Raw genomic sequence first — 55,811 nt, forward strand, 5'->3', positions numbered from 1 at the left:
CTCTTTGCCACATGAGTTCACGTACGTAGGACTCATCTGGGTTTTTCCATGCGTCTCTAATATATTTATACATAATAACACCTTTTGTTCAGCCACGAAGGCCACATCCATATGGGAACTTATCCCAAAAAAAGTATTTTTAGACTGTTAAAAAATAACAGTAATCAAATATTTGTTTTATGTATTTATAAAAGTATCGATATTTGAGGCATTATTGAAGGAAATCTGATTTTCAAACTCGAATAAGTTTTCAACAGAAGTTATGGAAATTGTAACTTCACGGACTTTAGAGCATTGCAGCAAATAACAAATCAAATCACTCATCTAATGGTTATCCTGATTTTTTTAATTACTGAATTGTAGTTTGAACTTCCGGAATATTTTACGACAGCTATGTATTTGCCTTTCTTATTTAATTTGGTAATTTTAAAGGTGGCTTTGCCTTTGGAATTGGTTGTTGCCTTATATGTTTTACCTTTAACTTTAATAGAGACTTTTACCTTTTTCATCACTTTATTCTTATTATTTTTCAAAAGAACAGTGTATTTTTTAATTTTGGTTTTGACTTTAAAAGACTTGTTTTTTGCAGTGAATTTTGGTGTTGCCTTTTTAACAATGATTTTAACCGTTTTGAAAGCAGACTGATAATTGGAATCACCTGCAAAGCTGATTTTTGCACTATACTGTTTAGCAGGTAATCCTATGGACAATCTGATTTGGCCTTTTGCATCTGTTGATTTGTTGTAAATTTTATTGTTTAAATTAATAATGACATTACGGGAGGCCAAAATGTTGCCTCCAATATCCTTAAGAGTTGCGACTAAATTGGCGTTATTTCCATAAACAACATTAATATTGCCTGCAGTCAGAAACGGTTCAGCCCTATCCACAATTATATCGGCAACAGCATATGATGATAGATAAGCATTATCTCCCTCAAACATCATTTCCGCAGTGTAATTGCCTACAGGCAAGTCAATTTCTAATGTAGCCTGACCATATTCATCTGTAGTTACAGTATAGTTAAATCCGAATAGATTAATTAAAATATTTTTCCCATTTAAAGGATTGCCGCTGATGTCCTTTAAAGTCATAGTGAGATTTTCACCGGAATTATAAAAAGTGGTTAGATTACTGACGGCAATATCTGTTTTGGCACCTACATTAACTACAAAAGTATTGGAATAAACTTCATCTGTCAATTCTTCATCAGTGTATTTAAGTGAAATACTGTGATAACCTGCAGGTAAATCTGATAATGTCTTTGTAAATTCCCCGTTTTCAACCATATACTGACCATAATCGTTTCCATCAATAGAAATATGCAGGAATCCAGATGAATTTTTAAGACCATTGAATGAAATATTCAAATCTGATCCGGTTTCTGTCTCTTTAGGAATATCAGCAGAGATATTGGGTGAGTTTTCTATAATCCGAATCTCCTGAATCAAATGGTATTCCCCTCCGGTACAGTTAAAATCAAGATAAACTCTGTTCAAACCAACATTGGCAGTTGACATTACAATTGATGAATATCCATTTGTTAACAAACTTGAAGCCAGCAGCTTTCCTTTTATGCCCTCATTAAAATCATAAATATTGAAAACACCATTTACCCATTTGTTTGTATGAATTGTTATTGTGAATTTTTCGCCAACACTTGCAAAAGCCGGAGCAGTGAGTGTTGTTGAAGACAAGTTGCCCAATAGCTCCTGTTCATCATGTCCGAAGATTTTATTATCCCTTCGAACCTGTGAGCCTGCCCAGACAAAGACTTGCCCGAAATTATTTTCAAAAGCATCATCCATTGAATCTTTTATCAATTCCCAGTATTTGTCAGCATCGCCAGGATTCTGGACAAAACCTCCGAAATAATGCAGACTATTTTCATCGAATCCCAAATCCTGACCTATTGAGTATGATTCATTATGGTGAGAATTTTCAAAGATAACCCAGTCATAATCTTCAATCTGAAGAACATCCAGTTTGTCTGGAGAATAAGCGTCTTTAATATAATTGGCATCCCTCATCATTGGTGGAACCCTGTCGGTGTCAACAACACTTGGAGTGAAGAATAATGCCATATACAATCCGTCATCATACTTATCCCCTTTTACAACTTCACGAAGAGCATCGCTATAGCTGACCAGCTGCTGGTTCAGCCAGGAAATTACATCCTCATCGTATTCACTGTTCCATACATTATCATATACTGGCAGGTCACTACCCTGTTCAGACAGATATCTGTCTTTAGTGGAATTGTCATAAAAACAAGGGGATTGATTTGACAAACTGCTTTCAGTCCACCACCACCAGGTTTCGCCCATCTGTAAAATAGGCTTAAGACCATTTTGTGAAACTATATCCAAACAGGATTCACATACATTCTGCATATATAAGACAAATTCTTCATTGCATGGGCTGCAAATAAATGTAGACGGTTCCCAGCCTGTCATTGCAAAATTACCATTGGAATCCATTTGCCTCCAGCTTTGAGGGCATTGGAGATTTTCCATTGAAACGCTGATAATCAGATTGGTTACGCCATTGTTTTTCACCTCACGTGAATAGCAATCCAGCCATGATTTGAATGCAGTATTCAAAGGCACATCTTTATTCAAAATCATTTTTTCAGTTCTGTTATGGGTAAATGCCATATCATCAATTACATCACATGCAACACCGCTTTTCTCATAGAAATATGAAGCTCCGATGTATAGGTCAACCCAATCAGCATATCCCAATTTTCTCATTTCCTTAGATATCCTGAGCGGATTTAAATTACAGATATCATCATACCCCTCACAAAGCCTGTATTGATGAGATTCCAATGGGAACTGTTCATAGCAAATTTCCCCGTTGGCAACAGTGATATTGTAAATTTCGCATTTGAAATCTGAATTTTCAATAATTGTATGTTGGGCGTTGTTTTCAACAAAATTATCAGGCAATATCATGAGCATGACATATTTCAAGTCAGTTACGTTGAGTTTTGTTTTTTGTCCGACTGTTACCGGCTGTCCGTCTTTATCAGAAAAGAAACTGCCAGGAAGTAATGTGATGTTATTGAAATCCAGTGTTAAATGATTGTTCTCGATGAACTGGTTCATTGGAATGTAGTAGGTTTCACCGCTGTTTGCTTGAATAATAATGTTTATAGCATCATTTGAGAAATCCATGCACCCTTCCATTTCATAATCAAATTCCAGTATTACATCTGAATAATCACTTTTAGTTCCGTAGCTAATATATGGATGCTGAATAGGATCCTGTGAATTCCAGTATAATCCCACCATATCATTCTGAGTTCTAAAAGTGCCTGTTACAGTTAAATCAGACAGTGTTTTGCTGGTAACTGCCGCACTTGATTCAAAATTATGATTGACAGACCAGCAATCCCCTCTGAATAAATAATATCTGTTATCATAGGTACAATCTTTATAATTTTCATCGGGTGTGCCGTTTTCAGGTATGGACATATCCTGACTGTCCAAAATTTCAGAGGAATTATCCATATTTATTCCAGAATCATTTTGAGTCATGTTATCCTCCGCATTAACAGCACCAATTGAAAGGAAAGTTATTAAGACAATAACCATTAAAAATTTATTAAATTTCAAATAAACTCAACACCTACAGTATATGTTAATATTATTTATTTCAATATTGAATTAATTAATTTAACTAAATGTTTTTGAATTAAAAATTAACATAAATTTGCCAACATCTTGTTTAATTAATTTTAAAGTTTTATTTTAAATAATTAAATTCAATTAGAAGAATAGAAATTCAATATCTCCAAATTAATTATAATATACAAATTTGAAGTTGGAAAATCTTTGCGATAATCTGACAACAGCAATCTCCAGCAGTTCCAAACTGCAATTATTATGAAAATCTTTTATATTACATCAAATATAATTTTCTTTGAGAGTGTAAAATATGAAAATGCCAGATGAAATTGATTCAAAATTGCTTGCACCATGTGGGATTAACTGCATAAGCTGTGAAAAATATCAAAATCCCTGTGCAGGTTGCTTAATTAGCGATGATGGGAAAAACAAAGCCAGTCTTAAATGTAAAATCAAAACATGCTTTGACAGTAAGAATTTCAGTTATTGCGGACGTTGCAGTGAGTTTCCATGTCCACTTATGAAAAAGCATTCAAAAAAATATGTCAAAAGGCATGATTTGAACACGTTAGACAGTGCCAAAAGAATCAAAACAACAGGAATCGGCCGTATGATGTCTCATGATAAAGAAAGGTGGACATGTCCCGAATGTGGAGGAGTTGTGAAATTCCAGACAAAAGCCTGCAGCGAGTGCGGATTTAAAGTTGATTTAAATAAATAGGTGATTAATAATTTTTACATTCAAGAGAATAATTATCAAATTAATAACAGTTAACTTCAATATATGATATTAAATTAAAAAAAATTAAAAAAAAATAATTGAAGATATATATGCAAATCAAAGAAAATTAAAAAGTTCAATCTTCAATCAATTCATAATATGAACCTTCGGCACAAGACCTGCATATAGGTTTTCCACCGATTAATTTATGTTTACCATCGGATACTTTTTCACCACAAACAGAACAAAATACTTTAGTATATGGTTTGCCTGGCAAATCCCCTTTAGACAATTCAATTTTAACGTTTTGAACATTGAATAAATCTTCAGGAGGAGTGCATCTAAAACGGGCAATCATTTCTTCTTTTGTTTCCTTAAATTTAAACTTATTATTTGCATCGGCATCAGTTATTCTTAAAGCTTCTCCACTTTCCATATTGTAAAATGTTGCTGCGAATTTTCCATAATACATCTGTTTTAAAGTCCTTTTGCCCATTGAACAACCGGTAACTGACTGAACAGCATCAGACATGCATCTATCAATTTCAAGAAAAATGATCAAATTTTTATGCCTTTCATTTAATTGCAGCCCAAGAAGTTCAAGACCATACATTGCAAGTTTTGTCCCAATTGCAATGCCTCCACAAAGATGACCGTGAAAATCCACTGCTTTTGCAAGTTGTTCATCATAATCTTTTTGATTCATATTATCATATTTATTTTTAATGATTATATAAAATTGCTAAATTATTTGCTTAATTCAATTTTTTTATTTAAATCATGCGCCATCAGATAATAGTAAACATAAAAACCGCACCAGAAAACGGCTCCGAATACAAGAGCAATTGCAATCCAGGTTATAATCGGACCGATTCCAAATTCAATCGGCATCCATTTAAGATATATCGCTATCAAAAACAGCACAGTCATTCCGATTCCCATCTGAAAGAGTATCTGGAATGGCAGTGCAATGTCTTCCCTTTCATAAATAAAGCCTGTCAGGGAAAATGCCCATCCCGCAACAATGCATCCCAAAAATAAATTAATAATGTCTACGCCTGAAAAACTGATATTTTGAGGACCTGCCTGAAGTGAAATCAGGACGGCAACCAGCAAACCTATAAAACAACCGACGAAAGCGCCTAATGCCAAACTTTCAATTATATCTGTAACCTTCATTTTAACACCTATAAATCCAGAGCCCTTTTAAAATCAGGCAAATATTTTCTTGAGATATTGTCTTTAAGGCCATTCTTAAGCTCTATGAACATCATGCCCTTTAAAGAAGGAGCCACCCTTTGAATCTTTTTGAGATTGACAATGGTTGTCTTGGATATTCTTACAAAATCTCCGTTTAATGATTCTTCAACCTGATAGAGTGCCTTTTTAACCACATAAGAACTATCCTGAGTGTATACGTTAACCTGCTTATCCTCAACGCGAAACATGTATATGTCACCCAATTCAAGAAGGGCAATGTCTGAACCTTTCTTGACTGCAATCATGCCGCTTGATTCCTCGCTTTCGAGAATAGCTATTGCTTTTGACACATTGCCTGTCAGTTCATTGGTATGAATATCGGCATGCGGCTCTGTAATATCTCTTGAAACAAACAAATTCACTTTCATGATTTAATTCCTTAATTTTTCCATCTCTTCGAGAATTTTACGTTCCCTGTAATCTTCACTGTCAAAATTGTCAATGAATACATAAGCTTTTAAAAAGTCGGAAATGACACCGATTCCCCAAAAGAATATCGGAAACATTACCCACCAGAAACTTGGGGAAAATAATCCGTTTATAATAACAAGTATTGCATTAACAATTATATATGCTTTTAAGTTCCTGTAGAATTTTATTTTCCTGTCAACACGTTCTTCAGCTCTTGACCTTAGACTATCATACATATTATCGTCCTCTTTAATCGATAATATTAGTTGGTTAAATCATATTTAAATGGCTGGTTATCAACTTAACTGAAATGCAAAATACGATAACTGAAATGCTAAAAAAAGATAATGAAAAATAGTAACTATAAGATAGTTACCAGATAATATAAAATTGAAGTTATTGCAGGAACAGTTAAATTGTCTATTCCACCATAACTGAATGCTTCGCATAATGTTGCAACAGCAGAAATAGCTATAATGTTTACAATATTGAATTCAGGCATTACACAACCGATTGAAGAGAAAACCATCCAAACAAATACGCTCATTACAGTAGTAATGACAAACATTGTAAGAGATCCTTCAAGAGATTTTGTGCCTCCAAATACGGTATATTTGACTTTACCGAATTTTTGACCAATTAATGCCGCAAACCCATCCCCATAAACCATAGGAACAATAGCTAATGCAACAATCCAGATATAGAATTTAGGATCGTTTGGCGGAGCAATAATTGAAAATATTGCGATTAAAATTGTCCAGATACCCGCATAGAAGAATAAACCTAATGCATGGCCGGATTCTGTGACGCTGTTTTCGATTTTAATTGGTGAATATTCAGTCAAGAAGAACAGCACTATTGTAATCGGCAGTGTTAAAAACCAAACCATAACCCACGGATCTGAGAAAAATGGCATGGCAAATATCATGTTACCTACCATAATATGTAAAAATTTACGTGAAACTTCCGGCCTTGTCTTTAAAACCATTTCAGCTACAACGAAAATGATAGCTACATAAATATATACTACAATTAATGCAAGGATGTCTGTGAATATCATCAGCAATACTCTCCGTATTCACAGCCTGCATTTTCAAGTTTGACGTGATCAATTAATGTGCCGTCTTTTTTGTATAATTTTAGTTCTCCATAACCGCTTCCACCATTCCAAAGGCGGTTGTGTCTTTTACTTCCGTCTGGAGCCTCATAGTTGAACAGCATCATTTCATCACGTTTGCAGTGAAGCACCAATTCAAATCTGGAATTTTTATTGCTTGCATTTACACGCCAGGTGTGGACTTCATCACCCTCTTCGAAGTCAAAATCTATTTTAACCCTATTCCAGAATCTTGCGAAGTTGTACTCATACATGGTTCCTTCATAGTAAAATCCAATTAATAATTTACGCGGAATTTCAATACCGAATGCTTTTGGTCTTCCACCACCAGCTTCAAATGCGGAATTATTCAGTTTTTTACCTGTTATTAAACTGGTAATGTTACATGAGGAAATCCAGAGCCATGGGGATGTGAAGTCTCCTCCCCAGTTTTTATCAGCATATCCATAGGATTTTTCTGGGATAACTTCATATTCTTCACCATCCAGCCAGATGGTTCCACTGTATTCTGTTTTGATTCCTTCGGCATGCCAGAACATTTCAAATGCATTTAATTTTCTAAAAAAGGAATTTGCCCCATATCCGACATTGAATGTGATTTTTTTATCGATGTCCAAATCCCACATCATATCTCCGGCATCGCTCATATATTCAGGGTGGTTTTTAGCATCCTCTTCAGATACTCTTGAAAATCCGCTCATATGAGTTTCTGTCAGACTGCAGTCACCCACTTGAATGTTTAACTCGTCATCCGGGCAGTTGAAATATTTCATTGAGTAGAAATTGTGAATTTGTTTTGGATTTTTACCCCATGTACCTGCTTTAATCATACAATAAGATGGTCTTTTACCTGCTTTCTGATTTTCAGGAAGTTGACCTAAAGTAGGTTCTTCTTCAGCAAGGTCAGGATTACATACAAAATATTCAATGAAAAATGGTTTTGGCTCACCAGTTTTTTTATTGTATGCTGTTAATGAATGCCACCACCAATCATATCCCTTTTTGGCAAGTGGTCCTTTAAGCATATAATAATCTCTTTTCAAATCACTCTTATTCATAAAAATCCTCCTAAGATAGATAGATATAACTATATTTATTAAAAACCGTTTAAATAATTTAGTGTAAAATTTAATAGATTCCTTTAAAAAACGTGAATTTACACCATACCTGAACCTGAGATTAATCGTTTAGTAAATCTGCATCAAATTTGAAAATAAAATCAAAAATAGAATGTTAAATTAGCAATATCGAAAAAAAAATAAAAAAAATAATGAAATTACATCAGGTCATGAATTTCATCTTTAATATAGATTATTACAATCACCAGTGAAACAACAGCTAAAATTGACATAACCAGAGAGGTCTGGCCGAATGCTGTAACAGAAGCTGCATTACGGGCCACATTTCCACCAGCAAATATTGCCATTAAAACTACCGCAACTGCAGAACCAATTGCACCTATAATCTGTCTGACGGTATTGTTAATTGCTGTTGCATCTTCCACATCACCGGAAACTACCGCAATGGTCCATGTTACAGCAGGCATTAGACCCAAACCTGCACCGATTGCACGCACTATCTGTGTAATGACCATATATTCAATGCTGCTGTCAACTTTATAGGTCATCATCAGCAGGTACCCTACGATAGTAAAAATACAGGATAAAATCAATACTTTTCTTACACCAAATTTGTTGGCCATTACCGGACCTATAAAGTTAAATACAATCATAACCAATGTTGCGGGAAGAAGTACTAATCCAGCCACTGTTGCTGAATGAAATGCTACTCTTTGAACAAACAAAGGCATGATAACATTCAATCCACACATTGTAAAGTACAGCAATGCTGAAAATAATGTGCCGAAGAAGAAATACTTATTTTTCAAAGCATGCAAATCAACCAATGGAGTTTCAATTCCGAATTGTCTTTTAACAAACAGCACTAATGAAATTACACCAATAACAATAGGCAAGATTACCCAAATTAAATCAAAGCCGTTTTCTGCAATGTTTGAAAATCCGAGCATTATTCCCACACATGCAAGCACACATAATATTAATGATGATACATCCAACGGATAATGACCTGTTTCAAATTCCAGTTTAACAACGACTGAAGCTATCAATATTAAAACTGCTATTGCAGCTGCAAATATCAGAAAGATTGACCTCCAACCGACATAATCTATAATCAGACCACCTGCAGTTGGAGCAATAGCCGGCGCTATTCCAATAATAAATCCAAATAAACCCATATAAATTTGCCATTTTTCTTCAGGAATTACTTTAAAAAGTACAATTTGAGTTATAGGAAGTAAAATTCCAGAACCTACAGCCTGAATCACACGGGCCAAAATCAATGTTTCAATATTCGGAGCTATATAAGCTATCAAAGATCCTATTAAAAACAGTGACAGTGACGCCAGTAAAATTGTCTTAACTTTAAATCTGCGTGTGAAAAATGCAGATAATGGAATCATCACACCCAAAACAAGTAAAAATGAAGAATAGATCCATTGTGCAGTTGTTGAAGTGATATTGAAATCAGCCATGATGCCTGAAATTCCAGTTGTAACAACACTTTGAGCAGCACTTAATATTGCTGCGGCAACAATGAACACTATTAATGTTGACATTCCTTTATCAAAATTCTCATTCATAAATATACACTCTAATAATTATTTAAAAATATATTATTCAAAAATAGTATATAAAATTAATTTATATGATTTTTATTTAAATATTTAATTAAAAATTTGTACAAAACTATATAAAAATAATACAATGATAAATAAACATTACACTCTGAAAAATTCATCTAAAAAATATTAGTTAGAAAGAAGGTATCGGACATAAAAAATCATACATAAAAATCAAACATCATCATTTGAATTCATAATATCCAAAAGTCCGAAATCAAAAATTAGCCTTCTCAAATGTCTTTCCGAATAAGTAACCCCAAATTCCCTTTGAATTTCTTCTTTAATTTCAGAAACGCTAGACAAACCTTTTGAAACAATATTCTCTTTTAAAATATCAAATTGATAATCGGACAGTTTGGAAATTCTTCCGGAATTGCCTTTTCTAAATAGACCATCAAAACCTTCCTCATTCCAACTTTTTAACCATTTATAACCTGTTTGAGGAGTTTTTCCATGTTTTTTAATAGAATCTTTTACAGTTTCATCCGAATATAAATCTTCTATAAATGTTATTTTCTCATATAAAAGCACAAATTTCTCCAAATCTCGTTTTACTCTGCGAATTTCTGAAATAGGAATATCTTTATTAACATAGGCCTGCCTACTCATAAAGATATTTTTAAAATAAAATACTATAAAAATTTTTTGTCAAAAAACCAATGCGGTCAACCGTAGTATTTCCCATGTTTTTCCGACTATTTACCTCTGAAAAACATTCAATAATAAAATAGAATAAAAATAAATCAAATAATTAAAAAAATAGATAAAAAAAGAAGATAATTATCTTTTAGAATTCATTTCTTTTATATCATCACGATAATAAAAACCAATTGTCAATATTATCAGCAATACAATAAATGAAATTCCTGTGACTCTATAGATATCATCTTCATCAAGTATAATTTGTTTCATCACAGACTGCTGCTGTGATCCTCCACTGCTTACATCACTAGCACTTCCAGATGCAGAATCTGCTGAAACAGAAGTTTCACTCTCATAATTCTGTGAAACATCGTTTAGAGGATTGTTCGCATTACTTGTTGGAGTAGAACCTTGACTGTGGGTACTGTTTCCGGTATTATCGTGACTTCCCTGATTGGAGTTCCCATTTCCTCCGTTTCCATTTCCGTTTCCGTCACCGCTACCATCGCCGTTACCTCCATCAATTGAATCGTATGGAATTTCCGGGTAAACATAACTAGGTGTTACTCCATTAATAGGCTGAACGGATTTGGAATCGGAGCTGTAGGTGTTGTCTCTTCTGGAATTGTCAACAGTAGCTTTAATCAAATCACCGTCATTAGCATCTACAGTGAATACTCCTGCCCCACCACTAACAGTAATACTTACTTTATTTCCATTATTTGTTGTGTATGTTAATGTCCTATCCGGAAGTAAACTTGCAACATTACCGTTTGAATCTAAAAACAATGCCTGGAATTGATTCTGACCGATTTGAGTAACTGTGAATTTGAGATTATTTGACCTGATTTTTGGACAGATCCCTGCATGATCAGTATACCAGTTGTCACCCAGTTCTAGCCTGGAGCCTGTTTCCTGATAATATGTCTCTTTAGCTTCAACATCCATCCGGATATTATTATAAAGTGCATTATAACTTATATCCTGATGTTCAGGTTTTACATAGCTATCAAAGAATTTTATACCATTAGCCCAGTTATCAGTCACTATATTGGATTGAATTGTATTGCTTCCGACATGTGCCAGGGAGATTCCATTTCCCTTATTTTCAATGATATTATTGGATTTGATGTTGAGATTATCTCCCGCATAATTTATCAATATGCCGTCACCTTCATTTTTAGATAGGGTGTTCTTGTTTATGTGAACATTTTTAGGTTCTTCACCATAATTAATGCCGTTTGCACTTTTTGAAGAAACAATTCCGTTCTTTTTATTGCTTGAAATAGTATTTCCATGGATATATATTTTATCGGACTTTGCCATTTCTATACCGTTGCCGCCATTTTTAGAAATTGTATTATCGAAAATGTATGTGGATACAGCATTTCCCACAGCAATTCCTGATTTGGAATTTTCAGATATCTTGTTTTTAGTAATATTAAGATATGTTGTTCCAGTTGCAACAATCCCATTACCTTTAGTACTGATTTCATTATTGACTATTCTTACATAATCAGAATCAGAAATAACTATCCCGTCACCATTGCCTTGAATTCTAAAACCTTTAATAATGGTTGAAGAGGCATTTTTGCCCTTGATTGTGATTACGGGACTTGATGAACTTGACTTCAATAGAGTGTTTGAATTTGAAATCAGTGTTAATCTCTTATTGATTACAAGATTGATACCTGAATAGCTTGAACCTTCAAACAGTATGATATTTCTGTCCTTCGCATCGTCAATTATCTTTTGAATCTCTGAATTTGAAAGACCTGAACCGACAGTTCGAGTATTATTGACTGTGATTTCTGTTGTTTTTGAAGATGATTTATAAACGGAATCACCTGAAAACTTTGTTGTAACATTGTATACTCCATCATTCAGATTTATTTGAAGAGCTGCAATTCCATCACCATTTGTACTTTTAGTATGGGAAGTTTTACCAATAGTGAATATGACTTTTGCATTGGAAACTGCGTTGCCCTGATCATCTGACAATTTAATTTTAAAATAATCCCCGATTACATCAAATGTAGTGTTACTGACCACATCAATTTGAGTATTAGCTAAAGAATCGGATGCTTCAAGAGGGGAATCGCCATCCTGCACACTTTCAAGAATGTCATGGCTAAATGCGGAACTTACAGTATCATCTGTAACATTGTCCAATTCCTGCGCAGCACTGAAATTAAGCGTTAATAAAATAAATACAGATAGTATCACAATAAATGTTTTTTTATTCATGTTTCACCTCCTTTATGCCAAATATATAAAGAAGTAATTATTGAAAATTATCCTTATATTGTAATGTATAAACTTAATAGTATATATTATTGACCTTTTAAATGAACAACTGAATAAAATTAAAAAAACAAATTTTTAAATAAGTTTTATCAAAAAATATACAATTTTAAAAAAAATAGTCTGATAAGATATTTAAATCAGTTTATATCGATAATGAAAAAAAGTGGAATTTAAAAATAATCAGAAATCATCTTCACCGTCACATAACACTTCATACCCGCATTCCGGACAATAGAGCTCACCATCCTCTATCCATGAACCGCATATTGGACATACCATATCATCACCTCAAACATTAATCAGAATCAAACCTACCATGCATACAAATATTCCTAAAATCTGGTTGAAAGAAACGTTTTCCTTATACAGGAAATAGCCTACAACGAGAAGAACACATGCAAGACCTATATTTGCAACTACGCTTGCTGTACTAACAGTCCATCCTGCACGGTAAACAAACACATATCCTACTTCAAGGCCTACAATGGCCAATGCTAAAATAATGGAGGTCCAATTAATTTTGGAAAGTTCCGCCCCCACATTTGAAGGACCTACTGCAAATACAAAAATGATTCCGGAAATAATAGCTGCAACCAGATATGTAACCATCAATGCACCAAAAGCATTCACATCACTTGGCATTGACTTCATGCAGATATTATAAAATGTATTTGATAGAATTACAATCAGAATAGGCCAAATCAGTTTCCACATTAAAAAATCACCAAAAAAAGAAAAATGAGTGAAGTTAAACTTCACTATTTAGTTCCGTATACCCTGTCACCGGCGTCCCCAAGACCCGGCAGGATATATGCATTTTCATTCAGTTCCCTATCCACTGTTGCACAAAAGATTTGCACATCAGGATGGTCATCTTCAATGGTTTTTATACCCTGAGGAGCTGCTACAATACAAAGCAGCTTAATTTTGGATACACCATCCTGTTTAAGTCTGGATATTGTTGCGGATGCGCTTCCACCTGTTGCAAGCATAGGATCAATAACGATAGCTTCTCTTTTGTCGATTCCTTCAGGCATTTTATAGTAATATTCAACTGGTTCAAATGTTTCTTCATCTCTGTAAAGCCCGATATGTCCTATTTTTGCATTTGGAATAACATTTAAAATTCCATCAACCATACCCATTCCAGCCCTTAGAATTGGAACAATGGCATACTTGTCTTCATTAAGCATTCCAGTTTCCATTTCTTCAAGAGGAGTTTGGATAGTTACTTTTTCAAGTTTTGCATCCCTCATAGCTTCATACAATAAGATAGTTGCTATTTCAGTTACCAATTCTCTGAATTCCTTGGTTCCAGTATTAACATCTCTTAGAATTGCAAGCTTATGAGTTATTAACGGATGACACAATACAATCTCATTCATGATTTTCCTCCGGTATGCATAAGTTAAGAATTACACCAATTATAGCTGCAAGAGACATTCCGGAAATAGAAATGGATAAATCAGCATAAACGATGGATAATGCTGCTCCACCTAATCCTAAAACAAGCATTGTTGCAGCTACAACAACATTTTTGGTATTGTTAAAGTCAACTTGGTTGTTGATTAATATTTTTAAACCGTTGACACAGATAAATCCGTATAACAATACTGAAATACCGCCCAGTACAGGTTGTGGAATAGCGGTTAAAAGTGCAGTCAAGTGTCCTGAAAATGCAAATACGATTGCAATAACTGCTGCTAAACCGATAACATAAGTTGATGCAACACGGGTCATTCCCACAACAGAAGTGTTTTCACCGTATGTTGTGTTTGCAGGACCACCCAGAACAGCAGCTAAAAATGTTGCAAGACCGTCACCGAGAAGTGTTCTTTGAAGACCAGGATCCTCAATCAAGTCACGTCCGATGATTTCACTCAGTACCTTGTGGTCCCCGACATGCTCCACCATTGTTACAAGTGCAATCGGAACTATTGTCAGGATAGCTGCGAAGTTTAAGTTATAGTTCATGAACGGCATGTAGAATTTAGGGATTTCAATGACGTTAGCGGCCATTACTCCTGAAAAGTCAACCATACCAAGAGCGGCTGCTACAATATAACCTACAATAATACCTACTAAAAATGGAATTACCTGCAGGATTCCCTTTCCACGAACTGCAACCAATGCAGTAACTAAAAATGAAATAAACGCAACAAATAAAAAAGTCCATGGAACTGCTGGCAGATCCAGACCAATTTCCTGAATAGCAGTTGGAGCAAGAGACAGACCAATTACCATAATCATTGGTCCGACAACTACTGGAGGCAGCAACTTATTAATCCATCCAGGGCCAGTCATACGAATAATCAGTGAAATAATTACATATACAATACCTACAACCATTAAAGCTGTAAATACGCTTCCAGTACCACCTATTGCATAACCGGCAACCATAGGAGCAATGAAAGCAAACGAGCTTCCCAGATATACTGGGCTTCTATTACGGGTACAAATCAGATAAATTAATGTACCTAAACCAGATGAAACTAATGCTACAGGGATTGACAGGATATCTGCACCCGCAGTAGTGTTTACAACAATAGGAACCAATATAGTGGCCCCAAACATTGCACACACATGCTGGATAGCAAGTAAAATCCATCTGAGAGTATCCGGCTTATCACCGGTACCCAGCAGCATATTACTATTTTCTTCTACCATGATATCACAAAATTTTCCTATATTTTCCATATATTGATTAATATTTTTAAAAAATTTTATTGAATATTTTAAAATATTTCACAAAAAATCTAAAATTTGTAAATATAATTCTAAAAAATGTTATTTACAAACTCCGATTAATATTATATATCTGAATAAAATTATAAATACTTTTTATTTTTAAAAAAAGTTATAAGAAATTAATGCTTTGTGCATAATTTCTGGAAAAATTCATTTTCATGCCCAGTAGTAGTCTGGATTATTAATTTGCGGAATTCTTTCTGAGGTGTTTTTTGCCACCCATCCCGCACCCATGGAGACATAAGTGTTTTTAAGTTGAGTTTTTGTCTTGGAAGACAATGAATATTTGAGTTTAACAATCAGACTTGAAGTATCATAATTGTTGAACATCTTCTTCATATAGCTTACAGTCAGCCATTTGGTCGGAATGCTGTGACTTCCTGTATCATAGCTTCCTGAAGGATTACCTACAAGAACTTTCTTACCGTCGGCACTGACATCCAAAATTGCAACATAATGACTCCATGTATGAAATACTAAAGCACATCCTCCTTTTTTAAGCTGATTGATTGCTTTATCGAATGTGGATTTATAAAAGTAACTGCATTTGAAACCACACTTTTCCAGTCCCTTTTTCAGCTGTTTGCACAATGTTCCATAAATATATGATGATCCTGAAAGTTTTGCAACCTGTTTTTCACAGACATAACTTTTTAACACCTGAGAGCACATACTTCCGGAGGTCGGTCCACAGGTATAATCGGTATCCTGGATATCACGAACATAAGGGTAAGAATATGATTTTCCTTTAAGGGAAACCGTAATGGAACTCGGCCAATAGCCATTCTTATTTTTTAAAACGATTTTAGTATTGATTGCCCTTTCAATGACATTCCATTTTTCACGTACCAAAATATGCTGCTTGCCTGATCCGTATTTAGTTTTGAAATAAACATATTTCGGCAATTTCTTATATAGATACAAGTAATAACTGTCTCTTTTAATGGTTTCCTTATATTGGGATTTTAAAAGAGTGTATTTCATATCTCCATCACCCATTACATAATTGGACGGCATTACGTCAATGTCAGGAGTGCCGTTTACAGTAGGAATTTTCTGATTTAATGGATTTTTTACATTTCCAACAATACCTCTCACATTTTTTTCATCGCTGCATGAAAAGATTGTGGAACTTCCATCGAAGCTGGCGACAACGGTGTAATTATCTGCACCCATTTTAGGCTTGAAAATTACAATACCTTCAGCATTAGTTGTTTTAGTGAAAGTTTTGCTGCCTATTTTTATTTTAATAGATTTATTGGAAATTGCTGAGAGGGTTGAACTTTTTAAATAAACTCTCAAATACCCGTTTGTGAGCAATTTACTATTGCCTATGACAATTGAGGTTGTGGCCGGAACTATCAGAGAAATAGTTCTGGAAACGGAATTATAATAATTATTTCCGGCAAATGAAACTTTTATGGAATATTTTGCATTGGGATTTAAAGTTATTTTAACTCCTGCACGACCATTGGCGTTTGTAGTTACCTTGTATGTTTTTCCATCAATCTTAAATGACACTGTTTTACCATTTAAAGCATTCCCCAAATTATCCTTTAAATAAACATAGAAATATTTGTTCTTTAAAACCGTAGTATTCACAGGATCAATGGATGATGATAATTTTAAGACATTAACATTGAAAGTTTTATTTACATGACTGTAAACATCATTGCCCTCAAACAAAACGCTCAAAACATACTTGCCAGGTTTCAAGTTCAAAACCAAACTGGCAACACCCTTATTATTGGTATTGACCACTTTATCAACGTTATTTATTCTAGTAGACAGATTTTGATTTGAGATGGATGCACCATTAGAGTCTTTCAGTGAGATTCCAACAGATTTACCCGTATAAACGCTTGATGAGTTTATAGAAATCGTTGGAGTCTGTTTTGTTAATGTATTATTAGCATCATCTGAAGTGACATTATCACTTGCACTAACATTTGTAATTAAAAATAGTGAAATAATCATGCAAATAATTAAAAATTTAATTCTTTTGTTCATATATTCACCTGATATATGTATTTATTTAGTTTACCCTATAAAAAAGATACCCTTATTTAAAATACATTAAAAAAAAAGAAATAAAATAAGACATGAAGTCTTATTTTCTATTGCAGTTAGTGTGGAAATAACAAAGGTTTGTTTTGAAATAGAAGTTAGTTAGTGTTATTTTCTTGCTTTTCCTACACGGCGAGCGATAACCATTTCACCCACTGATATTAAACCTGCAAAGAATTTTTCTAAACCGCCAGTAGCCCAGATAGCTTCACCGAATGTAGCATCCATGATGTTGGCTTCATACTCTTCAGGAGTTATTTTCTTACCGGTGGTCTTTTTAGACACCAAAGCTGATGCGGACATTAGCTCTTCCCAAGTTACGCCCTTAAGCTGGTTTTGCATTGCCTTATATAACTTTTCAACTTTAATATCATAAAGTTCAGATAACAATTCCACAATGTCACATGCACGAACCATACCGACAACCTGATTGTCATCATTTAAAACAGGCACGGTCACGAATTTATTGTTTGCTGTTAAAATTACAGCTGTTCTTGCAGGATCATCTTCATGAACCGTTGAAATATCTTCATATCCGCTCATAATTTCTGAAATCTTTTCGTTTCCTTCCCTTAAACCCCTTGTAATGTCAAAGGAGGTAATCCATCCAACCAACTGCTTATCATCATTGACAACTGGACAGGTAAAACGTCTGATTTCTTCCATTACTTTTGAAACTTCAACAACACTGTCATCGCAGTTTAAGTATACAAAATTCTTATCCATTAATTCTTTTGCTCTCATAAACAAACCCCATTTTTATTCAATTTCTATTCTTTTAAGTGCTCCTACAGGACAATGACGTGTGCATTCAATACATCTTATACATTTATCACTGTCAAGAACCACTTCACCATCCACTAACTCAATTGCGCCAGTAGGACAATTCTCTTCACACAAGTAACAATTAACGCATAGCTCATGACTAATATCAATGTTTCTGCTGTGAATGATAGGGCCAATATACCTATCAAGTTCAATTGCATCCTTGTTTTGAGATATTTCAACACATGCACTGCATCCGATACACATTTTCTCATTGATATAAGGATATAATTTATCTTCCTCCAAATCAATGCCTGCATCAATTTTTGAATCTTCAAAAAATTCCTTAAATTCCAATGAAAAGGCATTGGTTGGGCATAAATTTGCACAATCCTCCCAGTTGTTATCCTGAGAATAATCAATTGAGACATCATTCATCCTAACTACTCTATGAGAAGAACTAACATTAGACAAATTATATTCAATGAAATCGTGTTCCTCATCATTATCATAAATAACTGAATTATCAATTAATTTAATAGCTGAAACAGGACAAGTCTGAACACAGATTTCACATTTAACACATTTATCTGATATTTTAGCTATTCTAAAAATATTAGCTGGTTCGATTGCATTGACAGGACATTCTCCGACGCAAGTGTTACACCTTACACATCTTGGTGCAATAGCTATGATTTCCTCATTTGCCTTGAAATCATCAAGTTCAAACTGAAAATCATCACTATCATCATCTAAATCAACAGATTTAAGTAAAACTTCACGTTCCAACATTTTCATCTGTTTTTTAAAAGATACATTCATAGTATTACCAACTAACTGTTTATTTTATAAATCTAATTTTTTAAAAGAAATCCTCCAATTCTTTTAAAGAAGGAAATTTCTCCATTCCAAATCCTTGAATAGCCCTGCTGGCCACCCAATTTGCGATTTTGCATGATTTTTCCAAATCATATCCTTTCAGATATGAATATAAAAATCCGCTATTAAAGCTATCTCCTGCACCAGTTGTATCGACGGCATCACATTCATATGCTGCAACTTCACATTCCTCAGATCCGTTAGTGGCAAAAACGCCTTTGGAACCTTGCTTTACAACAACTGTTTCGATGCCTAAATCAAGAAATCCTATTACCAGTTCTTTAATTGGTGCATCATTATTATTACATAATAATCTTAATTCTGATTCATTGACAAGCAATATATCTGTTCTATCCAAAATTGGTTTTAATGCATCAAATCCTTTTTGAACATATAGCATTCCAGGGTCAAAGCTCAATAAAGTTTCATCACTGAGTTTAGGCAATAACTCTATTTGGGCGTTAAAGGAATCTCCCACAAATGATGTGTAATGCATTATTTTACATCTCATAATGTTTAAAAGATTGATTTCACCTATCTTGATTTCATCATTAACGCCAGGGTCAATGTAAAGGCATCTCTCACCTTCACTATCAACAAAGCCCAAACATTTTCCGGTAGATCCTGTTTCTGAATAAATCAGATTGTTTGTATATACTCCATTGACCGCCAAATTATATTCTATTAAGTCACCGTCTTCATCTTCGGCGATTTTTCCTATGATTGAAGTATCGCAGCCCAATCTTGCCAGACCGACAACAGTATTGGCTGCAGAACCGCCGGGAGTATCTGTTGAACTTTTTATAAAGCTTTCTCCATCTGCTCCAACAATATTTTCTACAGAGTAAAGTTTATCAACATTCAATGCTCCAAACCCTATCACTTCTGCATTTAAATCATTGTCAAATATTTCCATATTAAAACCCTACTTTAAGATATCTAATAAATTTATATTTTTGTCTCCGAGCTTTCCGTCAAAGTTACCTGCAGAGATTTTTATAACTCCTTCAAATTCTAAAGCAGCGTCAATTCCTGCCTTGATTGCTTTGTTCATTGATTCTTCATTGATTGCATTGACTACAATTTCAGGAATATAATTGACGCCTTCAGGAACCTTGGATTCGTCTCCCAAAGACTCTTTTAATGAAGGACAGTAAACATGATTTGTAGTAGGACCAATTTCAGGGAAATTAGTTTCAGGTTTTGAAGCTGCAGAACATACATCAAACGGAGCTGTTGCACCTTCAACACCCATAATGGCATCGATTATTGCATCACCCGCATCGATAACTGCTTCAGGGGTTTGGCATAAATACCAAAAGTTTCCGCCCATTATTCCGTCATTTATTTTGAATTTTTCTTCAATCTGGAAATCCGGAACTGCAATTGGAACATTGATCATTTTTCTTCCGTATTCTTCGACTATCCATTCGTAGCCGTCCCCACAATGACCCACAATATCCATCATTTCAATGTATTCATCACTGTCACTGTCGGAATAATCGAATATGCGAGTGAACGGTTTAACCAATACATCCTGACGAAGCCTGTAAGACAATTCAAATGCAAATTTGTCCACATCATCTCCACCTAACCAGTATTGTACGACAGCACCGAATCTACCATCAGGAGTTTGGGATTCATCTAAAAATCCTTCTACACCTCCTTCAACTCTTCCGATTACGGCACTTGGAGTTGAAGTTGAATCATATGCCGCTCTTTTTACAATTTTTTCTGTAGGTCCTGTGATTAAAGCTCTTACATATTTCCCTTCAAAAGCTTCAAAGAATGTATCGTCTACTTTATCATAACTCATTTTATTACCTTCTATAATTTTAACCTAAACCACCAATATCCTGACCTCTGATATTATTTCTCATGTATTTGCTGGATTTCAGGATATCGTCGAAATTATTTTCATTAATCAATTTTATAATTGGATAATCTTCACTGTCAAATACTTCAAAGAACTTTTCTTTGACCTTTAAGTCGATTTCATACTGATTGAATAACTCTGCATAATCATCTGATGCATTATAATCTTCAATGAAATTCAAAACTTTATTTTTGTCATTGTTTGCATAGATATCTGCAATTACTGCTGTTGTTACTGCACTTGGAGAAACGATAGCTATTTCAGCTACTTTAAGAGGATATTCATTACCATTGAAAGAAATGCTTATTCCATTATTTTTTCGAGCAAATTCCAACGGTTCAACATCTGTTATGCTGTCTCCTATGTAAAGCATGTTGTTAATGTCGATTTCATCCCTCTCAATAATCTTGTCAATAGCTAATTTTTTACCTAGACCTCCGACAACTTCAATATCTTTGATTTTTTCATAAATTCCCATTTTGGTAATTTGAGAAAAGAAAATATCATCAAATAGTTCATAGTCTGTTGGATTTTCCAGGATCATTTCCTTGAATTCAGTGACTTTTTTAATTTCATCATCATTTAAAGCTAAGCCATCTACATCAACATTTGTGTAAAATGTATTTTCAAATGGAACTCCCATATAATTAGAAACTGCTTCGATATATTGACCATAACTAGTACTAACTATATAAGTATTCATAGCTTCCTTCAAGTAAGTTAAAAGGAATTTTGAATCCGCAACAGAGTAAATATTATTTTGTGAAAAATCAATCATATCCCTATTCTTAATATTTTCTACAACAAAGAAAGGTAAAATTAATTTCAATGTATTTCCCGCTTTATAGTTTTCCTTTTTAACAACATCAACCAGATAATCATCGTACAAGCTAAGAATCTTGAATAATTCATCACCGTTTTCAATGAATTTGGCTGACAATTCAAAAGCGTTGTCATTTAAAGTTAATGGACCTTCGCAGTCAGTAATGAATGATTTTTCAAACATATAATCACCTGAAGTTTACGATTCTTATTGCATCCAGAGGACAAATTGCCTCACACTGTCTGCAATAGATACATTTTTCACTGTCAAATTCAATCTTATCGTCTGTTAATGTTAATGCATCAACAGGACAATTTTTAGCACATATTGCACAGGCCTGACATTTCTTGTCTGAAAGTGAAAAGTCACCCATTCTTTGGTCGTGCAAATAAGACCTTGCATAGTATAAATCAGTGTCTTTACTATAGAAATAATCATCATATGCACCAATTGCATCAAATTGACATTTTCCAACACATTTTCCACAATAAACACAGTTATCATTAATTTTAATTGGATTCGGACCATCAAGTTCAATTGCATTAACCGGACAAACGTTATAACATTCACCGCATGCAACACATTTCTTGTCATAAACTTCAATATTCCTATCCATCAAATAAGATCCGAACAGCTTTGTGAACTTGGATACTTCAATATGGGAATCCAAACTGATTTTCAATTCCCTCTCCATCATGTCATTTACTTTGCATTCAATGAAATTTTCAAAGTTCTGGTCATTGAACTCCAAAGCTATGGATTTGCCCACTTTTTCCAAAACTTTATTTAGACTTATCAAATCAAGGGATAATCTTTTCATATTATGGTCAATGATTTCTGATACGATATCAAATGACTTAATCTCACTATACATCTTATAAGCTTTCTTACGTGAAGAGTATCTGATTGCAGTTGAAGGACAGGAATGCATACATTCTTCACATCTTGCACAGTAACCCGGATTGATATAAGGCAGCTTATTTGTTCTTGCGACATTAATGGCACCCATTGACGGACAAACTCTGGTACAGGTCATGCATCCAATACACTTATCCTGATTAACGATGATTGCCTTACCTCCCTTGACGGTTTTAGGGAGCAATTGACCGTATTTAATCGCATCAGTAGGACAAACTCTAAAGCAGTAACCGCATCTAACACAGGTATCCTTATCAATCTCGCTGTGAGGTTCTGTTTTCCCGTCAGCCTTGATATGGATTGACCCGTTTTTACAAGCCTGAACACATGCTCCGCATGCCTTACATAACTTTGTGTTAATGTTTGGAACATTTTCCTTTTTAGGAGGGTCCATATGAACATCCAGTGAAATTGCATCATAAGGACAGGCATTACGACATAATACGCAACCGAAGCAGGTATTTTTCAATTTAATTAAACCGTCATCATCATCCATATAAACCGCATCGATTGGACAAGACTGAAGACAAGGTTTATCACTGCATTTTGCACATTTTGTCTGATCAACCAAATAATCAACATCAACGTGCCTTAATGGTCTTGGTGTTTTTGTAAAACTATCAATCATAACACTCACTCCATGAATAAATCCTCATTTAGATTAGATGTTTTTACAGTAACATGAATAGTCTCATCATCTTCCATTGAAAATTTAGATATGAAATATTTAATTACGGAAAACGGACATGTCTGATAACAGATACTGCATCTTAAACATTTATTTTTATCTCTTACAATTGTGTCTTCATCATCATCAAAAGAAATACACTGGGTCGGACAGTCAGGAATACACAGTTGACATTTTTCACATTTGGATTTATCCCAGTCGATGATTCTGACTTTAAGCCTATTTATCGCATTGGAAATGATTTCTAAAGCAACTTCCTCATCAGGAATAATTTTCATTGCATCCTCCCAAATTTCAGAAACAGGAATCTCATACTGCAGAAGACCGTCTTTGTCCAAAGCTCTCAGGTCTTCTTCCTTACTGTTAATGTACTCTTCAATGTAGTTTACGCATAAAAGAATCAATTCCTTCTGGTCCTGTAAGTTTTCTACAAATACTCCTTTCATTGCGCCGTTAACAGGGCAAACATCAATACATTCACCGCATGAAATACATTTGAGCTGGTCAACAACCACTTTTCCATCGGTTTCACTGATTGCATCAACAGGACATTTTTTCAAACATTTCTTACATTTGATGCATAAATAATCATCCACTATATATTGTCTTTTGGATGGAATAATATTGAATTCAGGTAAAATTAAATGGTTTTCTCCACATTCCAAAGTTTTAGGATCAGTAGGACACACTTCTGCACAGAAACCGCATCGAATACATGCTCCCGGCTTAATTACAGGATAAGTTAAACCTTCTCCCTCTTCTGAATCCTCATCACGGACCAGTTTTATTGCATTCGGAGACGGACATGAAACTGTACATGCACCACAACCTATACAATACTCCTTATTTACTTTCGGAAAGTCCCTGAAACGTTCAGGTTTTTCAGAAATCTCAGGTTGAGAATGTGCATTGGTAAATGCATCTGCCCATGCCTTTCTTGCAAACTCATAAACATACCACATTAGAGATGACATCTTATTTCACCTCATAAAAATCTTTTATTGCAGTTTTTCCGGCCTCATCAGTAATGGCCACCCTTTCAGCACATGCAACACAAGGGTCACATGAAGCGTAGGTGGATACCGCATCCGCAACAGTTGGAACATCACGAATCATGTATTTTGCACAGGAGTCCATATTTGCAATACTTGGAGTTCTGATTGAAATGTTTTTAATTAAATTACCATTAGTTTCAATCATATAGGTTACTTCACCACGAGGAGCTTCATTTTTACGCATTGCATAACCAGATTTAATATTTGCAGGAGTACGAACTTCACCTTTTGGAATATTTTCTATAGCTTGTCTGAGAATGCTGATTGATTCAGGTATTTCATCAAATCTGGTCATTGTTCTTGCATAATTGTCTCCTTCATTTCTTGTAATAACATTAAAATCAAAGTAATCGTCATATGTATAGTGACCTATACGGTAATCTTCTGTAATACCGGAAGCCCTTCCGATTGGACCGACTGCTCTTCCTTTAATTGCTTCTTTTTTGGACATGTATCCTATTCCTTTACATCTTAAGGCAAGTGCAGGACCTTCCGCAAACAGATTACGGGTAATTTCAAAACCTTCCTCTATTTTTTCAAGGTTTTTGAGAATCGGTTCGAAATGGCGTTCATCCGCATCCATCCTTACGCCTCCAACAACATTCCAACCCATATTAACCCTGTTACCAGTTAACAATTCAATTGAATCCATTGCATATTCCCTTAACTCCAGAACATGCATAAATAAGGTTTCATGGTCCATTGATTTGAAAAATGTTGAATTTGCAAGGAAATGACTTTGAATTCTGTCTAATTCATTTGCAATAACTCTTAAAAATTGAGCTCTTACTGGAACATCCACATCTGAAATCTGTTCAATAGTCTCTGCAAAAGTTTGTGTGTGTTCATATGAACAGATACCGCAAACCCTTTCAGAAAGATAAATTCCCTTCTGCCAGGTTTTTCCTTCAATTATCTTTTCAATTCCCCTATGAACATAACCGTATTCAATTTCTGCCTTAACTACCCTTTCACCTTCAGTCTGCAATTTCAATCTGATAGGTTCCTTTAAAGCAGGGTGAATTGGACCAATAGGCACTATCATTGTTGTTCCCTCCCACGATCAGCAATAGCTTGTGGTCCTACAGCCAAAATAGCTTCCAATATTTCATTTGGCCTTGGCGGACAGCCTGGAATTTCTGCAGCAACTGGGATGAAATTTGATGCAGGAGCATTTACATGTCCCCCTTCCTGATTAAATACATCACCAGATACCGGACAGTTTCCTACCGCTACTGCTATTTTCGGTTCAGGAGCTTTATCATATATCCTTTTTAAGTTATCTTTCCATTGTTCGGTAACAGCACCGGTCAACAATAGAACATCAGCTTCACGAGGATTATTGTGAACATAAATACCATATTGCTCTAAGTCGTATCTTGGAGACAACAGTGCAACACATTCAACGTCGCATCCATTGCATCCGCCACAATTTACGATACAGACATGGATTGAGCTTTTCCTCACAACATCCCTTATAGCATTTAACATTGTACTCCCTCTTTTATTTTATAATTAAATATAAACATGATCAGTATATTGCTTCTTTTTTTAACAGTTCAAATATTTCTAATTGACCTTCTTTTAAGGCCTCTTCATAAGATTTTCCGTTTTTAACTTCTTCTACCAATTTCATTTTAAGATTTTTTGCATCTTCAGGAGATATTACTTCCAGAGAACCGCTGAACCAGCATAATCTTAAATCAGCGTTAAACTTCTGATACAGGCATATGTCTTCAGCTGATTCGAAAGTTCCGTGCAATGCCTCAAGAGAAGACATGTCAAACAGATTGAAGAATACCTCTTCCAATTCTTCAACAGTACAATCAAAATCCTTGGAAAGCGGGACAATAATATCTCTCTGCCAAGCAAAACTTTTAATAATTCTTTCTTGCATCAATCTCAATTTAGCATCATCATCCATTCCAATCACATCATACCATTAAATTTTAATAATATATAGACAATTATCGCAATAATTAAACCAATGGCTGTTTCTTTTCTACCGTAACCCGGCCTTTCACCCATTACAAATCCTGCCAGGAGAAAACCTACTGCGGATAAAATAATATTACCTGAACAAAATCCTAAAACCCATCCGACAGTTGAGACTATAGCAAAGGGAACATTAAGTGCTGTAACAGCTACAAAAGGTTCGCCATGCTGCTTATAACTGTAAAGCAAACCAAGAATAGATCCAACTGCAAATGTAAGTATATAAATCATATAATCTAACATAATATCTCCTACATTGGTTTATAAAGTAATATGAATGAGCAAACTATTGCTATAAATGTTATAATGAAACACAATTTCTCAATACTTTCTATCTTATGTGCAAAGTTTCCTTTGGCGAGCAATACGAATGCCGCCAAAATAACACCTATGACCACTATTGGAGCAAGGACTGTTGAGTGCAGGAATGTTGCTAAAAGACCTACAACTATTATTCCAATAGCAACCAGTGCGGTGAAATAAACAATTACATCCTCACTATTCATGCTACCACTCCTGTAAATATCATCAATATAGTTCCGAAGAAGCATATTGCTCCTATAGTAATTTGAGTCATGACTGAATGATTTGGACTGAATATCGGAGTTGCCGCATTGATAAATCCGGTTATGAATGTAATTACAATCATTCCAATCAGATAACCTACAGCAGTTAACGGACCACAGAATATTGTTAAAAATACCCAAAGCATTACATACCATGCAATTGACTCTGAAAAGTGCATAAATCCTCTCAGGAGTCCGAAGTGTTCGGTTTCAAAACCTGAAATTAAAACCTTATCCTTTGTAATTGCAAATGGTGAATACGGGGATTTTGTAATAATCAGCATGAAAAACATTACTGCCGCAAGCGGGATTGTGAATATCAATGGACCATGCACAGACTGGTAAGTGATAATTTCACCAATGTTCATGGTTCCTGTTATCAGATAAACGAAAATTATTGCTGCAAACAGTGGAAGTTCAGTAGCCGCTGAAAGTACAGCCCTTACACAACTTAGCTTACCGTACGGAGAACCTGAACTTGATCCAGAGTTGTGCTCAACGATTTTATAAACTGCATAAACACCGAAGAGTATTAATAATGATCCGTGTGCTACAGGACCTACAATAACCCCTACAATCCAAATTAACGCCAATATAAATGTAATACCTACATAAAATACTTTTGAAACTGTTTTTGGAAATGCAGTCTCTTTAAAGAAGAATTTTAAAGAGTGTATCAGATGTTGGACAATAGGTGGTCCAGGACGTTTTTGAACACGAGCCATGATTTTCCTATGCAATCCCAGAAGAAGGCTTCCCGCTAGAAATGCAATAATAACTTGAATTAAAATTTCTGCCATTAAATTCATAATACCACTCTAATATCCAGTAAATGGTTCTTTCACCCTTTCTTCAGCATCTTCAGGTTTCGGTTTAGCCATTGTCAATAGTCCTAAAGACAAAACCCATGCAGGAATACCAAAAATAGCTACAGCATAGACAATCCATGCATCGAAGTCTATAACCAAACAGGCAAGAATAGCTATTGTTGATAATACCAATAATACAATAGATACAATTTTTTGACTAACCATACTACCACTACCACAATACCAATAATAAAATTTCAACAGCTCTTACAATAATAAACAATGAACTTAAGTGAATAATTACAATGAATGGAGAACCCGCAGTCCTGAACATTTCTGCTTTACTTGCAAAGAATGGAGCTACTCCACTTTCACCTAAAATACCAAGTAACATCAATATCGCACCAAATACGACCATCGGACTAGCAGGCATTTGGGATAAAACCGCCAGTGACAATGTTCCGGTGGATGCAAGAATGATTGAAGCACCACCAAACAGAGGCAAACTGCACATCATGGCAATTAAACCATAGTTGAATGCTGAATTCAATACGCTAGTCTGTTTAACGGCTGATACAATACCAATATTTAAAATACCAACCAACGCCATGAAAAGTGTGAAGTTGAACAAATCTCCAGTAATCATAGCACCAGCTGATGCAAGACCGCAAATGATTGATAAGAATCTTCTCTGTTTGAATTCCTTTGGACCCACTTTAACCTCAGTATTGTTTAGATAATGCATTGTACCTTCAATCTGAGTTTCAGGTTTACTTAATGCAATCAATAATGTAAAACCAAGCAATACCGCAAAGAGGAACAGGTTAAATGGAGTGACATACAATACAATGTCCCCAAGTGGAATGGTACCAAGTAAATCTCCGCCTAGTGTAACAAAATCCATTTTCATCACTACTCCTTATCAATGTCCTCTCTCATAAGTAGTCCAATTAAACCAACTTTTGAAGCTACTTTTAATAATAATCCACATGCTGCCAAGAATAAACTTAATAACCAATATTGAGGTGCTACAAAGAACAATAGGAAACCTATAATCCATAAACACCATGCTATTCCAGAAACTCCTGCAATACCATCCAGCATCAATACCGGAAGTCCTCTTGCTTTTTTAGATAATGCATATAATACTATTCCTCCACCGGCTACTGCCCCTCCTGTAAATCCTGTCAGGAAAATACCGTAACCGATCAGTACCAATGCAATGAAATTAGGAGCAGTATTGAGTATTTCCATATTCAATGCAAAAGGCTGCGGGAAAAGGGAAGAAGATTTAGGTAGATTTCTTCTTGGATTCTGTTCAATTATACGCATTTCTCTTGTAATTAAAATTTCAGATATGGCCAGAGTTTCTGCAAGCTCTACAACCAGACCAGGTAAAATCAATGCTTCCGCAAGGTCGGTTCCGACTGCAGAGACAACAAATATCATTGCAAGACCAACTATATCTGTCAGGATAAGAATATGGATTTCTTCTCTTTTCATTGCAATTGCCATAGTTCCGATAAAACCAACAATCAGACCTGCGTAGATTGCAGGCAGATACATTGACAGGAATGCACTAGGAACTGCTGTAGGTAAGATAACCATTAATTATCCCTCCTCAACTGTTTTGCTCTTGCTTTTTCATCATTGACCTTTACTTCATTTGCTACTTTTGCAGAAGCAGAAATGGCCTTTTTCACATCATCCTTGATTTCTTTTTCGTCATTTTTACGGTTCATGGTGTAGTTGATGGATAACCATGAAGCGATTATGAATGACATCATCAAGATACTGGATTCCAATATTGTATCGAAACCCCTAGTGTAGTATAAAATTTCATCCACAAGTCCTCCAGGGGATGAATAGATTGATGTTCCGAAGTACGGGGAAATAGATGATATAAATTGAGCCAACGGTGACATATATCCTGTTATCATACCCAAACTTGCTGCATTGTCAGGATATTGAGGATTGATTACACCCGCCTGGGTTAATACTTCACCGCCCCTGTCATATGGTGCGATGGCCAATCCCTCATCGATTTGCTCTTGAGGAGCAGGCCTTACATACAGCTGGTCAGGATTCAATGCCATCGGCACAATCAGACCTATAATCAGAATAATTCCTAAACTGAATGCAAATAAACGAGGCACATTTTTAGGGTCTGCAAGTTTATTCCATAAAACTCCAATCCTCATACATCTGCCCCCATTTCTTCTAAACGAATAATAGCTCTAAATAAGATTAAAGAAATAACAACAGTAGTTGCCAATAATGTTAATAAAGCTAAAACATGATTATAACATAATAAGACTAAACAGACACCGATTGATGCCACTTCAGTATTGAATGTCCTTACAATAGGGTCATTAACTCCAGGACCCCATGCAGTAGCGATACTTCCCACAATAGCTAGAAAAATTCCAAAGTAAAAGAATAATGGAACACTAATCATGCAAATCACCACTTTCTAGCTTTTTCTTTCTAATTTCATTTATTTTAACAATTGCCAAGATAAATACCAAAGTTGACAGCGGATCAACTAACGCCGCAAACATAGCAACGTCCAGATATTTGAATAAAACGATGACTAAAACGAATCCTGCATCCAGTATTGTAAACATTATAACCTTGTCCAAAGGTTTTTTAAGAAATATTATGCCGAATGCACCAATTACCATCAAAGCAATTGCAATTATTGATATGAAAAACTCCATCTTGCATCACTCCAACAGTATTTCATCATCTAGTCTTTTTAAGGTATATGCAATTGCATTCGCACTGATTGTAGAACAGATAAAGAATGCTGCTGCAACAACAAGAGCGAACGGAGTATTAATCACCAAAGTAATCAAGGCTGAAACTCCAAATCCAATAACGTTAACATATAATAATCTTTCAGCTCTGTTTCTGGTAATTAAAGCTCTTAATGCAACGAATATGACTATAACACCAATAATTTCAACGTACATATTACCACTCTCAAGCATGTCTATTGAACTTTTCTGCAATTTTTCCTAAAAGGATAGAAGCTCTCTTATGGTCAATTCCCTGAATGGTCAATATTGCAATAACCATACCTACAATAAACATTTCCGGAGTAAATCCAATAAATGAACAGATAAAAATAATAACAGTTGCAGTTAAGCTTCCAACAGTTCCTGCATAACCCGGATCGGCACACAATCTGTTTCCAATAAATACAAAGAATGCTGCTAAAATTCCACCAGGTATTCCTAAAAGTAAATATCCAATAGAAGCTATTAATGTACCGGCAGATGCGTCAGGAGAACAAACAATGTTTCCCTGGAAAAATCCACCAGCAATATCTCCCCCTCTTTTTTCAACACTTTCTCCTATAATTCTGGCTCCTCTAACACCAGGTTGCTCGGGAAGTCCGAAATATGTATCTACAATTACAAAATTCAACCAACATAGAATTGCGGCAATTATAATTCCAATTACCTCATTCATTAATATCCTCCCCCTCATCTCCAGTTAAAGGCTTTGGAAATACAAAATCAAATAAATATTTCACAAACAATGCGGATAAAATCCCGATAATAACAGCCAATACTATTCCATTATACATGAAAGTGAAATTCAATACTAAAAAAATAGATAAAATTCCTATGGCTATTATTGGAGTCGGATATATTGCACTTACATCAAATGAATACCTGTATGGTTTGCTTGGAAGTAATGGAATTCTTAAAACTAAAGCAACTAAAATTGAAACAATAATAGCTACAATATAAGCTAACAAAACATCAAATGAACTAATTGATATATTTGCAAGCCCGTAAACATTACTGTTTAAAGCAAAAAATAAGGTATTGAACACCAAATCAAACATATTATTAAGACTCCTCTTAAATAATAAATATACTATATAAAAATATATAAATGTTGTTACTTAAAATTATTAATAATAGCTTAAACATTATGTAAGTTTATAAATGGTGGCTTAATGAGAAATAAAAATATTTTAATAACTGGAGGACTTGGATTTATAGGTTCACATATTGCAAATGAATTATTGGACGACAATCAAATCGTTATTGTTGATAATTTATCCACAGGCAACCTTAATAACATAAACAATCCAAATCATGAAAATTTAAAAATTATAAAAGAGGACATTCGCAATGTCGATTTAGACGAAGTGACCTCAGATATTGATTACATTTTCCACCTTGCAGCAATGGCGAGCGTTCCGTTAAGCATTGACAAGCCGGTTGAATGCAATGACATAAACCTAAATGCCACCGTAAATCTTTTAAAGTCAGCCGTTGACAACAATGTTAAAAAAATCGTGTTTTCTTCATCATCATCAGTTTATGGTGAAAACAAAAACATGCCATTAAAGGAAAGCGAACCGTTAATGCCAATGTCACCATATGCTGCATCAAAAGCAAGCTGCGAACTGTATTTACGCTCATTTTATGACAGTTATGGCCTAAATTACACAGTACTTAGATATTTCAATGTTTTCGGACCTGGACAGGATAAAAACTCACAGTATGCGGCAGTCATACCTAATTTTATAAGTGCTATGCTTGAAGGAAATCAGCCTGAAATTTACGGCGACGGCGAACAGACCCGAGACTTTGTTTTTGTAAAAGACATTATCCAAGCTAACATCAATGCGGCAAAGTCAGATTACAATGGAGTAATCAACATCGCTTCAGGTAAAAAATTAAGCATTAACCAGTTATTTGATATTGTTAAAAGAACACTTGGCAGTGATTTGGAGCCTAAATATCTTCCTAAAAGAGCAGGTGACATCAAACACTCCCTGGCGGACACTTCAAAAATGGAAAAAATCAATTTTGAAATAGATCACAATAACTTTGAAAAACAGCTTGAAGAAACAATAAACTGGTTTAAAACCATTTTATAGGAATTATCAGCATGGATAAAAGTGTAACTGATTTTAATGTACGTCTCAGAACAATAAGACTCAGGGAATTAATTGTCGCAATCATAGCTGCAATCATTATTTCAGGACTGATAATGATTCCAGTTCCAGAACTTTATGAAGATGACAACCTACTTTTTATTGTATTGCTCTCACTGGTGCTGCTTTTCTTCGCATGGTGTTTGAGAGGCACACACGGACTTGGCCAAAATGTCAGGAACCTGTTTGAAATTAAAACCAGAAATGAAATACTGTACGTATTTGCAGTCAATCTGCTTTTTGCATTTTTATTTACATGTTTGATATCCGGAATTGACTTATTGATGGGATTCTATGACCCATCATGGATTTCAGGATTTGACATTGATACCGTGGACATTACTGCCGGAGCAATACTTTTTGAAATTGTCTCATCCGTGATTTTTGCCCCGCTTATGGAAGAGCTGATATTTAGAGGAGTTCTTTTCAACAGACTTAAAATAAGAGTTGGAATACTCCCTGCAATGCTAATTTCTTCATTTATTTTTGGTATCGGGCACAGCTACGGTTCAATTACAAGCGCATTCCTATTCGGAATATGCATGTGTATCTTATACATGAAAACAGACAATATCCTTGTTCCTATGAGTGTTCACTTTATAAACAATGTTGTTGCTACAGTACTTGAATTCACACAGCTTGATTTGGTAATCGGACAGATGCCCTGGCTGATACCTGCAACAGTCATTGCACTGATATCAACAGTTCTGCTTGTAAAATATATCGTTCAGGAAACAAGCACACTTAAAAATAGATTCAGTTAAAAAAATTAAAAAAAAGAGTTTAGTGGAATCCGCATCCACTACATGTTTCACATTTTTCTTCTTCCAAAGGATCGTATTGTTTATCTTCCTGCAAGGTTGCTGAGATAAAATACTGGTCAAATTCATCCTTGTTTTTTAAGATAGGTGAAACACCCTTAAAATCACATTTAATATCTCCTGTACCTCCGATATCAACCATTATCGGTTCACCTAATTTGAATCTTTTGAAATACGCTTCAATTTCATTGATTAGAGAACCAGGAACTCTAAAATTAAAAGATAAAATATTATTTTCCTTCATTTTTAAACCGACATATTTCTGGTCGATTTCATAGTTCAATCCTAATTGCTTTTTGAAAATAACATTAGTGCCTATATCATTAGATGCCATTATCTTTCCCCCTTCATTCAATTACATTGAATTATATGTTCGAAGTATATAAAACTTTCCAAAAAAATATCTAAAAAGTACAAACAAAATTTCTAAAAATTCAAAATTTTACTGAATAATCTTCAAATTTAACAAGGTTTATATAATTTCAAAATCAAAATGTATAATATTATAATATATATTATAATAAAAAAAATCAATTAGAAAAATAGGTGTTTATTAATGAATGAATACAACAAAGATATTGGAAATAGAATTAGAGAACTACGAGAACTATCAGACATTACAATTAAAGAGATTGCTGATGATTTGAACATTAAACAAGAAACTTATATCCAATATGAAAACGGAGAAGTAGACATTCCGGCAAGTTTCTTATATGAACTTGCACACATCTTTAAAGTTGATTTAGGATTATTATTAACTGGTGAAGAAAGCAGAATGAGCATTTTTGATGTTACCCGTGCAGACAAAGGGGTTTCAGTTGACAGAAGAAAAGAATATACTCATCAAAACCTATGTTCTAAATTCATTCACAAACAGGCCGAAACCTTCCTTGTAACAGTGGATCCTGAAAAAAATCCTGTGCCTTCACTTAACTCACACCCAGGTCAAGAATTCAATTATGTATTAGAAGGTTCCCTAAAGATTTATATTCACAATAACGAAATTATCTTGAACGAAGGAGACTGCATCTTCTTCGATTCAGCACACAGACACGCTATGGTAGCACTTAACGACAAACCCGCTAAATTTTTAGCAGTAATAATATAATACTTATGGAGATAATTACATGACATCATTAATAGGAAATTTTGTTAATAGAGTTGACTACAACTCTTATGAAGACTTTTATGAAAACTTCAAGCTAACATATGAAGACGATTACAACTTCGGATTCGATGTGGTAGACAAATATGCGGAAATCGATCCGGATAAAATAGCTTTAATATGGACTAACGACAATGATGAAAATCATACCTTCACTTTCAAGGACATGAAAGAATATTCCAATAAAGTGGCTAACTTATTTAAAAGTTTAGGAATTAAAAAGGGCGACGCAGTAATGCTCACCTTAAAAAACAGGTATGAATTCTGGTTCTGTATGGTTGCACTTCACAAAATCGGTGCAATAGCCATTCCAGGAACACACATGTTAAAACTTCATGATATTGACTTCAGGATAAAAGAAGCTAATGTTAAAATGGTAGTTTCAGTGGAAGAGGATTCCCTATTGCCGGATTACGAAGCAGCTGAAAAATCATTAGGAATTGAAATACCTAAACTGGCAATTGAAACCGATAGAGAAGGATGGATTAACTTTAACAAAGCTTTTGAAGAACAAAGTCCTGAATTTGAAAGACCTACAGGAGAAGATGCGACAAATGCTGAAGAGATCTTTTTAATATACTTCACTTCAGGAACCAGCGGACTTCCGAAAATGGTTTCACACAAGCATACCTACTCCTTAGGACATATTCCAACAGCAAAATACTGGCATAATGTTATTGAAGACGGAATTCACCACACTGCTGCAGATACCGGTTGGGGAAAAGCAGTTTGGGGAAACCTTTACGGACAATGGATTGCCGGAACAGGAATATTCATTTATGATTACGAAAGGTTTAATGGAATCAAATTGCTTGAAAAGATTATAGAAAATAAGGTGGACACCTTCTGTGCCCCTCCAACAATTTACAGATTCATCATTAAAGAAAATATCGAAGGATATGACCTTTCAAACTTAAAATACGTTACAACCGCCGGAGAGCCTTTACCTCCGGAAGTATCCGAAAAGTTCTTTGAACTTTCAGGACTCAGAATCAAGGAAGGATTCGGTCAAACCGAAACCACACTGTCCATTGGAACATTCATATGGCTGGATGCTAAAGTGGGTTCAATAGGTAAGCCTTCCCCGTTATTCAATTTAGAGTTATTGGACGAAGACCACAATAAAGTGGAAATCGGTGATGAAGGAGAACTTTGTTTCAAGATGAATGACGGACCTAATCCGGGATTGTTCAAGGACTATGTAAACGATGAGGAAAAATACAAAAAGCAAATCCACCACGGATATTACCACTGCGGAGATACCGCATGGGTGGATGAGGACGGATACGTTCACTTTGTCGGAAGAAACGACGACATCATCAAATCTTCAGGTTACCGTATAGGACCTTATGAAGTAGAAAGTGCAGTATTGTCTCACGAAGCAGTTTCAAACTGCGCAATTACCGCTTATCCTGATGAAGTAAGAGGCCAAATCGTAAAAGCAACAATCATATTGCAACCTGGCTTTGAACCATCAGATTCTTTAACTAAAGACATTCAAAATCATGTTAAAAGAGTTACAGCTCCTTATAAATACCCAAGAATGATTGAATATGTGGATGAAATCCCTGAAACAATCAGTGGTAAAATAAGAAGAGTTGAAATCAGAGAAAACGATAATAAAAATAGATGATATAATGACAGAAGAGATATCTTATCCAGTTATCAATAAAGAAATCTGCAAAGGCTGTATGAGATGTATAGTCGGATGTCCTCAAAATGCAATATTACTATCAGAAGACATGAACAACGCAGGATATCAATTTGCATATTATAGTGGAAGTGGCTGTACAGGATGTAAAGACTGTTACTTTACCTGTCCTGAGCCATTAGGACTAGAAGTACATCAAGTGAAAAATATTGTTAATGATTCAGTAGCAAAAATGATTAAGGCTAAAGTAGCTAATCAAGGGGGAAACTAAATGAGCAATCAAATGGTTAAGGGAAATACTGCTGTTATCATTGGTGCAATGTATGCGGGATGTGACTGCTTCTTCGGATACCCGATTACTCCTGCAAGTGAAATCCTACACGAAGCATCAAAATATTTCCCGATGGTTGGAAGAAACTTTGTACAGGCTGAAAGTGAAGAAGCATCAATCAACATGGTTTACGGTGCATCAGGAACCGGTCACAGAGTAATGACCGCATCATCAGGACCTGGAATCAGTTTAATGCAGGAAGGTTTCACATATCTTGCAGGTGCGGAATTGCCTGCAGTTATTGTTGACATCATGAGAGCAGGACCTGGACTTGGAAACATCGGACCTGAACAGGGAGACTACAATCAAATCGTCAAAGGAGGAGGTCACGGTAACTACAGAAACATCGTCCTTGCTCCAAACAGCGTTCAGGAAATGTGTGACCTGACCATGAAGGCATTTGAACTTGCAGACAAATGGAGAAACCCTGTTGTAGTATTGGCTGACGGTACATTAGGTCAGATGGCAGAACCTGTTGAATTCCCAAAAGAAGCTATTAAACCTGAAATTGACGAATCATGGGCAGTGAGAGGAAATAAAGAGACTATGGAAAACCTCATCACTTCAATTTTCAATGACTTCAATGACCTGGAAGACTTCAACTTCAAGCTTCAGGAAAAATATGCAAAAATCGACGCTGAAGAGGTTATTGTCGATGAATATCAAGTCGATGACGCTGACATTGTTCTGATTTCATATGGTATCAGCAGCCGTATTGCAAGATCAGCTGTTGACAAAAGCCGTACAAAAGGCTTGAAAGTTGGACTTTTAAGACCTGTAACATTATCACCGTTCCCAACCAATAGAATCAAAGAACTGGCTGATAAAGGTGTTGAATTCATATCAGTTGAAATGAGTAACGGACAACTCTTGGCTGATGTTCAGTTTGCTGCATTAAGAAGGGAAGGAACCCATCTTGTCAACAGAATGGGCGGAAACCTTATTGAACTTAAACATGTATTGGCTAAGATTTATGAAATTGCAGGCTTAGACGAAGAAATTGATACTTCAAAAAGAAGTGAAGAGAAGGCTAGCCCAAATATAATTGATTAAGGATGTGGAAAAATGAGTGAACAACAAAATAAAGATTATGAAGAACAGGTACGTAGAAATCCACAATCCCTTTTAGAAGAGTATCCTAGAAAAGGAACTAACATTCAATCCACTCACTACTGTGCCGGTTGTGGACACGGTATCATACACAAATTGATTGCGGAATGTATGGATGAGCTCGGAATCCAGGAAAGATGTGTGATGATTTCACCGGTAGGATGCTCAGTTTACGCATACTTTTACTTTAACTGCGGAAACTTCCAGACAGCTCACGGAAGAGCACCTGCAGTAGCTACAGGTATTTCAAGAGCTGAAGACAATGCAATTGTCATGAGCTATCAAGGAGACGGAGACCTTGCTTCCATCGGTTTGAATGAAACCCTTCAGGCTGCAAATCGTGGAGAAAAGATTGCAGTATTCTTTGTAAACAACACAGTTTACGGAATGACCGGAGGACAAATGGCTCCGACCACACTGATCGGTGAAAAAACAGTTACATGTCAAACCGGAAGAGATCCTGACTATGCAGGACACCCTACCCACATGTGCGAGTTAATCAACACTCTTAAAGCGCCTGTATTCATTGAAAGGGTATCCCTTGCAAACCCCTTGAAAATCAGGCTTGCAAAATATGCAATCAAACAGGCATTGACCGTTCAAAAAGAAGGAAAAGGATATTCATTTGTCGAAATATTGTCACCTTGTCCTACAAACTTAAAACAGGACGTCAAACGTGCACAGGAATTTATTGAAAATCAGATGGAAAAAGAGTTCCCGGTCAAAAACTTCAGAAACAACCTCTACAAAAAGGACCCTGTCGTCAGACCTGAAAGCGACTTTACAACAGAATCCCTTGACAAAATATTCAACGTCAACAGAGGGGAAGGTTCAGGATATGTCGATGAGGACATTGAACCTGTAAGCATCAAGGTTTCAGGATTCGGTGGTCAGGGAGTTTTAAGTGCCGGTTTAACAATTGCCCAAGCCGCATGTGCTGAAGGAAAACATGTTTCATGGTATCCTAGCTACGGTCCTGAACAGAGAGGTGGAAAATCCAACTGTTCTGTTGTAATTTCAAACGAAACAATAGGAACTCCCGTAGTTGATGATATTGATATTCTTATTGCTTTAAACAAACCTTCACTAGAACAGTTCTCACAGGATGTTAAAGAAGGCGGAACAATACTCTACGATGCACATATCGGAGAGTTTGAAACCGACAGGGACGTTAACGTTATTGCAATGCCTTGTGTGGATATTGCAGAGGAACATGGAAACGCAAGAACTGCAAATACTGCACTTCTCGGTGCATTAACTGAATTAAGCACTGTCTTAAAACGTGAAAGTTATGAAAATGCTATTCGTGAAATGTTTGCATCCAAACCAAAAGTCATTGATGTGAACATTGATGTTTTAGAAGCGGGAGCAGAATGGATTAAAAACAATTCATAGTGTGATTTAATGACATATAAAGAAAACAGTGAAAAATATATTGAAAATTACGGTTTAAGTATAGGGGACACCATTAAAGTCAACAAAGATGACATCACCTATACCGGTATTTTACTTGACAGGCCGGAAGACGCCGATGACGGATACCTGGTTATCAAACTGTCAAGCGGATATAACATTGGTGTGGCTATCGAAGGCACCACCGCCGAACTTGTCGAAAAAGGAGACAAACCAAAAATAGGTTATGATGCAGAGGAAATTCCAACAGACCCTAACAAGCAAAACATCTCAATAGTATCAACCGGAGGAACAGTATCTTCCGTTATTGACTACCGTACAGGAGCGGTTCACCCTAAATTTACAGCATCAGACCTTGTTAAGGCAAATCCTGAACTGCTGGATTATGCAAACTACAACGTCAAGGCTTTGTATAATATCTTAAGTGAAGATATGAAACCTGAATACTGGGTAAAAGCTGCTGAAGAAATAGCAAATGACATTTCTGATGGTGCCGACGGAGTGGTTATAGCTCACGGTACCGATACAATGCATTATACCTCTGCGGCATTGAGTTTCATGCTGAAAACTCCTGTTCCAATCATCATTACCGGAGCTCAGAGAAGTTCAGACAGACCTTCAAGTGATGCCAACATCAATCTGATCGATTCAGTGATAGCTGCAAAATCCGACATTGCAGAAGTCTGCGTATGCATGCACGGAAGCTTAAATGACAAATTTACTTACCTACACAAGGGAACAAAGGTAAGAAAAATGCACACTTCAAGAAGAGACACCTTCAGAAGCATCAATGCACAGCCAATAGCCAAAATCGAAAATAAAAAAGTTAATGTCAATCCGGATTACAGCTATACAAAACGTGGAGACAACGAACTGGAACTGAATACATCCATTGAAGAAAAAGTAGGACTGATCAAAAGCTTCCCTGGAATATCAAAGGATTACATTGAATATCACATTGACAAAGGATATAAAGGAATTGTAATTGAAGGAACCGGTCTCGGACATGTTCCAAATGACCTGATTGATTCATTTAAAAGAGCTCAGGACGAAAACATTCCTGTCGTCATGACTTCACAGTGCCTTTACGGAAGAGTCAACATGAACGTTTACTCCACCGGACGTAACATCATTGATGCAGGAGTTATTTCAGGCCGTGACATGACCCCTGAGACAACCTATGTCAAATTATGCTGGGCATTAGGTCAAAGTGACAATTACGAAGAAGTTAAAGAGATTATGCAGACAAATATTGCAGGCGAGTTTTCTGAAAAATCCACAATCAGGGATTTCTTGAATTAAGGTGATAGCATGGATTATGATTATGAAAAATTAGGATTGAAAATGGGACTTGAAATTCACCAACAATTAAACAGTCAGCATAAGCTATTCTGTCCATGTAAAACTGAACTTGTTGATGATGATTTTGATGAACTCGTTCAAAGGAAATTAAGGCCAACCCAGTCAGAGCTTGGTGAAATTGACCGTGCTGCACTGCAGGAATCCTTAAGAGGACTTAATTTCAAATATGAAAACTTTGAAAAGCACACATGTCTTGTGGAAAACGATGACGAACCGCCTCACAGCTTAAATGAGGAAGCGCTGGATATCTGTATAACTATCGCATGTCTTATGAACATGCACATTGTTGATGAATTCCATACAATGCGTAAACAGGTTATTGACGGAAGTAACACAGGAGGGTTCCAGAGAACCGGTATGGTTGCAACCGACGGTTACCTTGACACCCCTTACGGAAAAGTGATTATTGAAAGTTTAGGTCTTGAAGAGGATGCTGCAAGAAGAGTTGAAACCAAAGACGGATTTACCGAATTCAGACTTGACCGTTTGGGAATTCCACTTGCTGAAATTACAACAGACCCTTCAATGCACCATCCAGATCAGGTAAGGGAAGTAGCTTACATGCTCGGACAGATTTTAAGAAGTACCAACGTTAAAAGAGGGTTAGGTACAATCAGACAGGATTTAAACATTTCCATTGCAGAAGGTGCACGTGTGGAAATCAAGGGTGTTCAGGACCTGGATTTAATGGCTGAAATCGTTAACCGTGAAGTTCAAAGACAGCTTGAACTGATTGACATCAAAAAACAATTACAATTAAGAAACGCAGAAGTTTTAGAAGAAATTCATGATTTGGATGAACTTTTCGAAGATACTGAATCCAAAATCTTAAAGTCTGCTGAAACAATCAAAGCAGTTGTACTTAAAGGATTTGACGGACAGATTGGTCGTGAAGTACAGCCTGGAAGAAGATTCGGAACTGAAATTGCGAGCTATGCTAAAAAACGTGGAGTTTCAGGAATTTTCCACTCCGATGAATTGCCTGCATACGGAATCACCCAGGAAGAAGTTGATAAAGTCAATGACTTTTTAAACATCGGTGAGGAAGATGCATTTATTATTGTGGCTCACGACGAGGACATTGCAATATCCGCTTTAGAAGAAGTCAAAAGAAGAGCCAACTTAGGTTTGGAAGGTGTTGTTGAAGAAACCCGTAAAGCATTGGATGACGGTACCACCGAATATATGAGACCTCTTCCGACTGCAAACAGAATGTATCTTGAAACTGACATTCCACTGTTTAAAATTACATCTGACAGAGTCGAACCGATAGCCAATAATTTGCCTGAACTTCCTGACGTAAAACAGGCAAGAATCATTGAAGAGTACAAGTTAAGTGAAGACCTTGCAACTCAGCTTGTCAAAAGGCAGGAAGCAGACATGTTTGAAGCTATTCTGGCTGACGTTGATGTGGATGCTACACCTGTTGCTTCACTATTGGCTTATGATTTACGTGAAATCAAAAGGGAAGGCCACGACATTAACATTTTAACATTAGATCACTTCAAAGGCATTTTCACATTACTGGCTGACGGCAAAATAGCTAAGGACAGCGTTCGCAAACTTGCCATTGAAACCATAAAAGCACCGGACACTGATATAGCAGAAATCGCTGAGAAAAGCAATTTAGTTATGATGAGCGAAGATGATGTTGCCAAAATCATTGCCGGAATTGTAGCAGACAATGAAGGAATGGTTAAGGAACGTCAGATGGGTGCTATGGGTCCTTTAATGGGAATGTGCATGAAACAGCTTAAAGGAAAAGCTGACGGTGGTATGGTTAACAAAATCGTACGTGAAGAAATTCAAAAATTAATATAAGGAAACTCAATGGAGTTTCCATTTAAACTCTTTTTTTAAAAAACAAAATTAAATTATAAGTAATCCACCATCACATCCATGCTTACATTTTTGGAATGCAATGGAGAAGGTTTTGCTTTTTCTGAAGGATATCCTATAGGAAGCAGGGCAACAGTAACCATATTATCCGGCAAATCAAACAGCTCATCAAGCACTCTTTTATCATATCCTCTCACCCAAACAGATCCGATTCCCAAATCATATGCCTCAAGCATCATCTGGGTTGTTGCAATTACCGCATCGTCAAGTCCTGCATCATGTCCGTCAACTGTCTTCCAGGACACTTCCCTGTCATAACATATGAGCAATACTATTGGAGCATTGAAGCAGTATGGTGTAAATGACCTTATCTTTTCAAGTCCTTCGTCGCTTTTGATTACGAAAACGCGCTGAGGCTGAAAGTTGTTTCCTGTTGGTGCAACCTGTGCCGCCTTTAAAATCTTTTCCAGTTTTTCATCTTCAATCTGTTTGTCTGAATATTTTCTAACAGAATATCTTTCGCAAGCTAGCTCTAAAAAATCTTTCATGAGTTCACCTGTTAAATAGTTTGTTGTGTGGAAAATATATAATTTAATTTTTCATCATTTTTATATATCAAAAAAAATAATATAACATTAGTGATATTATGGAAAAATTAGACGACATAATCGTATCAAGAGCAATCATTGAAGAGTTCATGAACGACTTTCTCGATTACACAGACATTGATGTGGCTATCGGTGGAGGAGGACCTTCAGGGATAACCGCAGGATATTATCTTGCAAAGGCAGGATATAAAGTGGCTCTTTTTGAAAGAAAACTCTCCATAGGAGGTGGAATGTGGGGAGGTGGAATGATGTTCAACAAGGTTGTTGTTCAGGAAGAAGGAAGAAGAATTCTTGACGAATTTGGAATCAACTACAAAAAATATCAGGACAACTACTATGTCGTGGACTCCATAGAGTGCACATCAACACTTACATCTAAAGCCACTCAAGCTGGTCTTAAAGTGTTTAATCTCATGTCAATTGAGGATTTAATGGTACGTGAAAACGGAATAAACGGAGTGGTGCTCAACTGGAGTTCAGTTGAAATGAGTGGCCTACATATAGACCCACTAACTGTGAGATCCAAAGCAGTTATTGATGCTACAGGACACCCTCTTGAAATTATCAAAATTGTCCAGGACAAAATGGAAGCACCTCTCAACACTGAAACCGGTAAAATCATGGGAGAGAAATCCATGTGGGCGGACCGTGCGGAAGGAAAGATTTTAGACAATGTCAATGAAGTCTATCCAGGATTATACGTAACCGGAATGGCTGCCAATGCAGTTCACGGTTCACAGCGTATGGGACCAATCTTTGGCGGAATGCTACTTTCAGGAGAATATGTGGCTAAAAAAGTGGCTGAAGATTTGGAAAACAGAAAATAGAACTCTCAATTCGAGAGTTTTTAAATTCTTTTTTTAATAAATTTTTAGGTGTGCCTAAAAAAATAGTAACCTTTATATACTACTTCCAACAACATTATAATTGATGATGTGAATTTAGGTAAACCTAAATTAACACTCACATTATTAGTCAAAACAATACACTCTCCAAAATTAGAATTCGTGTTAAATTAGATTTTTCACAATTTCTCTAATTTGATACAAGTCGCTGGAAAATTAAAAATCTGCCAAAAAAAATATAATTTTCCTCAAAACACTGGTGTTTAATTTCGTCGGTTAAACACCAATTATCTCTCTTTTTACTGACACTTTTCAAAACAAATATCAATTTTTTAATGTCAACATTAACAATAACTAAAGCATTAATCACATATCAATATCAATCAATGAGACTTAATTTAAAAATTCTTTTTTTCCAAGAACATTCAACACTCTCAAATTTCTTATTCAAGTGATAACTACTTGTTTTCTAATCCATCAAATAAACAAATATTTAAATATAACCTGAAACATTTTTTAAATTATGACCATCATTACAAAATTTGAAAAGAAATGTTCTGTTTGTGGCAGAACAAGTTTGCAACCTGTTTTAGGAAGCACCAACACCTGGGGATACCCTGACATTGACTTAAGACCCCCTGAAATGCAGAGAAGCACCATTGACATATGGCTTGTTGAATGCCCACATTGCGGTTATGTGGCAAGCAACATTGAAAATGAGCTGGAAGTGCCTGCAGACATTTTAAAGACAGATGAATATCTGACCTGTGAAGGAAAAAATTTCAAATCAAAACTGTCAGAAAGATTCTACAAGCATTATCTGATATCAAAAGCGGAAAATAATCATGACTCTGAATTTTTATCACTCCTGCACTGTGCCTGGACATGTGATGACAATGATGATAAACTTGCAGTTGAAATTAGAAAAATGGCTTTAAAATCAATGTATAAAATTGAGCCTCAGGAAGATGATGAAAAGAACGCTCTCAAACTTATTGAAGCTGATCTGCTTAGAAGGTCATTGCAGTTTGATGAGGTGATTAGAAAATTTAAAGATGTTATTCTGGAGGATAAAACTCAAAATGACATCATCAGCTTTCAAATTGAATTGTCCATGAATAAGGACAGTGCCTGCCATACTGTGGAGGAAGTGGTTAAAAAATAATCCATTTCCACATTCTCTTATTTTTACCGTCAAAAAAAGAATAATTGGGATGCATTTTGCATCATCAATAATTAAAACTTAACTTCAATTTTCTGGATTTCAACACCGTTGCTTACCGGATATCTATGAGAATCCTTATAACCGTCCTGACCGTTACCCCATTCACTCCATTTCCACTCCCCGTCCATGTAGAAATAGGCTCTGGTCATATAGGAATCCTTGTAAACAGATTGGCCGTTTTTGTATAAATGAATGTCAAATCCTCCAACAGATCCTCCCATCCATTTGCTTGCTTCAACCCTGTACTCTCCGGAAGTTCCGATATAGGTCTTATCGAATTCAGGCAATTCCACGGTTATAGTATCCGGCGAACTTGAAGATTCACTCACGCTTTCATCACTCTGGTTGATTTCGACATTGGTCTGTTCATGCGAATTCTGCTGCAGGAACAATATGCCCATAGCCAGCGCAAGAATAACAATCACCAATGCCAGAATTATGATAATATGCTTGTTTTCCATTCAACAACCTCACGTAATTATCTTTAAAGCCCAATATATATCTCATTTACGAATAATAATGTTAAAAACCCACCAGTATTATGATAAATGAAATTAAATCAGTCAGCAGGTGTGATATGTAGGGCACGAACAGGTTTTTGGTTTTAATATACCCATACATTTCAAAAAATGACCCCAGTCCCTGCAAAAGCAGAACTGAAACCAAGGTATTCATTGGAGGCATATAGTGAAGCAGCCCGAATACCACTAAAACAATCGCAATAGAAATTGAAACTGACAGCTTGATGTTTTCGGTGAACTTATAGATTAACCTCATGAAAAACATCAGGGGGATGAACTTGAGCAATTCTTCAGCCATCATTGAAAATATCAGCCCAACAGTACTTTCAACAGTGACCCCCAATTCTTCAGGAGTGGAAATAGGTGCGCCTGCAAGGCCAAAGATGTCTAAAACAGAACCCACACAAATGGAATAAATCATATATCCTGCAAAAAGCAGTATTGCAAGAATTATTTCATTTTTTGTAGGTTTTCTAAATATCAGTGAATAATCCCATTTTGAAAAATAAAGTAACGGAATAAGCATTATGAAACAGAATAAAACGCTTCCGATAAGTTCTGATTCCAGGCCGACAATACCATAGGCCAGAAATGAAATCGGCACACTTAACAACAGTACTAACCATCCTCCCACAGAAATTCTCGGATTATGCTTGTAGAAAGGAAAGTCCCTTGATTCATCGAATTCTAAAAATTTCATCATAGCACCAACAATAAGATAAACTTGATATTTATACAATATTTAGACAAAATAATATATAACTTAAACTATTTTTTAAATATTATCCAAAATTAATCACTAAATTTATCTAGCCCCTGTAAAATTAGATTAACATTTAAATAATACTAAAATTAAAATTAGATATGGTGATAATTTGTTAGAACAATTCATACCGTTTATCGGATTAATTATTTTTGGAAACATTGAAAACCTTATTCTAGCATCCCAGGGTGTTGTTGCAGGTGTAAACCCTAGAATTTTAGGATTACTAAGTATAATTGTAGTATTAATATGGATATTTATCGGATTTGTGGCTACAGAAGCGGCAATGCAATATTCAAACTATATCACATTTTTAGGTGGTCTTGCAATTGTAATATTAGGTTTCCAGTCAATTCACGGCGCAGTCAGAAATCTCAGAAAAGCTGAAAGGGGTGAACAATAATGGTTGATTTAAAAGCTTATGCTCCATTTACCGGTTTGCTTATTTTTGGAAACATAGAAAACTTAATTCTGGCATCACAGGGTGCCGCTGCACATGTTAATCCATTTATTTTAGCTGGATTAAGTGTATTTGCAGTAATCATATGGCTTTTGATTGGAACATACGGAACCAAAATTGCTATCAAATACGCAGACTACATCGAAATTTTCGGTGGAGTAGTCATTATACTTTTAGGTTTCGAGTCAATGATGGAAGCAACAGGAATCGCATTATTCCCTTAAACTCCTATTTTTTATCTTAACTGTGACATTACGTCACATTTTTCTTATTTTTTAATAAAAACTTATTTTTGAAAAAGGTTATAAATAACCGATTGCCATATTTTAATCGAGGAATGCTTATGGTCGATACAGAATGGCAAAAAGATAGAATCGTGTTAACTCCAACCAATCTTTATATGGAATATATCCTGTTAAGCTACAACAATTACCTGAAAGACAAGCTTGAAGACATTGAAATTACATACGGCGAGCTGACATATATCTATAACATCAAGTTCTTCCCGTCAATTTCACAAAGAGAACTGGCGGAAATTCTTTTCGTATCCGAGGCCAATGTTGCCAAGATGGTTAAAAAACTGGTCAACAAGGAAATTGTTGAAAAGAGAAAGGATGAAACTAACAAAAGTAGAAATATCCTCAGATTAACTGAGAAAGGAGAAGAACTGTTTGTTAAAATTAACCTCATAACCTGCGGCTGGGAAAGAGAAATTACCAAAAATTTATCCAATGAGGAATTTTTCAAATTTAAAGAGCAGTTATACGATTTAATTAAACAGTCAACCGAAATAAAATAAAGTAACCTTTATATATTAAAACCATTAAAATAGATAAACAAGTCTTAACCAAGTTAAGTCTTTTATAAATTAACGAGGTAATAACAATGTCAATCTATGATTTTGAAGTAAAAGACAGTGACGGAAACATGGTTTCCCTAAGCCAGTTCAAAAACAAAGTACTGTTAATTGTTAACACTGCAATAAAATGTGGATTTGCACCACAATACACCGAATTAAATGAAATGTATGCAGAATTCAATGAACAAGGTTTTGAAATTTTAGATTTCCCATGCAACCAGTTCGCAGACCAATCTCCAGGAACCATAGAAGAAATTACAGAAGTATGCCGCAACAAATGGCTGGTACCTTACCAGATTTTTGACAAAATTGACGTCAACGGAGAAAATGCAGATCCGTTATTCGAATACCTTAAAAATGAACAGCCATTCACCGACATAAAAGGTAAAGGCGCAACAGCATTGAAATTAATGTTAAGAGCAAAAGACAGACACTACAAAGACAACAATGACATCAAATGGAACTTCACCAAATTTTTGGTTGACCGTGAAGGAAACGTCGTTAGAAGATTTGAACCTACAGAAAATTTGGGCGATGTCAAAAAAGCAATTGCGGATTTAATTTAAACAATTAAATCCCTTAATTTTTTTAATAACAATTACCAAATGATTATAAAGAGGTAATTAAAATGGACAAATACGACATTATCATTATCGGAGCAGGTCCCGGAGGACTTACCGCCGCAATATATGCCGGCCGTCAGGGAACAAAAAACCTGATGATTGACAGGGATCTTGCAGGAGGAATCGGCCGTGAAGTGCCTGAGATGGAAAACTATCCTGGTTTTGACAACATTTCAGGTTTGGAGCTTATTGAAAAAATGAAAGCCCAGGCCATAAAAAATACAGAACTTCACGAAATGGAAGCTGTTGAAGAAATTATACAAACTGACGACGAATACAGATTCACCGTTAAAACCAATAAAGATCAGTACCAATCAAAAACAATAATACTGGCAACAGGAAGCTCACACAGACATCTTGAAGCAAAAGGTGAAGAGGAATTCAAAGGAAAAGGAGTAAGCTACTGTGCAACCTGTGACGGATTTTTCTTTGCAGGCCGTGACATCGTCATGGTAGGTGGTGGAAACAGCGCACTCCAGGAAGCATTATACCTGAACAACTTAGGCGCCAATGTTACTTTAATCCACAGAAGAGATGAATTCAGAGCTCAAAAACACTTGCAGAATATGATTAAAGAAGCGGGCATCAATACTATCCTCAACGCAACTGTTGAAGAAATCAAAGGAGAGATGCTTGTAGAATCAGTTATTTTAAAAGATACAAAAACAGGTGAGCTTACAGAACATCCGACCAACGGAGTGTTCATCAGTGTCGGATACATCCCGCATACTGAACTTGCAGTTCAATTAGGTGTTGATTTAGACGAATCAGGACATATCATCATAGACAAAGAACAAAAAACCAATGTTGACTATGTTTATGCAATCGGTGATGTTTGTGTTGGACTGAAACAGTGGGTTGTAGCATGCGGTGAAGGTGCAGTTGCAGCAACTTCAGCATACCATGATTTAAAACAAAACAGTTAAGCACGTTCTTTTAAGAACATGTAAATGAAAAATGCAATGACCAATACAACAATTACCGGCAGTAACCACATGAATATTTTAAGCAACAATACTGCTGCAAATATTGCAATAATAATATAAATCAAATCTTCGAATTCCATGTAATTCACTTATATTAAATATCATATATAAACTTTAAGTGAATTGCAAAACTTTTCTTATTTTTTAGCAATGCTGTCAAGCTAAGATTTTTTTGACAAACTATAATAAACATTAACTCTAAAAATAATATCATTATATTTTCATGGAGTATAAAATGACAATCATAGTGATTAATAATAAAGGGCAATACAACCATAGAATTCAGAGAAGTTTGCAATATCTCAATATTCCCTCAAAACTTGTTTCAAACACAACTTCAATAGAAGATATTGAAGCTGAAAATCCTATTGGAATTATTTTGGGCGGAGGACCTTCTCTTGAAGGAGCTGGAAACAGCGAAGAGATCATAAAACACTTTGACATACCTATTCTGGGAATTTGTCTTGGACACCAGTTAATCGCAAAGGCTTACGGGGGAGAAGTTTCAACTTCAGAAACTGAAAGTTATGCTCAGGTGAAAATAAATATTGATAATGATGAAAACCTATTTGAAGGATTAGCACCTCAAATGGATGTCTGGTCATCACACAAGGATGAAGTTAAAAGCATTCCTGAAGAATTTGAAATCCTGGCCAGTTCCAACCTATGCGATGTCGAATCCTTTAAACATAAAGACAAAGATGTATATGGAATCCAATTCCACCCTGAAGTACATCACACTCCAAAAGGAGAAATTATTTTTAAGAATTTCTATAAAATCTGTCAAAAGTAAGGTGTAAATAATGATTGATAATGCAGAAGATTTAGCTAAAAAAGCACAGGATAATAAAGTCGGTTTAAAAAGACAGTTTGTCAACATCCCAATTGGTGATGAAGAATACGGATTTAGAATTTCAGGAATAGGAGCAAAATCCGTAAAACTTGAAAAATTTGTCAAATACGACGACATTATGGAAGCTATAGAATCCGGTAATGATTATGGTCTTGAAGCTATGATTAAACAAATCATCGAAGATTATGAAGAAGAAGACGAAGAGGAATAAAATGTTAAGCCCTAAAGAATTTATTGAAGATGCTGTAAAAAAAATCAAAGAACAAATTGGAGATGAAAAAGCTATTATTGCATTATCCGGAGGAGTGGACAGTTCAGTTTGTTCAGTACTTGTGCAACAAGCAATAGGTGATAATTTAACCGCAATATTTGTTGACCACGGTCTTTTAAGAGAAGGTGAAGTTGAACAAGTAACAAATACTTTTAAAGACAGATTAAACTTTAAATTTGTTGATGCTTCCGATGAATTTATGGATGCCCTTGCAGGATATGATGATCCTGAAGACAAAAGAAAAATCATAGGAAAAGTATTCATTGACGTGTTTGAAAGAGAAGCAATAAAATCAGGTGCCAAATACCTTGTTCAAGGAACCATAGCACCGGATTGGATTGAAACCGAAGGTGAAATCAAATCTCACCACAACCTGGCTCTTCCAAGCGGAATGGAATTGGAATTATGCGAACCTATCCGTGACTTATACAAAGATGAAGTTAGGGAAATCGGTGACGAATTAGGATTGCCTGCAACAACAGTATACAGACAACCTTTCCCAGGACCTGGTCTTGGAGTACGTGTTGTTGGAGCATTAACCAGAGAAAATGTTGAAATCTGCAGAAAAGCAAATCACATTGTCCGTGAAGAAATTGAAGCTGCAGGAATCGACAAGGACGTATGGCAATACTTTGCTGTATTAACCGATACCAAAGTAACAGGTGTAAAAGGAGACCAAAGGGATTTCGGATACCTTGTGGTTGTTAGGGTCGTTAACTCAATCGATGCTATGACCGCATCAGTTGCTGAACTTCCATGGGAAGTTGTCAGAACAATTTCAAAAAGAATCACTTCCGAAATATCTGAAGTCACTCACGTTGCACTATCCGTTAGTGACAAACCACCTGCAACCATCGAATTCTGTTAAAAAAAATACTTTTATAGTATTTTTTATTTTTACTTTTTTTAAAAACCATGAAAACCACAAAAAATGCTTATCTAGCCAAATTAACAGAACAAATCCAAATGAAATCTGTTAAAGTTGGAAAAAATCTTGAAGGAACAACCCCTCCATCAGTGTTTATCGGCAGATGGTCCTATCCTAAAGTATATGCCGGACCTATGATGAGTTCACAGATGGGAGATACATACATCATGGACTCGCCGGAGTCATGGATTGGACAAAACAAGACCCAAGATGAAATAATCAACTACAGAATGAATCTTGTAAGGGGAAAACAGCTAATCAAGATTGACGATTTGGAAAACCCATTTGTTGAAAAGCTCCAGGACATATCCCTTGCATCCAAATCAATCGACAGTGAAGCCACCTTCGGGCGCCGACCTACAGGGTCTCTTCTTACCGAAGACAGCATGCCCCACGGACCGAGTGCAGTAATTGAAAAATTTGACATTGATGCGGTAAGATGGGACAAACAGCTTGAAAAAACCTTTTATGATACTGATTTGAAGGCAAGTGAAGCGGTTGTTAATCTCCATGACAAGGACGTTCCATTTTCAGCGATGCAAAAGGCATTTTCAGTTGGAGCCATAGGAACCAAAAACAGAAGAAAACTTGTTCCTACACGATGGTCCATTACCGCCTGCGATTCAACCCTTGCCGATGAGTTTCTAAAGGAAGTAAGGAAATTTGAAAGACTGGACACATACAGGGTTTTCGAATTCGGAGCTCTGAACAATTATTATATAATCATTTTGACACCTACAGAATGGCAATACGAATGGTATGAAGCATTTATCAAATTGATGAAAAATGAGGAACTGATCTTTTCAGATTATGAAACAAACGGAGGCAAAAAGGAATATTCCATTGTAGGTGGATGTTACTATACCGCTAAAATGGCAGTTCTAGATTACCTTTTAAAAATCAAAAGACAATCCGGACTGATAATCTTAAGAGAGGCATATGACGGATATGTTCCTCTGGGAGTATTTAACGTAAGAGAAAACATCAAGGAAGCAATGCTCAGACCATATCTTGAATTTGAAACATTGGAGGATTGCCTGAAATATTCCGGTGAAAAATTAAGAATTCCGATTAGCAGGTACGTAAAGCAGGGAACACTGCTGAACGAAATGCTTCACACAAAACAGACAACATTGGACATGTACTTTAAAAGTGAATGAATATGTTTAAATTTAAAACACCCTCTAAAAAAACATTGGAAACAATGTCTGAAATTGCAAAAGGAAATGTCAATGAGAACATGGAAGCAAAAGCCATTGATAAGATTAAGTCATTGACAGGTCATGAAAATGTTAAAATCACATCCAGCGGCAACAACAGTATTTTTATTGCACTTTGCGCAATTGAAGGAGACCTAATAATTCCGGATCAGGGCGGATGGCACGGTTTTAAACAGATTGCAAAATTTCTCGGAAAAAATATCATTACCCTGAAAACAGATTTGGGTCTCATCAGCACAGAATATCTTGAGGAACTGGACGTTAAAGAAAATTCTGCTCTGATTTACACCAGTTTTGCAGGATACTGTGCAGAACAGGATACCAAAAGCATATCAAAATACTGCAAGAACAATAACATCACCACAATTGAAGATGCTTCCGCAGGAATCGGAGACAGCGAAAAAAGATTAGGTAACGGAAAATATGCGGACATCATAATTGCATCTACAGGGTCACCAAAAATCATCAACGTCGGAAGCGGCGGATTTATAACATCAAATGATGAGGACATATTTAGAAAAACTTCACTTCCCCAAAAATTAAGCAAAACATCACAAATTGTATGTGGTGGTATATGTTGCGAACTTGATAATGTTGGAGAAAAACTTGAACTTACAGTAAATGCAACAAAACATTTAAAAAACAATATAGAAACCACATTACATGCAAATAAAAGAGGCGTTAATGTAATTATTCCGCATGATAATGCAAAGGAGATAAGTTGGAATCTGAAAAAATTATTGCCTATTGACAAAAGCGGATTTATCACAACATGTCCCAACTACAACAGGGTAAAGCAGAAAGCCATTGCAGTTGAAATAAAAAATCTTGCTTATGAATGCCTTGAAAATGAAAACCTTGAAAAAATAATTGAAGAGATTAATAATCAACTGTAAGTTTTGATATTCTATCAATCAGAATATCCTCAACAGACATGTTCTCAAGTTCCAAATCACTTATTTTATATATCTCTTTTAACTTTCCGTCATCACCGGCCAAAACGCTGTCATCACGGTCAAACATGTCGGATAACTCAGTGGAATGATCTTGACAGTTAATCAGAACTGCACATAAGTTCATTTCCCCTTCTTTTAAACCTAAAATCTTGAAGGCTTTGGAAATCTGACGCTGAGCGGAACACCTCAAAACAACTTCAACACTGATGTCCTTTGCCAAATTTACACCACGCCCGAAAGCGAGAAAAGCCTGATTGACACCATGAATTATATGATTTTTGGAGGCTATGGCATCCGCATTTAAAAGCTGAATTATTTCACCTTCATTTTTAATTCCATCAATCTGTGAAAGGGTTTCGCCAACTGAATCTATTGTGGACCTGAAACCTAAAATCTCTAAATTATCCATATACATAAAACCACTAATCCCTAAGTAACCTGTTAACTCCGGCAATGTATGCCTTTACACTGGCATTGATAATGTCCGCTTCGGTTCCCCTTGCTGAGACGACCTTATCTGCCTTTTGAAGTTTAATTATTACATCAATAAAAGCATCAGTACCGCCAGTGATTGCATCTACGTGATATTCAATAAGTTCTATATCCTTAAAAACATCCAATGATTTGATTGCATTGATTGCGGCATCAACAGGACCCAGACCAACACCGGCATTCAGTATTTCCTCACCGTCAATGGTAATTTTAACGGAAGCAGTAGGCATTACCTTATTACCTGACACTATAGTAATTTCATCCAGCTTGATTCTGTCCTCATGATTTATCTCCAAAACATTATCGGCAATGACCTGCAAATCAACATCAGTAACGGTTTTTCCTTTATCAGCAAGCTGTTTTATATCATCACAGATTTGCTTAAGCTGAACATCATTAACATTCAAACCAATTTCCTTCAAACGGGTGTTTAAACCATGTGTTCCCATGTGCTTGCCTATAACAAACTTGCGTTTCCTTCCAACAAGTTCAGGAGTAATCGGTTCATATGTAGCAGAATTTTTAATGATTCCGTCAGAATGAATTCCTGATTCATGAGCAAATGCATTTTCACCAACAATCGCCTTGTTAGGCTGGATATATACACCAGTCAATCTGGCCACCAATTTGGAAACATCATAAATCTGGTCAATTTTAATATCTGTTGAAAAATCGGAAAGTAACCTCTCAATACCCACTACACATTCCTCGAATGAAGTGTTTCCCGCACGCTCACCGATGCCATTGATGGTAGTGTGAATTTCACTAGCGCCGCCTTTAATTGCAGACAATGTATTGGCCACAGCAAGACCGAAATCATTATGGCAGTGACATGAAATAGGAACTTGAATATCATTTAATCTGGAAAAAAGGTCATAGGATGAATCAGGTGTTAAAATACCTACTGTATCACAAACGCAAATCCTGTCTGCCCCATGGTCAATTGCATTAACATAAACATTTCTTAAAAAATCAAATTCACTTCTGGATGCGTCTTCAGCAGACAATTCCACTACAAGGCCATGATCTTTACAGTAATCAATAGCGCTGTTGGATAACTCTAAAAGTTCATCACGATTACATTTCAGTTTATCATATATATGTAAATCTGATGTAGGAACTACCAAATTAACTGCATCAACATCACATTCCAAACAGTAATCAATATCAACAGTTAACGGTCTTGAAAAACTTAAAATTTCAGCATTGAAACCTTGATTGGAAATTTCCTTAATAGAATCCCTTTCACCTTGGGATGTAATAGCAGAACCTGCTTCAATAAAATTAACTCCGATTTCATCGAGTTTAGTAGCAATTCTAAATTTCTCCTGGGGAGTTAAAGAAACACCTGGAGTCTGTTCTCCATCACGTAAAGTAGTATCTAATATTTGGATATTCAAAAAAATCACCTAAAATTTCAATAGAGGTATTATGTAATTAAGAATATTAAAAACAGATAAGAAAAAATAGTAATAATTATTGTAATAGAAAGCTTGCAGCGAAATGAAATTCCCATAGAAAACCATAGTACACAAACAAAACACAAAAGGACTTCACTACTGG

The 55,811-nt window shown here is 35.6% G+C and carries 68 protein-coding genes (1 of these 68 only partly in view); 22 read left to right on the forward strand and 46 right to left on the reverse strand.

Features of this window, described 5'->3' with window-relative positions; all coding sequences use genetic code 11:
* The 3 genes from E7Z81_RS04525 to E7Z81_RS04535 form a co-directional block, all read right to left on the reverse strand.
* A protein-coding gene (locus E7Z81_RS04525) for a 50S ribosomal protein L15e (protein WP_292744771.1) crosses the window boundary here: on the reverse strand, window positions 1–73 show its start. It extends 485 nt beyond the left edge of the window; the window shows 73 of its 558 coding nt (coding positions 1–73); the start codon lies at window positions 71–73; the stop codon falls past the left edge of the window.
* Window positions 74–177: 104 nt separating this feature from the next.
* A complete protein-coding gene (locus E7Z81_RS04530) occupies window positions 178–324 on the reverse strand; it encodes a hypothetical protein (RefSeq protein ID WP_292744773.1) in 147 nt (48 codons plus the stop codon).
* Entirely contained in the window at window positions 321–3,620 is a 3,300-nt protein-coding gene (locus E7Z81_RS04535) for an Ig-like domain-containing protein (protein WP_292744775.1), read from the reverse strand. The genes E7Z81_RS04530 and E7Z81_RS04535 overlap by 4 nt, the downstream gene beginning before the upstream one ends.
* A 322-nt stretch (window positions 3,621–3,942) precedes the next feature.
* On the opposite strand from E7Z81_RS04535, the gene E7Z81_RS04540 reads away from it, so the two are divergent.
* Entirely contained in the window at window positions 3,943–4,353 is a 411-nt protein-coding gene (locus tag E7Z81_RS04540; protein WP_292744777.1) for a DUF3795 domain-containing protein, read from the forward strand.
* Between the two features lie 136 nt (window positions 4,354–4,489).
* On the opposite strand, the gene E7Z81_RS04545 is transcribed toward E7Z81_RS04540, so the two are convergent.
* From E7Z81_RS04545 to E7Z81_RS04720, 36 genes are all read right to left on the reverse strand, one after another.
* The gene (locus E7Z81_RS04545; RefSeq protein ID WP_292744779.1) at window positions 4,490–5,059 is read right to left on the reverse strand and encodes an FmdE family protein; all 570 of its coding nucleotides are present in this window, start codon (window positions 5,057–5,059) and stop codon (window positions 4,490–4,492) included.
* Window positions 5,060–5,100: 41 nt separating this feature from the next.
* The gene (locus E7Z81_RS04550; protein WP_292744781.1) at window positions 5,101–5,532 is read right to left on the reverse strand and encodes a DUF3021 domain-containing protein; all 432 of its coding nucleotides are present in this window, start codon (window positions 5,530–5,532) and stop codon (window positions 5,101–5,103) included.
* An 8-nt stretch (window positions 5,533–5,540) separates the two neighbouring features.
* On the reverse strand, window positions 5,541–5,981 hold the full coding sequence (locus E7Z81_RS04555) for a LytTR family DNA-binding domain-containing protein (protein WP_292744783.1): 441 nt from the start codon (window positions 5,979–5,981) through the stop codon (window positions 5,541–5,543).
* Between the two features lie 3 nt (window positions 5,982–5,984).
* Entirely contained in the window at window positions 5,985–6,260 is a 276-nt protein-coding gene (locus E7Z81_RS04560) for a 2TM domain-containing protein (RefSeq protein ID WP_292744785.1), read from the reverse strand.
* A gap of 125 nt (window positions 6,261–6,385) precedes the next feature.
* The gene (locus E7Z81_RS04565) at window positions 6,386–7,084 is read right to left on the reverse strand and encodes a diacylglycerol/polyprenol kinase family protein (RefSeq protein WP_292744787.1); all 699 of its coding nucleotides are present in this window, start codon (window positions 7,082–7,084) and stop codon (window positions 6,386–6,388) included.
* Window positions 7,084–8,199 carry a tocopherol cyclase family protein gene (locus E7Z81_RS04570; protein WP_292744789.1) on the reverse strand — a complete coding sequence of 372 codons (1,116 nt, stop codon included), beginning with the start codon at window positions 8,197–8,199 and terminating at the stop codon, window positions 7,084–7,086. The genes E7Z81_RS04565 and E7Z81_RS04570 overlap by 1 nt, the downstream gene beginning before the upstream one ends.
* A gap of 218 nt (window positions 8,200–8,417) precedes the next feature.
* Entirely contained in the window at window positions 8,418–9,803 is a 1,386-nt protein-coding gene (locus E7Z81_RS04575; RefSeq protein ID WP_292744791.1) for an MFS transporter, read from the reverse strand.
* A 213-nt stretch (window positions 9,804–10,016) separates the two neighbouring features.
* Window positions 10,017–10,454 (reverse strand): helix-turn-helix domain-containing protein, encoded by a 438-nt coding sequence (locus E7Z81_RS04580; protein ID WP_292744793.1) that lies wholly within the window; start codon window positions 10,452–10,454, stop codon window positions 10,017–10,019.
* A 171-nt stretch (window positions 10,455–10,625) separates the two neighbouring features.
* Window positions 10,626–12,734: a nitrous oxide reductase family maturation protein NosD gene (locus E7Z81_RS04585; protein ID WP_292744795.1), complete on the reverse strand. Its 2,109-nt coding sequence runs from the start codon at window positions 12,732–12,734 to the stop codon at window positions 10,626–10,628.
* Between the two features lie 240 nt (window positions 12,735–12,974).
* Complete coding sequence (locus tag E7Z81_RS04590) at window positions 12,975–13,073, reverse strand: zinc-ribbon domain-containing protein (protein ID WP_292744797.1); 99 nt, start codon at window positions 13,071–13,073, stop codon at window positions 12,975–12,977.
* 9 nt (window positions 13,074–13,082) lie between these two features.
* Window positions 13,083–13,508: an EamA family transporter gene (locus E7Z81_RS04595; protein ID WP_292744799.1), complete on the reverse strand. Its 426-nt coding sequence runs from the start codon at window positions 13,506–13,508 to the stop codon at window positions 13,083–13,085.
* 44 nt (window positions 13,509–13,552) lie between these two features.
* Window positions 13,553–14,179: a uracil phosphoribosyltransferase gene (upp, locus tag E7Z81_RS04600; protein ID WP_292744801.1), complete on the reverse strand. Its 627-nt coding sequence runs from the start codon at window positions 14,177–14,179 to the stop codon at window positions 13,553–13,555.
* Complete coding sequence (locus tag E7Z81_RS04605) at window positions 14,172–15,461, reverse strand: uracil-xanthine permease family protein (protein WP_292744803.1); 1,290 nt, start codon at window positions 15,459–15,461, stop codon at window positions 14,172–14,174. The genes upp and E7Z81_RS04605 overlap by 8 nt, the downstream gene beginning before the upstream one ends.
* A gap of 237 nt (window positions 15,462–15,698) precedes the next feature.
* A complete protein-coding gene (locus E7Z81_RS04610) occupies window positions 15,699–17,552 on the reverse strand; it encodes a hypothetical protein (RefSeq protein ID WP_292744805.1) in 1,854 nt (617 codons plus the stop codon).
* A 165-nt stretch (window positions 17,553–17,717) separates the two neighbouring features.
* Window positions 17,718–18,353, reverse strand: a complete 636-nt coding sequence (locus E7Z81_RS04615) for a CBS domain-containing protein (RefSeq protein WP_292744806.1) — start codon at window positions 18,351–18,353, stop codon at window positions 17,718–17,720.
* Window positions 18,354–18,368: 15 nt separating this feature from the next.
* Window positions 18,369–19,196, reverse strand: a complete 828-nt coding sequence (locus E7Z81_RS04620; RefSeq protein ID WP_292744808.1) for a 4Fe-4S binding protein — start codon at window positions 19,194–19,196, stop codon at window positions 18,369–18,371.
* A gap of 40 nt (window positions 19,197–19,236) precedes the next feature.
* On the reverse strand, window positions 19,237–20,169 hold the full coding sequence (locus tag E7Z81_RS04625) for a carbohydrate kinase family protein (RefSeq protein WP_292744810.1): 933 nt from the start codon (window positions 20,167–20,169) through the stop codon (window positions 19,237–19,239).
* Window positions 20,170–20,178: 9 nt separating this feature from the next.
* Window positions 20,179–21,069, reverse strand: coding sequence for a formylmethanofuran--tetrahydromethanopterin N-formyltransferase (locus tag E7Z81_RS04630; RefSeq protein ID WP_292744812.1), 891 nt, complete (start codon window positions 21,067–21,069; stop codon window positions 20,179–20,181).
* A gap of 19 nt (window positions 21,070–21,088) precedes the next feature.
* Window positions 21,089–22,135 (reverse strand): hypothetical protein, encoded by a 1,047-nt coding sequence (locus E7Z81_RS04635; protein WP_292744814.1) that lies wholly within the window; start codon window positions 22,133–22,135, stop codon window positions 21,089–21,091.
* A gap of 4 nt (window positions 22,136–22,139) precedes the next feature.
* Window positions 22,140–23,507 (reverse strand): 4Fe-4S binding protein, encoded by a 1,368-nt coding sequence (locus E7Z81_RS04640; protein WP_367263006.1) that lies wholly within the window; start codon window positions 23,505–23,507, stop codon window positions 22,140–22,142.
* Complete coding sequence (locus E7Z81_RS04645; RefSeq protein ID WP_292744818.1) at window positions 23,504–24,532, reverse strand: 4Fe-4S binding protein; 1,029 nt, start codon at window positions 24,530–24,532, stop codon at window positions 23,504–23,506. The genes E7Z81_RS04640 and E7Z81_RS04645 overlap by 4 nt, the downstream gene beginning before the upstream one ends.
* 1 nt (window position 24,533) lies before the next feature.
* Complete coding sequence (locus E7Z81_RS04650) at window positions 24,534–25,658, reverse strand: nickel-dependent hydrogenase large subunit (RefSeq protein WP_292744820.1); 1,125 nt, start codon at window positions 25,656–25,658, stop codon at window positions 24,534–24,536.
* Window positions 25,655–26,104 carry an NADH-quinone oxidoreductase subunit B family protein gene (locus tag E7Z81_RS04655; protein ID WP_292744822.1) on the reverse strand — a complete coding sequence of 150 codons (450 nt, stop codon included), beginning with the start codon at window positions 26,102–26,104 and terminating at the stop codon, window positions 25,655–25,657. Before E7Z81_RS04655 ends, E7Z81_RS04650 begins: the two co-directional genes overlap by 4 nt.
* 40 nt (window positions 26,105–26,144) lie before the next feature.
* Window positions 26,145–26,537 (reverse strand): DUF1959 family protein, encoded by a 393-nt coding sequence (locus tag E7Z81_RS04660; protein WP_292744824.1) that lies wholly within the window; start codon window positions 26,535–26,537, stop codon window positions 26,145–26,147.
* Window positions 26,538–26,542: 5 nt separating this feature from the next.
* Window positions 26,543–26,851 carry an energy-converting hydrogenase subunit EhaL family protein gene (locus E7Z81_RS04665; RefSeq protein ID WP_292744826.1) on the reverse strand — a complete coding sequence of 103 codons (309 nt, stop codon included), beginning with the start codon at window positions 26,849–26,851 and terminating at the stop codon, window positions 26,543–26,545.
* A gap of 8 nt (window positions 26,852–26,859) precedes the next feature.
* On the reverse strand, window positions 26,860–27,114 hold the full coding sequence (locus E7Z81_RS04670; RefSeq protein ID WP_292744828.1) for a hypothetical protein: 255 nt from the start codon (window positions 27,112–27,114) through the stop codon (window positions 26,860–26,862).
* Complete coding sequence (locus tag E7Z81_RS04675; protein ID WP_292744830.1) at window positions 27,111–27,983, reverse strand: NADH-quinone oxidoreductase subunit H; 873 nt, start codon at window positions 27,981–27,983, stop codon at window positions 27,111–27,113. The genes E7Z81_RS04670 and E7Z81_RS04675 overlap by 4 nt, the downstream gene beginning before the upstream one ends.
* A gap of 9 nt (window positions 27,984–27,992) precedes the next feature.
* Window positions 27,993–28,208 carry a DUF788 domain-containing protein gene (locus E7Z81_RS04680; protein ID WP_292744832.1) on the reverse strand — a complete coding sequence of 72 codons (216 nt, stop codon included), beginning with the start codon at window positions 28,206–28,208 and terminating at the stop codon, window positions 27,993–27,995.
* 7 nt (window positions 28,209–28,215) lie between these two features.
* Window positions 28,216–28,887, reverse strand: a complete 672-nt coding sequence (locus E7Z81_RS04685) for a hypothetical protein (protein ID WP_292744901.1) — start codon at window positions 28,885–28,887, stop codon at window positions 28,216–28,218.
* Between the two features lie 8 nt (window positions 28,888–28,895).
* Window positions 28,896–29,591 (reverse strand): EhaG family protein, encoded by a 696-nt coding sequence (locus tag E7Z81_RS04690; protein WP_292744834.1) that lies wholly within the window; start codon window positions 29,589–29,591, stop codon window positions 28,896–28,898.
* Entirely contained in the window at window positions 29,591–30,184 is a 594-nt protein-coding gene (locus E7Z81_RS04695; protein WP_292744836.1) for an EhaF family protein, read from the reverse strand. Before E7Z81_RS04695 ends, E7Z81_RS04690 begins: the two co-directional genes overlap by 1 nt.
* On the reverse strand, window positions 30,181–30,441 hold the full coding sequence (locus tag E7Z81_RS04700; RefSeq protein ID WP_292744838.1) for a DUF2107 family protein: 261 nt from the start codon (window positions 30,439–30,441) through the stop codon (window positions 30,181–30,183). The genes E7Z81_RS04695 and E7Z81_RS04700 overlap by 4 nt, the downstream gene beginning before the upstream one ends.
* A complete protein-coding gene (locus tag E7Z81_RS04705) occupies window positions 30,434–30,703 on the reverse strand; it encodes an EhaD family protein (RefSeq protein WP_292744839.1) in 270 nt (89 codons plus the stop codon). The genes E7Z81_RS04700 and E7Z81_RS04705 overlap by 8 nt, the downstream gene beginning before the upstream one ends.
* Window positions 30,704–30,709: 6 nt before the next feature.
* Window positions 30,710–30,958, reverse strand: coding sequence for a DUF2109 domain-containing protein (locus E7Z81_RS04710; protein ID WP_292744840.1), 249 nt, complete (start codon window positions 30,956–30,958; stop codon window positions 30,710–30,712).
* Between the two features lie 10 nt (window positions 30,959–30,968).
* A complete protein-coding gene (locus E7Z81_RS04715; protein ID WP_292744842.1) occupies window positions 30,969–31,460 on the reverse strand; it encodes a hypothetical protein in 492 nt (163 codons plus the stop codon).
* Window positions 31,453–31,842 (reverse strand): energy-converting hydrogenase A subunit A EhaA, encoded by a 390-nt coding sequence (locus E7Z81_RS04720; protein WP_292744844.1) that lies wholly within the window; start codon window positions 31,840–31,842, stop codon window positions 31,453–31,455. The genes E7Z81_RS04715 and E7Z81_RS04720 overlap by 8 nt, the downstream gene beginning before the upstream one ends.
* A gap of 114 nt (window positions 31,843–31,956) precedes the next feature.
* On the opposite strand from E7Z81_RS04720, the gene E7Z81_RS04725 reads away from it, so the two are divergent.
* Both E7Z81_RS04725 and E7Z81_RS04730 read left to right on the forward strand, forming a co-directional pair.
* The gene (locus tag E7Z81_RS04725; RefSeq protein WP_292744846.1) at window positions 31,957–32,889 is read left to right on the forward strand and encodes an NAD-dependent epimerase/dehydratase family protein; all 933 of its coding nucleotides are present in this window, start codon (window positions 31,957–31,959) and stop codon (window positions 32,887–32,889) included.
* Window positions 32,890–32,900: 11 nt separating this feature from the next.
* Window positions 32,901–33,710 carry a CPBP family intramembrane glutamic endopeptidase gene (locus tag E7Z81_RS04730; RefSeq protein ID WP_292744848.1) on the forward strand — a complete coding sequence of 270 codons (810 nt, stop codon included), beginning with the start codon at window positions 32,901–32,903 and terminating at the stop codon, window positions 33,708–33,710.
* A gap of 19 nt (window positions 33,711–33,729) precedes the next feature.
* Here E7Z81_RS04730 and E7Z81_RS04735 read toward each other — a convergent pair whose 3' ends face one another.
* Window positions 33,730–34,101 carry a hypothetical protein gene (locus tag E7Z81_RS04735; protein ID WP_292744849.1) on the reverse strand — a complete coding sequence of 124 codons (372 nt, stop codon included), beginning with the start codon at window positions 34,099–34,101 and terminating at the stop codon, window positions 33,730–33,732.
* 222 nt (window positions 34,102–34,323) lie between these two features.
* Between E7Z81_RS04735 and E7Z81_RS04740 the strand changes: the two genes are divergently transcribed.
* From E7Z81_RS04740 to gatE, 7 genes are read left to right on the forward strand one after another with little or no spacing between them, the layout of a single operon-like run.
* Entirely contained in the window at window positions 34,324–34,875 is a 552-nt protein-coding gene (locus E7Z81_RS04740) for a cupin domain-containing protein (RefSeq protein WP_292744851.1), read from the forward strand.
* 19 nt (window positions 34,876–34,894) lie between these two features.
* The gene (locus tag E7Z81_RS04745; protein WP_292744853.1) at window positions 34,895–36,565 is read left to right on the forward strand and encodes an AMP-binding protein; all 1,671 of its coding nucleotides are present in this window, start codon (window positions 34,895–34,897) and stop codon (window positions 36,563–36,565) included.
* 4 nt (window positions 36,566–36,569) lie between these two features.
* Complete coding sequence (locus E7Z81_RS04750) at window positions 36,570–36,854, forward strand: 4Fe-4S dicluster domain-containing protein (RefSeq protein ID WP_292744855.1); 285 nt, start codon at window positions 36,570–36,572, stop codon at window positions 36,852–36,854.
* Window positions 36,855–37,967: a 3-methyl-2-oxobutanoate dehydrogenase subunit VorB gene (locus tag E7Z81_RS04755; protein WP_292744857.1), complete on the forward strand. Its 1,113-nt coding sequence runs from the start codon at window positions 36,855–36,857 to the stop codon at window positions 37,965–37,967.
* 12 nt (window positions 37,968–37,979) lie between these two features.
* A complete protein-coding gene (locus E7Z81_RS04760) occupies window positions 37,980–39,419 on the forward strand; it encodes a 2-oxoacid:acceptor oxidoreductase family protein (protein WP_292744859.1) in 1,440 nt (479 codons plus the stop codon).
* A gap of 9 nt (window positions 39,420–39,428) precedes the next feature.
* Window positions 39,429–40,739: a Glu-tRNA(Gln) amidotransferase subunit GatD gene (gene gatD, locus E7Z81_RS04765; protein ID WP_292744861.1), complete on the forward strand. Its 1,311-nt coding sequence runs from the start codon at window positions 39,429–39,431 to the stop codon at window positions 40,737–40,739.
* A gap of 9 nt (window positions 40,740–40,748) precedes the next feature.
* The gene (gatE, locus tag E7Z81_RS04770; RefSeq protein WP_292744863.1) at window positions 40,749–42,620 is read left to right on the forward strand and encodes a Glu-tRNA(Gln) amidotransferase subunit GatE; all 1,872 of its coding nucleotides are present in this window, start codon (window positions 40,749–40,751) and stop codon (window positions 42,618–42,620) included.
* A 53-nt stretch (window positions 42,621–42,673) separates the two neighbouring features.
* On the opposite strand, the gene E7Z81_RS04775 is transcribed toward gatE, so the two are convergent.
* Complete coding sequence (locus E7Z81_RS04775) at window positions 42,674–43,186, reverse strand: nitroreductase family protein (protein ID WP_292744865.1); 513 nt, start codon at window positions 43,184–43,186, stop codon at window positions 42,674–42,676.
* Between the two features lie 98 nt (window positions 43,187–43,284).
* On the opposite strand from E7Z81_RS04775, the gene E7Z81_RS04780 reads away from it, so the two are divergent.
* Both E7Z81_RS04780 and E7Z81_RS04785 read left to right on the forward strand, forming a co-directional pair.
* Complete coding sequence (locus E7Z81_RS04780) at window positions 43,285–44,073, forward strand: sulfide-dependent adenosine diphosphate thiazole synthase (protein ID WP_292744867.1); 789 nt, start codon at window positions 43,285–43,287, stop codon at window positions 44,071–44,073.
* Between the two features lie 541 nt (window positions 44,074–44,614).
* Window positions 44,615–45,256, forward strand: a complete 642-nt coding sequence (locus tag E7Z81_RS04785; RefSeq protein WP_292744869.1) for a hypothetical protein — start codon at window positions 44,615–44,617, stop codon at window positions 45,254–45,256.
* A gap of 71 nt (window positions 45,257–45,327) precedes the next feature.
* Here the strand turns inward: E7Z81_RS04785 and E7Z81_RS04790 are convergent, their stop codons facing one another.
* Together E7Z81_RS04790 and E7Z81_RS04795 are read right to left on the reverse strand one after the other, a co-directional pair.
* Window positions 45,328–45,777 (reverse strand): hypothetical protein, encoded by a 450-nt coding sequence (locus E7Z81_RS04790; protein ID WP_292744871.1) that lies wholly within the window; start codon window positions 45,775–45,777, stop codon window positions 45,328–45,330.
* A 61-nt stretch (window positions 45,778–45,838) separates the two neighbouring features.
* Window positions 45,839–46,537 (reverse strand): CPBP family glutamic-type intramembrane protease, encoded by a 699-nt coding sequence (locus E7Z81_RS04795; protein WP_292744873.1) that lies wholly within the window; start codon window positions 46,535–46,537, stop codon window positions 45,839–45,841.
* A gap of 175 nt (window positions 46,538–46,712) precedes the next feature.
* On the opposite strand from E7Z81_RS04795, the gene E7Z81_RS04800 reads away from it, so the two are divergent.
* The 5 genes from E7Z81_RS04800 to trxB all read left to right on the forward strand — a co-directional run bounded on the left by E7Z81_RS04800 (window position 46,713) and on the right by trxB (window position 49,468).
* Complete coding sequence (locus tag E7Z81_RS04800; protein WP_292744875.1) at window positions 46,713–47,003, forward strand: hypothetical protein; 291 nt, start codon at window positions 46,713–46,715, stop codon at window positions 47,001–47,003.
* Window positions 47,003–47,284 carry a hypothetical protein gene (locus E7Z81_RS04805; RefSeq protein WP_292744877.1) on the forward strand — a complete coding sequence of 94 codons (282 nt, stop codon included), beginning with the start codon at window positions 47,003–47,005 and terminating at the stop codon, window positions 47,282–47,284. The genes E7Z81_RS04800 and E7Z81_RS04805 overlap by 1 nt, the downstream gene beginning before the upstream one ends.
* 119 nt (window positions 47,285–47,403) lie before the next feature.
* Window positions 47,404–47,859, forward strand: a complete 456-nt coding sequence (locus E7Z81_RS04810; protein ID WP_292744879.1) for a MarR family winged helix-turn-helix transcriptional regulator — start codon at window positions 47,404–47,406, stop codon at window positions 47,857–47,859.
* A gap of 86 nt (window positions 47,860–47,945) precedes the next feature.
* The gene (locus tag E7Z81_RS04815; protein ID WP_292744880.1) at window positions 47,946–48,485 is read left to right on the forward strand and encodes a glutathione peroxidase; all 540 of its coding nucleotides are present in this window, start codon (window positions 47,946–47,948) and stop codon (window positions 48,483–48,485) included.
* 56 nt (window positions 48,486–48,541) lie between these two features.
* The gene (gene trxB / locus E7Z81_RS04820) at window positions 48,542–49,468 is read left to right on the forward strand and encodes a thioredoxin-disulfide reductase (RefSeq protein ID WP_292744903.1); all 927 of its coding nucleotides are present in this window, start codon (window positions 48,542–48,544) and stop codon (window positions 49,466–49,468) included.
* On the opposite strand, the gene E7Z81_RS04825 is transcribed toward trxB, so the two are convergent.
* Complete coding sequence (locus E7Z81_RS04825) at window positions 49,465–49,608, reverse strand: hypothetical protein (RefSeq protein ID WP_292744882.1); 144 nt, start codon at window positions 49,606–49,608, stop codon at window positions 49,465–49,467. The genes trxB and E7Z81_RS04825 overlap by 4 nt on opposite strands.
* A 155-nt stretch (window positions 49,609–49,763) precedes the next feature.
* Between E7Z81_RS04825 and E7Z81_RS04830 the strand changes: the two genes are divergently transcribed.
* Genes E7Z81_RS04830 through E7Z81_RS04850 form a run of 5 tightly spaced genes read left to right on the forward strand, consistent with a single transcriptional unit; the run spans window position 49,764 to window position 53,696 of the window.
* Window positions 49,764–50,321 (forward strand): GMP synthase subunit A, encoded by a 558-nt coding sequence (locus tag E7Z81_RS04830; RefSeq protein ID WP_292744884.1) that lies wholly within the window; start codon window positions 49,764–49,766, stop codon window positions 50,319–50,321.
* A gap of 10 nt (window positions 50,322–50,331) precedes the next feature.
* A complete protein-coding gene (locus E7Z81_RS04835; protein ID WP_292744886.1) occupies window positions 50,332–50,592 on the forward strand; it encodes a hypothetical protein in 261 nt (86 codons plus the stop codon).
* Between the two features lies 1 nt (window position 50,593).
* The gene (gene guaA / locus E7Z81_RS04840) at window positions 50,594–51,520 is read left to right on the forward strand and encodes a glutamine-hydrolyzing GMP synthase (protein ID WP_292744888.1); all 927 of its coding nucleotides are present in this window, start codon (window positions 50,594–50,596) and stop codon (window positions 51,518–51,520) included.
* Between the two features lie 47 nt (window positions 51,521–51,567).
* Window positions 51,568–52,740: a hypothetical protein gene (locus E7Z81_RS04845; protein WP_292744890.1), complete on the forward strand. Its 1,173-nt coding sequence runs from the start codon at window positions 51,568–51,570 to the stop codon at window positions 52,738–52,740.
* A gap of 2 nt (window positions 52,741–52,742) precedes the next feature.
* Window positions 52,743–53,696, forward strand: coding sequence for a DegT/DnrJ/EryC1/StrS family aminotransferase (locus E7Z81_RS04850; protein WP_292744892.1), 954 nt, complete (start codon window positions 52,743–52,745; stop codon window positions 53,694–53,696).
* Here E7Z81_RS04850 and cgi121 read toward each other — a convergent pair.
* Window positions 53,680–54,165, reverse strand: a complete 486-nt coding sequence (gene cgi121, locus E7Z81_RS04855; RefSeq protein ID WP_292744894.1) for a KEOPS complex subunit Cgi121 — start codon at window positions 54,163–54,165, stop codon at window positions 53,680–53,682. The genes E7Z81_RS04850 and cgi121 overlap by 17 nt on opposite strands.
* Window positions 54,166–54,178: 13 nt before the next feature.
* A complete protein-coding gene (locus tag E7Z81_RS04860) occupies window positions 54,179–55,648 on the reverse strand; it encodes a (R)-citramalate synthase (protein WP_292744897.1) in 1,470 nt (489 codons plus the stop codon).
* Window positions 55,649–55,811 lie beyond the last annotated feature (163 nt).

Origin of the sequence: Methanobrevibacter sp. (assembly GCF_015062935.1) — an archaeon.
Lineage (GTDB): Archaea > Methanobacteriota > Methanobacteria > Methanobacteriales > Methanobacteriaceae > Methanocatella.

What these genes read in the sequence shown, in the direction of transcription:
- E7Z81_RS04530 (WP_292744773.1), bottom strand. Translation starts at nt 324, where the DNA reads ATGAGTGATTTGATTTGTTATTTGCTGCAATGCTCTAAAGTCCGTGAA.
- E7Z81_RS04540 (WP_292744777.1), top strand. Translation starts at nt 3,943, where the DNA reads ATGAAAATGCCAGATGAAATTGATTCAAAATTGCTTGCACCATGTGGG.
- E7Z81_RS04545 (WP_292744779.1), bottom strand. Translation starts at nt 5,059, where the DNA reads ATGAATCAAAAAGATTATGATGAACAACTTGCAAAAGCAGTGGATTTT.
- E7Z81_RS04550 (WP_292744781.1), bottom strand. Translation starts at nt 5,532, where the DNA reads ATGAAGGTTACAGATATAATTGAAAGTTTGGCATTAGGCGCTTTCGTC.
- E7Z81_RS04555 (WP_292744783.1), bottom strand. Translation starts at nt 5,981, where the DNA reads ATGAAAGTGAATTTGTTTGTTTCAAGAGATATTACAGAGCCGCATGCC.
- E7Z81_RS04560 (WP_292744785.1), bottom strand. Translation starts at nt 6,260, where the DNA reads ATGTATGATAGTCTAAGGTCAAGAGCTGAAGAACGTGTTGACAGGAAA.
- E7Z81_RS04565 (WP_292744787.1), bottom strand. Translation starts at nt 7,084, where the DNA reads ATGATATTCACAGACATCCTTGCATTAATTGTAGTATATATTTATGTA.
- E7Z81_RS04570 (WP_292744789.1), bottom strand. Translation starts at nt 8,199, where the DNA reads ATGAATAAGAGTGATTTGAAAAGAGATTATTATATGCTTAAAGGACCA.
- E7Z81_RS04575 (WP_292744791.1), bottom strand. Translation starts at nt 9,803, where the DNA reads ATGAATGAGAATTTTGATAAAGGAATGTCAACATTAATAGTGTTCATT.
- E7Z81_RS04580 (WP_292744793.1), bottom strand. Translation starts at nt 10,454, where the DNA reads ATGAGTAGGCAGGCCTATGTTAATAAAGATATTCCTATTTCAGAAATT.
- E7Z81_RS04585 (WP_292744795.1), bottom strand. Translation starts at nt 12,734, where the DNA reads ATGAATAAAAAAACATTTATTGTGATACTATCTGTATTTATTTTATTA.
- E7Z81_RS04590 (WP_292744797.1), bottom strand. Translation starts at nt 13,073, where the DNA reads ATGGTATGTCCAATATGCGGTTCATGGATAGAGGATGGTGAGCTCTAT.
- E7Z81_RS04595 (WP_292744799.1), bottom strand. Translation starts at nt 13,508, where the DNA reads ATGTGGAAACTGATTTGGCCTATTCTGATTGTAATTCTATCAAATACA.
- upp (WP_292744801.1), bottom strand. Translation starts at nt 14,179, where the DNA reads ATGAATGAGATTGTATTGTGTCATCCGTTAATAACTCATAAGCTTGCA.
- E7Z81_RS04605 (WP_292744803.1), bottom strand. Translation starts at nt 15,461, where the DNA reads ATGGTAGAAGAAAATAGTAATATGCTGCTGGGTACCGGTGATAAGCCG.
- E7Z81_RS04610 (WP_292744805.1), bottom strand. Translation starts at nt 17,552, where the DNA reads ATGAACAAAAGAATTAAATTTTTAATTATTTGCATGATTATTTCACTA.
- E7Z81_RS04615 (WP_292744806.1), bottom strand. Translation starts at nt 18,353, where the DNA reads ATGAGAGCAAAAGAATTAATGGATAAGAATTTTGTATACTTAAACTGC.
- E7Z81_RS04620 (WP_292744808.1), bottom strand. Translation starts at nt 19,196, where the DNA reads ATGAATGTATCTTTTAAAAAACAGATGAAAATGTTGGAACGTGAAGTT.
- E7Z81_RS04625 (WP_292744810.1), bottom strand. Translation starts at nt 20,169, where the DNA reads ATGGAAATATTTGACAATGATTTAAATGCAGAAGTGATAGGGTTTGGA.
- E7Z81_RS04630 (WP_292744812.1), bottom strand. Translation starts at nt 21,069, where the DNA reads ATGAGTTATGATAAAGTAGACGATACATTCTTTGAAGCTTTTGAAGGG.
- E7Z81_RS04635 (WP_292744814.1), bottom strand. Translation starts at nt 22,135, where the DNA reads ATGTTTGAAAAATCATTCATTACTGACTGCGAAGGTCCATTAACTTTA.
- E7Z81_RS04645 (WP_292744818.1), bottom strand. Translation starts at nt 24,532, where the DNA reads ATGTCATCTCTAATGTGGTATGTTTATGAGTTTGCAAGAAAGGCATGG.
- E7Z81_RS04650 (WP_292744820.1), bottom strand. Translation starts at nt 25,658, where the DNA reads ATGATAGTGCCTATTGGTCCAATTCACCCTGCTTTAAAGGAACCTATC.
- E7Z81_RS04655 (WP_292744822.1), bottom strand. Translation starts at nt 26,104, where the DNA reads ATGTTAAATGCTATAAGGGATGTTGTGAGGAAAAGCTCAATCCATGTC.
- E7Z81_RS04660 (WP_292744824.1), bottom strand. Translation starts at nt 26,537, where the DNA reads ATGGATGATGATGCTAAATTGAGATTGATGCAAGAAAGAATTATTAAA.
- E7Z81_RS04665 (WP_292744826.1), bottom strand. Translation starts at nt 26,851, where the DNA reads ATGTTAGATTATATGATTTATATACTTACATTTGCAGTTGGATCTATT.
- E7Z81_RS04670 (WP_292744828.1), bottom strand. Translation starts at nt 27,114, where the DNA reads ATGAATAGTGAGGATGTAATTGTTTATTTCACCGCACTGGTTGCTATT.
- E7Z81_RS04675 (WP_292744830.1), bottom strand. Translation starts at nt 27,983, where the DNA reads ATGAATTTAATGGCAGAAATTTTAATTCAAGTTATTATTGCATTTCTA.
- E7Z81_RS04680 (WP_292744832.1), bottom strand. Translation starts at nt 28,208, where the DNA reads ATGGTTAGTCAAAAAATTGTATCTATTGTATTATTGGTATTATCAACA.
- E7Z81_RS04685 (WP_292744901.1), bottom strand. Translation starts at nt 28,887, where the DNA reads ATGGATTTTGTTACACTAGGCGGAGATTTACTTGGTACCATTCCACTT.
- E7Z81_RS04690 (WP_292744834.1), bottom strand. Translation starts at nt 29,591, where the DNA reads ATGGTTATCTTACCTACAGCAGTTCCTAGTGCATTCCTGTCAATGTAT.
- E7Z81_RS04695 (WP_292744836.1), bottom strand. Translation starts at nt 30,184, where the DNA reads ATGAGGATTGGAGTTTTATGGAATAAACTTGCAGACCCTAAAAATGTG.
- E7Z81_RS04700 (WP_292744838.1), bottom strand. Translation starts at nt 30,441, where the DNA reads ATGATTAGTGTTCCATTATTCTTTTACTTTGGAATTTTTCTAGCTATT.
- E7Z81_RS04705 (WP_292744839.1), bottom strand. Translation starts at nt 30,703, where the DNA reads ATGGAGTTTTTCATATCAATAATTGCAATTGCTTTGATGGTAATTGGT.
- E7Z81_RS04710 (WP_292744840.1), bottom strand. Translation starts at nt 30,958, where the DNA reads ATGTACGTTGAAATTATTGGTGTTATAGTCATATTCGTTGCATTAAGA.
- E7Z81_RS04715 (WP_292744842.1), bottom strand. Translation starts at nt 31,460, where the DNA reads ATGAATGAGGTAATTGGAATTATAATTGCCGCAATTCTATGTTGGTTG.
- E7Z81_RS04720 (WP_292744844.1), bottom strand. Translation starts at nt 31,842, where the DNA reads ATGTTTGATTTGGTGTTCAATACCTTATTTTTTGCTTTAAACAGTAAT.
- E7Z81_RS04725 (WP_292744846.1), top strand. Translation starts at nt 31,957, where the DNA reads ATGAGAAATAAAAATATTTTAATAACTGGAGGACTTGGATTTATAGGT.
- E7Z81_RS04730 (WP_292744848.1), top strand. Translation starts at nt 32,901, where the DNA reads ATGGATAAAAGTGTAACTGATTTTAATGTACGTCTCAGAACAATAAGA.
- E7Z81_RS04735 (WP_292744849.1), bottom strand. Translation starts at nt 34,101, where the DNA reads ATGGCATCTAATGATATAGGCACTAATGTTATTTTCAAAAAGCAATTA.
- E7Z81_RS04740 (WP_292744851.1), top strand. Translation starts at nt 34,324, where the DNA reads ATGAATGAATACAACAAAGATATTGGAAATAGAATTAGAGAACTACGA.
- E7Z81_RS04745 (WP_292744853.1), top strand. Translation starts at nt 34,895, where the DNA reads ATGACATCATTAATAGGAAATTTTGTTAATAGAGTTGACTACAACTCT.
- E7Z81_RS04750 (WP_292744855.1), top strand. Translation starts at nt 36,570, where the DNA reads ATGACAGAAGAGATATCTTATCCAGTTATCAATAAAGAAATCTGCAAA.
- E7Z81_RS04755 (WP_292744857.1), top strand. Translation starts at nt 36,855, where the DNA reads ATGAGCAATCAAATGGTTAAGGGAAATACTGCTGTTATCATTGGTGCA.
- E7Z81_RS04760 (WP_292744859.1), top strand. Translation starts at nt 37,980, where the DNA reads ATGAGTGAACAACAAAATAAAGATTATGAAGAACAGGTACGTAGAAAT.
- gatD (WP_292744861.1), top strand. Translation starts at nt 39,429, where the DNA reads ATGACATATAAAGAAAACAGTGAAAAATATATTGAAAATTACGGTTTA.
- gatE (WP_292744863.1), top strand. Translation starts at nt 40,749, where the DNA reads ATGGATTATGATTATGAAAAATTAGGATTGAAAATGGGACTTGAAATT.
- E7Z81_RS04775 (WP_292744865.1), bottom strand. Translation starts at nt 43,186, where the DNA reads ATGAAAGATTTTTTAGAGCTAGCTTGCGAAAGATATTCTGTTAGAAAA.
- E7Z81_RS04780 (WP_292744867.1), top strand. Translation starts at nt 43,285, where the DNA reads ATGGAAAAATTAGACGACATAATCGTATCAAGAGCAATCATTGAAGAG.
- E7Z81_RS04785 (WP_292744869.1), top strand. Translation starts at nt 44,615, where the DNA reads ATGACCATCATTACAAAATTTGAAAAGAAATGTTCTGTTTGTGGCAGA.
- E7Z81_RS04790 (WP_292744871.1), bottom strand. Translation starts at nt 45,777, where the DNA reads ATGGAAAACAAGCATATTATCATAATTCTGGCATTGGTGATTGTTATT.
- E7Z81_RS04795 (WP_292744873.1), bottom strand. Translation starts at nt 46,537, where the DNA reads ATGAAATTTTTAGAATTCGATGAATCAAGGGACTTTCCTTTCTACAAG.
- E7Z81_RS04805 (WP_292744877.1), top strand. Translation starts at nt 47,003, where the DNA reads ATGGTTGATTTAAAAGCTTATGCTCCATTTACCGGTTTGCTTATTTTT.
- E7Z81_RS04810 (WP_292744879.1), top strand. Translation starts at nt 47,404, where the DNA reads ATGGTCGATACAGAATGGCAAAAAGATAGAATCGTGTTAACTCCAACC.
- E7Z81_RS04815 (WP_292744880.1), top strand. Translation starts at nt 47,946, where the DNA reads ATGTCAATCTATGATTTTGAAGTAAAAGACAGTGACGGAAACATGGTT.
- E7Z81_RS04825 (WP_292744882.1), bottom strand. Translation starts at nt 49,608, where the DNA reads ATGGAATTCGAAGATTTGATTTATATTATTATTGCAATATTTGCAGCA.
- E7Z81_RS04830 (WP_292744884.1), top strand. Translation starts at nt 49,764, where the DNA reads ATGACAATCATAGTGATTAATAATAAAGGGCAATACAACCATAGAATT.
- E7Z81_RS04835 (WP_292744886.1), top strand. Translation starts at nt 50,332, where the DNA reads ATGATTGATAATGCAGAAGATTTAGCTAAAAAAGCACAGGATAATAAA.
- guaA (WP_292744888.1), top strand. Translation starts at nt 50,594, where the DNA reads ATGTTAAGCCCTAAAGAATTTATTGAAGATGCTGTAAAAAAAATCAAA.
- E7Z81_RS04845 (WP_292744890.1), top strand. Translation starts at nt 51,568, where the DNA reads ATGAAAACCACAAAAAATGCTTATCTAGCCAAATTAACAGAACAAATC.
- E7Z81_RS04850 (WP_292744892.1), top strand. Translation starts at nt 52,743, where the DNA reads ATGTTTAAATTTAAAACACCCTCTAAAAAAACATTGGAAACAATGTCT.
- cgi121 (WP_292744894.1), bottom strand. Translation starts at nt 54,165, where the DNA reads ATGGATAATTTAGAGATTTTAGGTTTCAGGTCCACAATAGATTCAGTT.